The sequence below is a fragment of the Buttiauxella agrestis genome, assembly GCF_900446255.1.
Lineage (GTDB): Bacteria > Pseudomonadota > Gammaproteobacteria > Enterobacterales > Enterobacteriaceae > Buttiauxella > Buttiauxella agrestis.
The window spans coordinates 1,494,838-1,552,508 of record NZ_UIGI01000001.1; the positions used below are offsets into that span (position 1 = coordinate 1,494,838).

The 57,671-nt window shown below is 52.0% G+C and carries 51 protein-coding genes (2 of these 51 only partly in view); 33 read left to right on the plus strand and 18 right to left on the minus strand.

Going from position 1 to position 57,671, the window contains the following annotated elements:
* Positions 1-753, minus strand: the 5' portion of a protein-coding gene (locus DY231_RS07110; RefSeq protein ID WP_115627773.1) for a CobW family GTP-binding protein. 228 nt of this gene lie to the left of the window's left edge; 753 of the gene's 981 nt are visible here — the first part of the coding sequence; the start codon lies at positions 751-753; its stop codon lies off the left edge, out of view.
* Between the two features lie 112 nt (positions 754-865).
* The gene (locus DY231_RS07115) at positions 866-2,329 is read right to left on the minus strand and encodes a mannitol dehydrogenase family protein (protein ID WP_115627774.1); all 1,464 of its coding nucleotides are present in this window, start codon (positions 2,327-2,329) and stop codon (positions 866-868) included.
* A gap of 210 nt (positions 2,330-2,539) precedes the next feature.
* Here DY231_RS07115 and uxuA point away from each other — a divergent pair, with 210 nt between their 5' ends.
* Positions 2,540-3,733, plus strand: coding sequence for a mannonate dehydratase (uxuA, locus tag DY231_RS07120; protein WP_034497037.1), 1,194 nt, complete (start codon positions 2,540-2,542; stop codon positions 3,731-3,733).
* Positions 3,734-3,797: 64 nt separating this feature from the next.
* Here uxuA and DY231_RS07125 read toward each other — a convergent pair whose 3' ends face one another.
* On the minus strand, positions 3,798-4,220 hold the full coding sequence (locus tag DY231_RS07125) for a DUF2000 domain-containing protein (protein ID WP_115627775.1): 423 nt from the start codon (positions 4,218-4,220) through the stop codon (positions 3,798-3,800).
* A 164-nt stretch (positions 4,221-4,384) separates the two neighbouring features.
* On the opposite strand from DY231_RS07125, the gene DY231_RS07130 reads away from it, so the two are divergent.
* Positions 4,385-4,849, plus strand: coding sequence for an Lrp/AsnC family transcriptional regulator (locus tag DY231_RS07130; RefSeq protein WP_115627776.1), 465 nt, complete (start codon positions 4,385-4,387; stop codon positions 4,847-4,849).
* A 75-nt stretch (positions 4,850-4,924) separates the two neighbouring features.
* Here the strand turns inward: DY231_RS07130 and yeiP are convergent, their stop codons facing one another.
* Positions 4,925-5,497: an elongation factor P-like protein YeiP gene (gene yeiP, locus DY231_RS07135; protein WP_034497033.1), complete on the minus strand. Its 573-nt coding sequence runs from the start codon at positions 5,495-5,497 to the stop codon at positions 4,925-4,927.
* Between the two features lie 157 nt (positions 5,498-5,654).
* Here yeiP and DY231_RS07140 point away from each other — a divergent pair, with 157 nt between their 5' ends.
* Complete coding sequence (locus tag DY231_RS07140) at positions 5,655-5,909, plus strand: YkgJ family cysteine cluster protein (protein ID WP_115631783.1); 255 nt, start codon at positions 5,655-5,657, stop codon at positions 5,907-5,909.
* Here the strand turns inward: DY231_RS07140 and setB are convergent.
* Positions 5,906-7,087 carry a sugar efflux transporter SetB gene (gene setB, locus DY231_RS07145; protein ID WP_115627777.1) on the minus strand — a complete coding sequence of 394 codons (1,182 nt, stop codon included), beginning with the start codon at positions 7,085-7,087 and terminating at the stop codon, positions 5,906-5,908. The two genes, DY231_RS07140 and setB, sit on opposite strands and share 4 nt — an antisense overlap.
* Before the next feature lie 370 nt (positions 7,088-7,457).
* Here setB and fruB point away from each other — a divergent pair, with 370 nt between their 5' ends.
* The 3 genes from fruB to fruA are packed head-to-tail and all read left to right on the plus strand — an operon-like array spanning position 7,458 to position 11,234.
* On the plus strand, positions 7,458-8,591 hold the full coding sequence (gene fruB / locus DY231_RS07150; RefSeq protein WP_115627778.1) for a fused PTS fructose transporter subunit IIA/HPr protein: 1,134 nt from the start codon (positions 7,458-7,460) through the stop codon (positions 8,589-8,591).
* Positions 8,588-9,526 carry a 1-phosphofructokinase gene (gene fruK, locus DY231_RS07155; RefSeq protein WP_115627779.1) on the plus strand — a complete coding sequence of 313 codons (939 nt, stop codon included), beginning with the start codon at positions 8,588-8,590 and terminating at the stop codon, positions 9,524-9,526. The genes fruB and fruK overlap by 4 nt, the downstream gene beginning before the upstream one ends.
* Positions 9,527-9,542: 16 nt before the next feature.
* Positions 9,543-11,234 (plus strand): PTS fructose transporter subunit IIBC, encoded by a 1,692-nt coding sequence (fruA, locus tag DY231_RS07160; protein WP_115627780.1) that lies wholly within the window; start codon positions 9,543-9,545, stop codon positions 11,232-11,234.
* 77 nt (positions 11,235-11,311) lie between these two features.
* Here fruA and nfo read toward each other — a convergent pair whose 3' ends face one another.
* Together nfo and DY231_RS07170 are read right to left on the minus strand one after the other, a co-directional pair.
* Positions 11,312-12,169: a deoxyribonuclease IV gene (gene nfo, locus DY231_RS07165; RefSeq protein WP_115631784.1), complete on the minus strand. Its 858-nt coding sequence runs from the start codon at positions 12,167-12,169 to the stop codon at positions 11,312-11,314.
* A gap of 66 nt (positions 12,170-12,235) precedes the next feature.
* Positions 12,236-13,285 carry a YeiH family protein gene (locus DY231_RS07170; RefSeq protein WP_115627781.1) on the minus strand — a complete coding sequence of 350 codons (1,050 nt, stop codon included), beginning with the start codon at positions 13,283-13,285 and terminating at the stop codon, positions 12,236-12,238.
* A 229-nt stretch (positions 13,286-13,514) separates the two neighbouring features.
* On the opposite strand from DY231_RS07170, the gene yieE reads away from it, so the two are divergent.
* The 4 genes from yieE (at position 13,515) to DY231_RS07200 (ending at position 17,861) form a co-directional block, all read left to right on the plus strand.
* The gene (gene yieE / locus DY231_RS07180) at positions 13,515-14,381 is read left to right on the plus strand and encodes a DNA-binding transcriptional regulator YeiE (RefSeq protein WP_034497016.1); all 867 of its coding nucleotides are present in this window, start codon (positions 13,515-13,517) and stop codon (positions 14,379-14,381) included.
* A gap of 278 nt (positions 14,382-14,659) precedes the next feature.
* Positions 14,660-14,950, plus strand: a complete 291-nt coding sequence (locus tag DY231_RS07185; protein ID WP_034497014.1) for a Bor family protein — start codon at positions 14,660-14,662, stop codon at positions 14,948-14,950.
* A gap of 125 nt (positions 14,951-15,075) precedes the next feature.
* Positions 15,076-16,185 (plus strand): SDR family oxidoreductase, encoded by a 1,110-nt coding sequence (locus DY231_RS07190; RefSeq protein WP_115627783.1) that lies wholly within the window; start codon positions 15,076-15,078, stop codon positions 16,183-16,185.
* A 200-nt stretch (positions 16,186-16,385) separates the two neighbouring features.
* Positions 16,386-17,861, plus strand: a complete 1,476-nt coding sequence (locus tag DY231_RS07200) for an amino acid permease (protein ID WP_034497009.1) — start codon at positions 16,386-16,388, stop codon at positions 17,859-17,861.
* A 63-nt stretch (positions 17,862-17,924) separates the two neighbouring features.
* Here DY231_RS07200 and DY231_RS07205 read toward each other — a convergent pair whose 3' ends face one another.
* Complete coding sequence (locus DY231_RS07205) at positions 17,925-18,734, minus strand: IclR family transcriptional regulator (RefSeq protein WP_115627784.1); 810 nt, start codon at positions 18,732-18,734, stop codon at positions 17,925-17,927.
* A 228-nt stretch (positions 18,735-18,962) separates the two neighbouring features.
* Between DY231_RS07205 and yiaK the strand changes: the two genes are divergently transcribed.
* From yiaK to cirA, 9 genes are all read left to right on the plus strand, one after another.
* Entirely contained in the window at positions 18,963-19,961 is a 999-nt protein-coding gene (yiaK, locus tag DY231_RS07210; RefSeq protein ID WP_115627785.1) for a 3-dehydro-L-gulonate 2-dehydrogenase, read from the plus strand.
* Positions 19,962-19,972: 11 nt separating this feature from the next.
* Entirely contained in the window at positions 19,973-20,437 is a 465-nt protein-coding gene (locus DY231_RS07215) for a NanQ anomerase/TabA/YiaL family protein (protein ID WP_115627786.1), read from the plus strand.
* Positions 20,438-20,453: 16 nt separating this feature from the next.
* Positions 20,454-21,377, plus strand: a complete 924-nt coding sequence (locus tag DY231_RS07220) for a DUF4862 family protein (protein ID WP_115627787.1) — start codon at positions 20,454-20,456, stop codon at positions 21,375-21,377.
* 96 nt (positions 21,378-21,473) lie between these two features.
* A complete protein-coding gene (locus tag DY231_RS07225; protein ID WP_115627788.1) occupies positions 21,474-22,796 on the plus strand; it encodes an MFS transporter in 1,323 nt (440 codons plus the stop codon).
* Between the two features lie 56 nt (positions 22,797-22,852).
* The gene (locus DY231_RS07230; RefSeq protein WP_115627789.1) at positions 22,853-24,379 is read left to right on the plus strand and encodes an FGGY-family carbohydrate kinase; all 1,527 of its coding nucleotides are present in this window, start codon (positions 22,853-22,855) and stop codon (positions 24,377-24,379) included.
* A complete protein-coding gene (gene ulaD / locus DY231_RS07235) occupies positions 24,376-25,035 on the plus strand; it encodes a 3-keto-L-gulonate-6-phosphate decarboxylase UlaD (RefSeq protein WP_115627790.1) in 660 nt (219 codons plus the stop codon). The genes DY231_RS07230 and ulaD overlap by 4 nt, the downstream gene beginning before the upstream one ends.
* Positions 25,032-25,892 carry an L-ribulose-5-phosphate 3-epimerase gene (locus DY231_RS07240; protein ID WP_115627791.1) on the plus strand — a complete coding sequence of 287 codons (861 nt, stop codon included), beginning with the start codon at positions 25,032-25,034 and terminating at the stop codon, positions 25,890-25,892. The genes ulaD and DY231_RS07240 overlap by 4 nt, the downstream gene beginning before the upstream one ends.
* Positions 25,886-26,581, plus strand: a complete 696-nt coding sequence (araD, locus tag DY231_RS07245; RefSeq protein WP_115627792.1) for an L-ribulose-5-phosphate 4-epimerase — start codon at positions 25,886-25,888, stop codon at positions 26,579-26,581. The genes DY231_RS07240 and araD overlap by 7 nt, the downstream gene beginning before the upstream one ends.
* Positions 26,582-26,804: 223 nt before the next feature.
* Positions 26,805-28,775, plus strand: coding sequence for a catecholate siderophore receptor CirA (cirA, locus tag DY231_RS07250; RefSeq protein WP_115627793.1), 1,971 nt, complete (start codon positions 26,805-26,807; stop codon positions 28,773-28,775).
* 94 nt (positions 28,776-28,869) lie between these two features.
* Here cirA and fghA read toward each other — a convergent pair whose 3' ends face one another.
* Positions 28,870-29,700: an S-formylglutathione hydrolase gene (gene fghA, locus DY231_RS07255; protein WP_115627794.1), complete on the minus strand. Its 831-nt coding sequence runs from the start codon at positions 29,698-29,700 to the stop codon at positions 28,870-28,872.
* 106 nt (positions 29,701-29,806) lie between these two features.
* On the opposite strand from fghA, the gene DY231_RS07260 reads away from it, so the two are divergent.
* From DY231_RS07260 to mglC, 7 genes are all read left to right on the plus strand, one after another.
* Entirely contained in the window at positions 29,807-30,931 is a 1,125-nt protein-coding gene (locus tag DY231_RS07260; protein ID WP_115631785.1) for a YbfB/YjiJ family MFS transporter, read from the plus strand.
* 116 nt (positions 30,932-31,047) lie between these two features.
* Positions 31,048-31,713, plus strand: a complete 666-nt coding sequence (gene folE / locus DY231_RS07265) for a GTP cyclohydrolase I FolE (protein WP_034497002.1) — start codon at positions 31,048-31,050, stop codon at positions 31,711-31,713.
* 20 nt (positions 31,714-31,733) lie between these two features.
* Entirely contained in the window at positions 31,734-32,891 is a 1,158-nt protein-coding gene (gene yeiB / locus DY231_RS07270; RefSeq protein ID WP_115627795.1) for a DUF418 domain-containing protein YeiB, read from the plus strand.
* 156 nt (positions 32,892-33,047) lie between these two features.
* Complete coding sequence (galS, locus tag DY231_RS07275) at positions 33,048-34,070, plus strand: HTH-type transcriptional regulator GalS (RefSeq protein WP_115627796.1); 1,023 nt, start codon at positions 33,048-33,050, stop codon at positions 34,068-34,070.
* Between the two features lie 289 nt (positions 34,071-34,359).
* Positions 34,360-35,358 (plus strand): galactose/glucose ABC transporter substrate-binding protein MglB, encoded by a 999-nt coding sequence (mglB, locus tag DY231_RS07280; RefSeq protein WP_115627797.1) that lies wholly within the window; start codon positions 34,360-34,362, stop codon positions 35,356-35,358.
* Between the two features lie 92 nt (positions 35,359-35,450).
* Positions 35,451-36,971, plus strand: a complete 1,521-nt coding sequence (mglA, locus tag DY231_RS07285) for a galactose/methyl galactoside ABC transporter ATP-binding protein MglA (protein WP_115627798.1) — start codon at positions 35,451-35,453, stop codon at positions 36,969-36,971.
* 20 nt (positions 36,972-36,991) lie between these two features.
* Positions 36,992-38,002, plus strand: a complete 1,011-nt coding sequence (gene mglC / locus DY231_RS07290; RefSeq protein WP_034496992.1) for a galactose/methyl galactoside ABC transporter permease MglC — start codon at positions 36,992-36,994, stop codon at positions 38,000-38,002.
* A gap of 57 nt (positions 38,003-38,059) precedes the next feature.
* On the opposite strand, the gene sanA is transcribed toward mglC, so the two are convergent.
* The 5 genes from sanA to ldtB all read right to left on the minus strand — a co-directional run bounded on the left by sanA (position 38,060) and on the right by ldtB (position 42,137).
* On the minus strand, positions 38,060-38,779 hold the full coding sequence (gene sanA / locus DY231_RS07295) for an outer membrane permeability protein SanA (protein WP_034496990.1): 720 nt from the start codon (positions 38,777-38,779) through the stop codon (positions 38,060-38,062).
* A gap of 131 nt (positions 38,780-38,910) precedes the next feature.
* The gene (cdd, locus tag DY231_RS07300) at positions 38,911-39,795 is read right to left on the minus strand and encodes a cytidine deaminase (protein WP_115627799.1); all 885 of its coding nucleotides are present in this window, start codon (positions 39,793-39,795) and stop codon (positions 38,911-38,913) included.
* A 130-nt stretch (positions 39,796-39,925) separates the two neighbouring features.
* A complete protein-coding gene (locus DY231_RS07305) occupies positions 39,926-40,621 on the minus strand; it encodes a CidB/LrgB family autolysis modulator (protein WP_034496984.1) in 696 nt (231 codons plus the stop codon).
* Positions 40,618-41,019, minus strand: coding sequence for a CidA/LrgA family protein (locus DY231_RS07310; protein WP_034496982.1), 402 nt, complete (start codon positions 41,017-41,019; stop codon positions 40,618-40,620). The genes DY231_RS07305 and DY231_RS07310 overlap by 4 nt, the downstream gene beginning before the upstream one ends.
* A gap of 197 nt (positions 41,020-41,216) precedes the next feature.
* Positions 41,217-42,137, minus strand: coding sequence for a L,D-transpeptidase (gene ldtB, locus DY231_RS07315; protein WP_115627800.1), 921 nt, complete (start codon positions 42,135-42,137; stop codon positions 41,217-41,219).
* A 228-nt stretch (positions 42,138-42,365) separates the two neighbouring features.
* Between ldtB and DY231_RS07320 the strand changes: the two genes are divergently transcribed.
* Positions 42,366-43,961 (plus strand): ABC-F family ATPase, encoded by a 1,596-nt coding sequence (locus DY231_RS07320; RefSeq protein WP_115627801.1) that lies wholly within the window; start codon positions 42,366-42,368, stop codon positions 43,959-43,961.
* 102 nt (positions 43,962-44,063) lie between these two features.
* Here DY231_RS07320 and DY231_RS07325 read toward each other — a convergent pair whose 3' ends face one another.
* Positions 44,064-46,427 carry a glycoside hydrolase family 31 protein gene (locus tag DY231_RS07325; RefSeq protein ID WP_115627802.1) on the minus strand — a complete coding sequence of 788 codons (2,364 nt, stop codon included), beginning with the start codon at positions 46,425-46,427 and terminating at the stop codon, positions 44,064-44,066.
* Positions 46,428-46,442: 15 nt separating this feature from the next.
* Positions 46,443-47,744, minus strand: a complete 1,302-nt coding sequence (locus tag DY231_RS07330; RefSeq protein WP_115627803.1) for an MFS transporter — start codon at positions 47,742-47,744, stop codon at positions 46,443-46,445.
* A gap of 297 nt (positions 47,745-48,041) precedes the next feature.
* Here DY231_RS07330 and DY231_RS07335 point away from each other — a divergent pair, with 297 nt between their 5' ends.
* A complete protein-coding gene (locus DY231_RS07335; RefSeq protein WP_115627804.1) occupies positions 48,042-49,115 on the plus strand; it encodes a LacI family DNA-binding transcriptional regulator in 1,074 nt (357 codons plus the stop codon).
* Here the strand turns inward: DY231_RS07335 and moeB are convergent.
* Both moeB and moeA read right to left on the minus strand, forming a co-directional pair.
* Positions 49,103-49,864 (minus strand): molybdopterin-synthase adenylyltransferase MoeB, encoded by a 762-nt coding sequence (gene moeB, locus DY231_RS07340; protein ID WP_115627805.1) that lies wholly within the window; start codon positions 49,862-49,864, stop codon positions 49,103-49,105. The genes DY231_RS07335 and moeB overlap by 13 nt on opposite strands.
* Positions 49,865-49,866: 2 nt before the next feature.
* Positions 49,867-51,099, minus strand: coding sequence for a molybdopterin molybdotransferase MoeA (gene moeA / locus DY231_RS07345; RefSeq protein ID WP_115627806.1), 1,233 nt, complete (start codon positions 51,097-51,099; stop codon positions 49,867-49,869).
* A gap of 266 nt (positions 51,100-51,365) precedes the next feature.
* Between moeA and iaaA the strand changes: the two genes are divergently transcribed.
* The 5 genes from iaaA to gsiD all read left to right on the plus strand — a co-directional run.
* A complete protein-coding gene (iaaA, locus tag DY231_RS07350) occupies positions 51,366-52,319 on the plus strand; it encodes a beta-aspartyl-peptidase (protein WP_115627807.1) in 954 nt (317 codons plus the stop codon).
* Positions 52,319-54,166: a glutathione ABC transporter ATP-binding protein GsiA gene (gene gsiA, locus DY231_RS07355; protein WP_115627808.1), complete on the plus strand. Its 1,848-nt coding sequence runs from the start codon at positions 52,319-52,321 to the stop codon at positions 54,164-54,166. The genes iaaA and gsiA overlap by 1 nt, the downstream gene beginning before the upstream one ends.
* A 39-nt stretch (positions 54,167-54,205) precedes the next feature.
* Positions 54,206-55,747, plus strand: coding sequence for a glutathione ABC transporter substrate-binding protein GsiB (gsiB, locus tag DY231_RS07360; protein WP_115627809.1), 1,542 nt, complete (start codon positions 54,206-54,208; stop codon positions 55,745-55,747).
* Between the two features lie 114 nt (positions 55,748-55,861).
* Positions 55,862-56,782 carry a glutathione ABC transporter permease GsiC gene (gene gsiC / locus DY231_RS07365; RefSeq protein WP_115627810.1) on the plus strand — a complete coding sequence of 307 codons (921 nt, stop codon included), beginning with the start codon at positions 55,862-55,864 and terminating at the stop codon, positions 56,780-56,782.
* 2 nt (positions 56,783-56,784) lie between these two features.
* Positions 56,785-57,671, plus strand: the 5' portion of a protein-coding gene (gene gsiD, locus DY231_RS07370; protein WP_034496948.1) for a glutathione ABC transporter permease GsiD. Its footprint extends 25 nt past the window's final position; 887 of the gene's 912 nt are visible here — the first part of the coding sequence; it begins with the start codon at positions 56,785-56,787; the stop codon falls past the right edge of the window.

The window sequence follows — 57,671 nt, forward strand, 5'->3', positions numbered from 1 at the left end:
AAAAAGTGTGTCTGCATCAAAAATCCAGCCGCAGCCTGTATAGCCCTGGCCGCTATTAATGCTGCGTCTCCAGCGTTGATGCTCAGGTAAACTGAGGGCGGCAAGCCCACGTGCCGCAGCATGGCTATGGTTGTGTTCCGGGCTGGATGGCAGCTCGCGCAGGTTCAACCGTGGTTTATCGAGCAGGCTAATATCGATGTTGCCGTTCTGTGCATTGATAACTTCACGTTCACCACCTTCACGTTGTAGCCATTCGCTCAGGGCGCTCCGGCTCTCTTCGCTTGCGTGGTCTTCTTTATTAGCAATGATGATATCGGCGGCGGCGAGCTGGTCGCGGAAGTTGTCATTATTTACTGCGCGTTCGTCCAGCAACTGGCGTGCGTCCAGCAAACACAGCGTCGCGTTGAGTTCAATCCACGGTTGGTAAACTTCGGCGGTGAGCATGTCGAGAATTTGTTTCGGATGACCGAGGCCGGTGGGTTCGATCAGCAGGCGGTCAGGTTTGCCCTGGCGCAGCAAAGTATTCAGGCCGACCTGCATCGGCAGCCCGTTCACACAACACATGCAACCGCCGGGGATTTCTTTCAGTAATGCGCCGCTGTCGGCTAACAACGCGCCGTCGATGCCGACTTCACCAAATTCGTTGACCAGCACCGCCCATTTTTCATGTTCAGGTTTATTGGCCAGCAAATGCAAAATGGTGGTGGTTTTTCCGCTACCGAGGAACCCGGTAATTAAGTTGGTTTTAGTCACAGGTGCTCCGGACAGGTTAACTGAATTTTTAAGTTTCCCTATCCTGAACGACATTGACCAAAAATTGAAGCGTGAACGGTCTTCATGTCCTTATGAAGACATTTTGATGATATTAATCGACAAGTTTTGCTACCGCTGCGCGCGCGCCGGTGGCTGATAATTCATTCCAGGCGGAAGTGACGCGTGTTACAAATTCTTCATTCAATGGCAAGTCACTGCCAAAGATTTCGTGCAGGCTGAGTAGGGCGTTGACGCGTTCGTCATCGGTGCTGTTTTCGACCAGCGTTTTGATTTTCGCCGCCAGCGGGTCGCGAATATCAATCTCGTTCCCGGCATCATCGCTGCCACTGACATAGCGCATCCATCCGGCAATTCCCAGCGCCAGGCATGGCCACTCGTCATCCTGCTGTAAATGCCAGCGGACACTCTCCAGCATGCGTTGCGGCAGCTTCTGGCTGCCGTCCATCGCGATTTGCCAGGTGCGGTGTTTCAGCGCCGGGTTATCAAAGCGCTCAAGCAAGTTATGCGCATACTGCGGCAAACTCACGCCGGTGACACGTAACGTCGGTGCCTGCTCTTGCATCATTAAACGGTGTGCTGCCTGGCGGAAATTCGCGTCGGCCATGCAGTCATTAATATGCTGGTATCCCGCGAGGTAGCCAAGATAAGCCAGGAAGGAGTGGCTGCCGTTGAGCATACGAAGTTTCATTTGCTCCCACGGCATCACGTCTTCGACCATTTCTACGCCGACTTCTTCCCACGCCGGGCGGCCTGCCACAAAATTATCTTCAATCACCCACTGAATAAATGGCTCGCCAGAAATTGCGCATGGGTCTTCAACGCCTAATACATCAGTAATTTCTTGTAGCGACTCGGGCGTTGCCGCAGGCACGATTCTGTCGACCATGGTACTTGGGAAGGTCACATGTTCGCGGACCCAGTCGGCTAATTCCTGGCTGCGCGTTTCCGCCATACCAATGACTGCGTTACGCACCACATGGCCGTTATCAGGAATGTTGTCACAGGACAGCACGGTGAACGGACGCAGGCCACGTTCACGACGGCGATTCAGGGCTTCAACCAGAATACCCGGTGCGGAATGGGGCTCAGTCGGATTTTGCAAATCGTGAATAATGCGTTCGTTATTGCTATCAAGCTTTCCGGTTGCCGGGTCGATGCAATATCCCTTTTCAGTCACGGTAAGAGACACAATCGCGACCTGGGGTTCGCAGAATTTTTCAATAATCGCGTCCAGCCCATCAAGTTTTGCATTAAGGCACTCGTTAACCGCACCGACAATAATCGCCTGATTGCCGTCGCGACCCTTTTCCAGCACGGTATATAAATGATCCTGCGCCCGCAGCGCGCTCATTAACTTATCGCCGCTGAACAGGCTTATTTCGCAAATGCCCCAGTCACCGCCTAACTTATTGAGCACCCGGTCAGTCAACAACGCCTGGTGTGCGCGGTGAAACGCACCAAAACCAAAATGGACGATGCGGGTTTTTAAAGCCTGGCGGTCATAATTAGGCTGTTGAATGTCGGCAGGTAACGTGACTGAAGCAATTGTGTTCATAAAATGCAAATCCTGGTTAACCAATTAGTAACATGGCTCAGTCTAAAGTTATATGACAACAAATTAAATTGGTGTGCTGCCTTTATCCCTTTAATGTGAGCTGGATCAACCAATATCACCGCAAAATTTGACCGGATAGAAGAATCCGGTATGGTAGTCAGCAATACAGCATTCATGAATTGGTATGACAACTTAACTAAGGAACTGTCGATGGAACAAACATGGCGTTGGTACGGCCCAAAAGACCCGGTATCTCTGGATGATGTGCGTCAAGCGGGCGCGACCGGTGTCGTTACTGCTCTGCATCACATCCCAAATGGCGAAGTCTGGCCGGTTGCCGACATCAAAGAGCGTCAGGCTGTGCTGGCAGCGAAAGGGCTAACCTGGTCCGTGGTAGAAAGTATTCCGGTGCATGAAGAAATCAAAACGCATTCCGGTGACTACGATAAGCATATCGCCAACTACCAGCAGAGCATTCGTAACCTGGCTGAATGCGGCATCGACACCGTGTGCTACAACTTCATGCCGATTCTGGACTGGACGCGTACCGACCTGGAATACCAATTGCCAGACGGTTCAAAAGCCCTGCGTTTTGACCAGATTGCTTTTGCGGCGTTTGAGCTGCACATCCTCAAGCGCAAAGGTGCTGAAGCGGATTACAGCGAAGAAGAGCAGCGTCAGGCGCTGGACTACTTCAACAATATGTCCGATGCCGAAAAAGAAAAATTGACCCGCAATATCATTGCTGGTTTACCTGGTGCGGAAGAGGGTTACACCCTTGACCAATTCCGCGCACGCCTGGCGGAATACGACGGCATCAGCAAAGATCAATTACGTGAAAACATGGCGTACTTCCTGCGTGCGATTGTTGCCGTAGCCGAAGAAGTTGGCGTGCGTCTGGCGGTTCACCCGGATGATCCACCGCGTCCGATTCTGGGCCTGCCGCGTATCGTTTCAACCATTGAAGATATGCAGTGGCTGAAAGAAACCGTCGACAGCATTTATAACGGCTTCACCATGTGTACGGGTTCTTACGGCGTTCGCGCTGATAACGACCTGGTGCGGATGATTGAAACCTTCGGCGATCGCATTCACTTTACTCACCTGCGCGCAACGTGCCGTGAAGATAACCCGAAAACCTTCCATGAAGGCGCGCACCTGCAAGGTGATGTGAACATGGTTGCGGTAGTGAAAGCGATTTTGACTGAAGAACAGCGTCGTAAAAACGCCGGTGACGTGCGTCCGATCCCAATGCGTCCGGATCACGGTCATCAGATGCTTGACGATCTGCACAAGAAAACCAACCCAGGCTATTCAGCGATTGGCCGCCTGAAAGGTCTGGCTGAAGTACGTGGCGTGGAACTGGCTCTGAAACAGACGATGTTCCCGGATCTGCTGAAGTAAGCTGAACATTATTGATGTCAAAAACGCGCCTTCTGGCGCGTTTTTTTATGGCTGCAATTTAGACCTATTTATACAGACCCAGGTTACCCGTGAGCCTGGTGATTTTTTTCTTCGGTCCAATTAACCCGATTGCGACCAGTTCAATGTTATTGCTCAATACAGCAGAAATGCGTTCCCCATATTCATCATATGTCTTACATGACTGCGCCAGAGCGCTGAAGGGCATCGTATAAATCTCTTCGTCTGCTTCAGAAATGTTGAGCAGTTCCAGTATATAAGCTCCGGGTGCCAGCAGGATCGGCAAAGGGGCATAAATAACGCCAGGATAATTGACGGCATCTGCACTTTGCATGTCAGGACCGACCAGATTTTCCACCGTATGGCCGAAACTCATACCAATAACGCTGGCGGCGTTGATGGCAAGCCCAGGACTTAGGTCTTTATCAATAATAATTGTGCTTCGATGTTGGCTGGCGTCGAACTTCATATTTTATCCTCGCGGGGGAATCTGGAATGGCTCATGGAGTCGCTCTTTGTGGTCAATATAATGCAGGAAGCTCGCGGGAAAATGCTGTCTAAATAGCTTGAAAAATGCACGAAATAAGGCAGGATTAACCCATTAATTACCTAAAATTAAAAGGATCTGACCTAATGGCCTTAAGCACAACAGATGTAAAGATTCTGGCTCTCTTACAAAGCGATGCTCGCATGACGAACCAGTCTGTGGCCGATTCCATTGGGTTATCCGCTTCACCCTGCTGGCGAAAAATACGCAAGCTTGAAGAAGACGAAGTGATTCAGGGTTATCGTGCAGTAATTAACCGTCGCAAAATCGGCCTGGCAGTAATGGTGTTCGTTCGTGTAACCATAGACAGCCACAGTGAATCAGAAGCGAAGAAGTTTGAAGAGGAAGTCGCAGCACTTGAGGATGTGGTTGCGTGCTACAGCATCGGTGGCGATGCCGATTTCTTATTGCAGGTCGTGGCGCGCGATCTGGATTCTTACGCGGATTTTGCCATGTCAGTAGTCCGTCGTTTACCAGGGATTAAAGAAATGCAGAGTATGTTTGTGCTCAAGGAGATCAAACCGCTGGTTAGCTATCCGATTAAGAAATAGCAGAAATATGTTTGCCCAAAATAAAAACCCGCCGCAGCGGGTTTGATATCTGTCGGTTAAACCGCAAAATACTGATTAGTCTGCGCGACCCATAGAGCGCTTTTCAGCGATATGAATACGGATCTTCTCACCTGTCACCATATATTCTGGAACCTGAATCACCAGCCCAGTAGACATCGTTGCAGGCTTGGTGCGGGAGCTTGCTGACGCGCCTTTGATGCCAGGTGCCGTTTCAACAATTTCCAGGTCCACAGTCTGCGGCAGTTCAAGTGCGAGCAGTTGGCCATCCCAGGTCAGAACCTGCATGTCTGGCATGCCGCCTTCAGGGATGAATTGCAGCTCTTCTTCAATCTGATCTTTGGTGAAGATATACGGGGTGTAATCTTCTTTATCCATGAACACATATTCGTTGCCATCGATATAAGAGAAATCAACGTAACGACGGGTGAGGGTAATCGTGTCGACGATGTCATCGCCTTTGAAGCGCTCTTCAACTTTCTGTCCAGTGCGGACATCAGAAAAACGCATTTTATAAAGCGTTGCTGCGCCACGGGCGCTAGGTGCCTGGATATCGATATCTTTAACAATCAGCAGCTTGCCGTTGTAATTCAGTACCATACCCTTTTTGATTTCATTAGCTCTTGGCATCGAAGTTTCCTGTAAAAAATTGAGGAGCGAAAATATTGCGTCAAATTACTCGCGAGGCGCATTTCAGGCAAGCGGATTTAATGGATAAATCGACATAGTAAAGCTACGTCACTACTGCTACAGTCCTGGCTCTTGTCAGCCCACCGGAGCATTGATGATGGACTGCCGTCCCGATTGCGGCGCGTGTTGTACCGCGCCTTCTGTATCAAGCCCGATTCCGGGCATGCCCAATGGCAAACCTGCCAATACAATTTGCGTTCAGCTCGGCGCGGATATGCGCTGTAAAATCTTTACTTCGCCGTTGCGACCAAAGGTATGCGCCAGCCTGCAAGCGTCCCGCGAAATGTGCGGCACCACGCGCCAGCAGGCAATGGACTACCTGATTTATCTCGAAGCGGCGACCGCGCCTTAAATGTCCTTTATTCTCGCCATGCAATACGCAGTGATAGCTATCATGCCCAGCGCGATATAAAACACAGTGTGATAATTCCAGATCTCTGCCACCACACCTGCCATAGAGCCTGCGATAATCCAGCCGACACGCGTGGTATTAGTATAAAGCGTTGTTGCGGCACCGGCCTGGCCAGGCATTAAATCCTGAAAATAGAGCATGCCGATACCGGCCAGAATGCCGATGAAAATCGCATTCAGCAGTTGCAGGCCGAGCAGCATATATTCGTTGTGTATCGTCAGCAGCCCAATGTAAAACAGCAGGCCAGCGACGCCCGCAATACGCATCAGGAAACGTTTACCAAAGCGTTTGGCGTAATATCCGGCGATCAGCATGGTTGGGATTTCAAGCCCGGCTGCGGTTCCCATCATCACGCCCGCCAGTTTCTCCGGCAGATGTAATTCATTAATGATATAGAGCGGCATATTAATGATGTAGAGGCTGTTACAGCCCCACATCATGGTGCAGGCGACAAACAGCAGCAGGGCATCGCGACGGTTACGGCGTGGTGCTTCAAGTTTGGTGGTTTTCGCCATTCCTTCTTTACGCATCGACGGTAAAAGCAGCCGCACCATCACGCTGCACACCACAAACGCGAAAGCCGCACATAAATACATGGTGGTAAAGCCAAAACCGAGCGCCAGTGCGTAAGCGATAGGCGGGCCAATCACCCATGCCAGCGAAACCTGCGCACGCAAAATAGAGCTGAACATTACCGCTTCGCGACCCGTGTGATCGGCGTGTTCGCGCGCAAGGGCAAACATTTGTGGGTTGGCGGTCGAGCCAAAGCTACTCAGGAATACACCGACAAACAGCAACACGAAATAGTTGCGGTTCCAGGCAAACAGCACGCAGGCGAGAGCGCCCAATAAGCAGCAGACAAAAATCAGCGATTTGCGGTCGCCTTTGCGGTCAGAACGGCCAGCCAAAAACTGACTGACTAAAATACCGATGACGGCGCTACCGGTGAAAAAGAAACCGACCATCGCTGGACGGACATGCACTTCTTCAGTCAGAAACAAACTCAGAGTCGGGGTTTGTAATGCCCCCGCAATTCCGGTTAAAAAAGCTACAATCAAAAAGGCAGAAGAAGTGATATCAAGGGGCTTACGGGTTGCCGCTATGGGGGAGTTTTGCATTCTCTCGGAGTCGCTTATTAATGAACGCGCGGAGTTTACGCGCCTTGTCAGAAAATAAACAGTTGTTCAAATCAAAAGCGACACGAATAGATAAAACGCCGTTCCTTTTTATGTTCAGCAAAAGCTGACGCTCAATAAAGGAGTGCTGAAAGCTCTGTGATATCGCTCACTTTTGCGGCGTTAGACGCGGCGAAAATGTGCGTAACCTCTAAATTTCGGTAACGAAATCACAACAACTCTTGCCTGATCCGCGGGGAATCATCACACTCCTTGAAACGTTTCAGCGTCGTCTTATTTTGTATCAGGAGTGGGATGGCGCATTTTTTCTCATTGCAGCTGAATCGTTTCAATTCAGCAGGAGAGGAGAACCATGTTCCAGTTATCTGTACAAGACATCCACCCAGGCGCAAGCGCCGGGAATAAAGAAGAAGCCATACGTCAGGTTGCCGCTGCGCTCGCGCAGGCCGGGAACGTCAGCATTGGCTACGTTGAAGGTATGCTGGCCCGTGAGCTGCAAACTTCGACTTACCTTGGCAACGGCATTGCCATTCCACATGGCACTACTGATACCCGCGATCTGGTGCTGAGAACTGGCGTGCAAGTATTCCAGTTTCCGCAAGGAATCGAGTGGGGCGAAGGCCAAACTGCCTATGTCGCTATTGGTATCGCCGCGAGTTCTGACGAGCACCTTGGATTACTGCGTCAGCTGACGCATGTGCTGAGTGATGACGACGTTGCTGAACAACTCAAAACCGCAACTTCAGCAGAAGAGCTGCGTGCGTTGCTGATGGGCGAAAAACAGTCTGCATCTTTGCTGTTTGATAACTCCTTACTGGCATTGGATGTGACCGCAACCGACCTGATGACGCTGCAAGCATTGAATGCCGGGCGTATTAAACAGGCGGGTGCTGCAAATGCGGCATTCGTCAGCGATGTAGTTTCCAGCAAACCGCTCTATCTGGGGCAGGGTATCTGGCTGAATGACAGCACCGAAGGCAATCTCGCCAGTGCTGTGGCTATCAGCCGTCCTGCTTCTGTATTTGAAGCTGAAGGCCAACCGGTATCGCTATTGATGACGGTGGCAGTGGCCGACGACCAACCTTTGCAAGTTCTTAATCGCTTGAGCGACATGCTGATCAACAACACGGCTGACCGGTTGCTGAACGCAGATGCGCCAGAGTTGCTGACGCTGCTGACCAGTGATGAAGCCGTCACGCAAAACAGCCTGAGCGCCGAGTTCCAGATTCGTAACGAACATGGTTTGCACGCCCGTCCTGGTACGGTGCTGGTGAATACCATCAAACAATTTAATAGTGAGATTACCGTGACAAACCTTGATGGCAGCGGGAAACCGGCCAATGGTCGTAGCCTGATGAAAGTCGTCGCGCTGGGCGTGAAAAAAGGCCACCACCTGCGTTTCACCGCTCAGGGTGATGATGCTGAACTTGCGCTGAAAGCTATCGGTGAAGCGGTTGCTGCCGGTCTTGGTGAGGGGGCTGTATGAGTCGTCGCGTCGCAACAATTACTCTGAACCCGGCTTACGATTTAGTGGGTTACACCCCGGAAGTTGAACGCGGGGAAGTGAACCTGGTGCGTACCACCGGCCTGCATGCCGCAGGTAAAGGTATTAACGTTGCTAAGGTACTGAAAGATTTAGGCATCGACGTCACCGTGGGTGGTTTCCTCGGTAAAGATAACCAGGACGGATTCCAACAGTTGTTCAGTGAGCTGGGCATTGCCAACCGTTTCCAGGTGGTACAGGGCCGCACCCGTATCAACGTAAAACTGACGGAAAAAGACGGTGAAGTGACCGACTTTAACTTCTCAGGTTTTGAAGTGACCCCGGCAGACTGGGAACGCTTTGTTGCCGATTCCCTGAGCTGGCTTGGCCAGTTTGACATGGTTTGCGTCAGCGGCAGCTTGCCGGCAGGCGTTTCTCCGGAAGCGTTCACCGACTGGATGAAGCGTCTGCGCAGCCAATGCCCGTGCATCATTTTCGACAGCAGCCGCGAAGCATTAGTCGCTGGCCTGAAAGCCGCTCCGTGGTTAGTGAAACCCAACCGCCGCGAGCTGGAGATCTGGGCGGGTCGTAAATTACCAGAAATGAAAGATGTGATTGAAGCCGCTCACGCCCTGCGTGAACAGGGGATCGCACACGTGGTGATCTCCCTGGGTGCCGAGGGTGCGCTGTGGGTTAACGCATCCGGTGAATGGATTGCAAAACCGCCAGCTTGTGAAGTCGTCAGCACCGTAGGTGCCGGGGATTCCATGGTAGGCGGACTTATCTATGGCCTGTTAATGCGCGAGTCCAGCGAACATACCCTACGCCTTGCGACCGCCGTCGCCGCTTTGGCAGTAAGCCAGAGCAATGTCGGTATCACCGACCGTCCTCAACTGGCGGCCATGATGGCCCGTGTTGATCTGAAACCTTTTAACTGACAGCAGGAGAGGAACAATGAAAACGCTGCTGATTATCGAACCAGGTCTTGGGCAAGCTCGCGCCTATCTCGCGAAAACGCTGCTCGGAAGCGCTGCGGCTAAAGCACGCTTGCAAATTATCGACAATCCAAACGATGCTGAAATGGCCATCGTTGTAGGGACCGCCATTCCTGCCGATAGCGCGCTGAATGGCAAAAAGGTCTTTTTGGGTGATATCGACCGCGCAGTTCAGCACCCGGAACTGTTTTTAGGTGAAGCAAAAGACAAAGCGAAGCCTTACACCGCTCCTGTTAATGCAGCCCCGGTTGAACTGGCGAAAGGGCCGAAGCGTATTGTCGCTGTGACGGCGTGCCCAACGGGTGTTGCGCATACCTTTATGGCGGCAGAAGCCATTGAAACCGAAGCTAAAAAACGTGGCTGGTGGGTAAAAGTAGAAACACGCGGCTCTGTAGGCGCGGGGAATGCGATTACTCCGGAAGAAGTGGCAGCAGCTGATCTAGTGATTGTTGCGGCGGATATCGAAGTGGACCTGGCGAAATTTGCCGGGAAACCGATGTATCGCACTTCAACGGGTCTGGCGCTGAAGAAAACGGCACAAGAGCTGGATAAAGCCGTTGTTGAAGCTAAGCCTTTCGAAGCGAAAGGGCAGAGTGCTGCCGGTGCTACAGAAGGGAAGAAAGAGTCTGCGGGCGCTTATCGCCACTTGCTGACGGGCGTTTCGTTCATGCTGCCGATGGTTGTCGCGGGTGGTCTGTGTATCGCACTGTCGTTTGCATTTGGTATCGAAGCGTTTAAAGAACCAGGCACATTAGCAGCCGCTCTGATGCAAATCGGTGGTGGTTCAGCCTTTGCGCTGATGGTTCCGGTTTTGGCAGGTTACATCGCTTTCTCGATTGCTGACCGTCCGGGTCTGACGCCGGGTCTTATCGGCGGTATGTTGGCGGTGAGCACCGGTTCTGGTTTCATCGGCGGGATTATTGCGGGCTTCCTCGCAGGTTATATTGCGAAGCTGATCAGTACTAAGCTGAAACTGCCATCCAGTATGGAAGCGTTGAAGCCCATCCTGATTATCCCGCTGTTCTCCAGCCTGATTGTAGGGCTTGCGATGATTTACCTGATTGGTACGCCAGTTGCGAAAATCCTCGAAGGTTTGACTCACTGGCTGCAAACCATGGGCACGGCGAATGCGGTTCTGCTGGGCGCAATCCTCGGTGGCATGATGTGTACTGACATGGGCGGGCCGGTAAACAAAGCGGCTTACGCATTTGGTGTCGGTTTGCTGAGTACCCAAACTTACGCCCCGATGGCCGCCATTATGGCCGCAGGCATGGTGCCACCGCTGGCAATGGGTCTGGCAACGCTGGTTGCGCGTCGTAAATTTGACAAAGCGCAGCAAGAAGGCGGTAAAGCAGCGATGGTTCTCGGTCTGTGCTTTATCACCGAAGGGGCAATCCCGTTCGCCGCACGTGACCCAATGCGTGTATTACCGTGCTGTATCATTGGCGGAGCGGTGACTGGCGCAATCTCCATGGCGGTCGGTGCTAAACTGATGGCGCCACACGGCGGATTGTTTGTGCTGTTAATTCCAGGTGCAATTACCCCGGTTGTGGGTTATCTGATTGCGATTGTGGCAGGAACACTGCTGGCGGGTCTGTCTTATGCCTTCCTGAAGCGTTCTGAAACTGAATTAGCGGTTAAAACGGCATAGTTCCGTAGGTCGGATAAGCGCAGCGTCATCCGACAAAAATAGCAAGCTCCCGGCATCCACCGGGAGCTTTTTTTTGCTTATGCGGCAGCTTCTGCATGCTGTTGCGCTTTCAGCCAGGCAATCTCTTCACCCCAGATATCCGGATTCGTGGTTTCCAGAATTAACGGAATACCGTCGAAACGGTTATCGCGCATGATCCAGGCAAACGGCGTATGGCCGATGTTCCCTTCACCCAGGCTGTTATGGCGGTCGACGCGGCTACCAAAAGCACTTTTAGCGTCGTTAAGGTGCATACCGCGCAGATACTGGAAACCCACAATTTTGTCGAACTCAGCGAAAGTATTTTCGCAATCGGCTTCGGTCCGCAAGTCATAACCCGCCGCAAAAGCGTGGCAAGTATCAATACAAACCCCGACGCGGGATTTGTCTTCCACACCATCAATGATGGCGGCCAGATGTTCAAAACGGAACCCGAGATTGCTGCCCTGGCCCGCGGTGTTTTCAATCACCGCCGTTACGCCTTCGGTTTTATCCAGCGCGATGTTGATCGACTGCGCAATGCGCGCAAGGCACTCTTCTTCGGGGATTTGCATCAAATGACTGCCGGGATGGAAGTTCAGCAGCGTCAAACCCAACTGCATGCAGCGTTCCATCTCATCAATAAAAGCTTCGCGAGATTTTTCCAGCGCTTCTTCAACCGGGTGGCCGAGGTTAATCAGATAACTGTCGTGGGGGAGGATTTGGCCCGGACCGTAATTGTACTTTTCACAGGCGCGTTTGAAATGGGTGATCACTTCTTCGGTCAACGGTGCTGCACGCCACTGACGTTGGTTTTTGGTGAACAGGGCAAAAGCAGTGGCTTCCAGCTCGTGTGCGCGAATTGCGGCATTTTCCAGACCACCTGCGGCACTAACATGCGCGCCAATAAACTTCATCATTCTTTCTCCTGTCAAAACCCGCTACCGGGAAACGAACAATGATAGCGGGTTCAGGAGGAAATATCAGGCCATTAAATGGTGGATGCCGAGGTTAATCGCGCCGCCACCGACAATCAGCCAGATAAACAGCACCAGTGCCATCAGCAGTGGGCGCACACCAGCTTTTTTCAGTGCGCTGAAGTGCGTGGTCAAACCTAACGCCGCCATCGCCATCGCCAGTAAGAAAGTATCCAGTGTAATCAGGGCATTAACTGCCCATGCTGGCAACAAGTGCAACGAGTTAAACATTGCCACCACAATAAACAGCACTGCAAACCATGGAATGGTGATTTTGCTTTTCTGTGCCTGACCGGCTGGAGCGAGCTGTTTAACGCGTGCTGCCAGGAAAATCAGGAACGGAGCCAGCATCATCACGCGCAGCATTTTAGCAATCACGGCTGCGTTTTCAGTTTCAGGGCTGATAGCATGGCCCGCCGCCACCACTTGCGCCACTTCATGCATGGTTGAACCGGTGTAAATCCCAAAGGTTTCCGGGGTGAACCACTGTGTGACATACGGATAAATCATTGGATAAATGAAGATAGCAAGCGTACCGAAAATCACCACCGTTGCGACGGCGACCGTCACTTTACTGGCCTCGGCTTTAACCACCGGTTCAGTTGCCAGAATCGCTGCCGCACCACAAATGCTGCTACCTGCACCAATTAACCAACTGGTTTGTTTATCCAGCCCGAACACTTTTTGACCCAGCCAGCAGGCGAGGGCAAAAGTGCTGGTTAATGTCAGAACATCGATAATCACGCCGCTGGCACCGACGTCGGCAATTTGTGAAAACGTCAGTCGAAAACCATACAGAATGATCCCCAGGCGCAATAAATGCTGCTTGGCAAACAGCACGCCACCATCACAGTGCTGCCAGATTTTCGGGTAGAGCGTGTTGCCAATCACCATCCCGCACAAAATAGCGAGCGTCAGTGCTCCCAGGCCAAGGCCCGCAACGGACGGAATATTGCCCAGCCACAGCGCTAACGCTGTAATTGCGCCTGCCAGCGCAAGCCCCGGCAGAAAGTGCCACAATGTATGTCGATGAGTGGGAATTGATAACGTAGCCATAACCTTCTCCTTTGTATAGCCGTCATACTTCAAGCCGCAGCTGCGTTGACTGCACGCGCTCACCCGAATCACTTACCGGCGTAAGCTCATCGGGTTTCTCGCGCTTGCCGCCTTCCTGCAACTCGAATTATTTTGGCTGTATTGGCAAAAGAATAAGTCCTGCTGGCTTAAAAATAAAATTGATTATATATTTATAATTAATCTGAATAAGTGTTAAGGCGTGTCCACTATGCATATCACTCTGCGGCAACTTGAAGTGTTCGCCGAAGTGCTCAAAAGCGGTTCAACTACTCAGGCTTCGCAAATGCTGGCGCTGTCGCAGTCGGCGGTGAGTGCGGCGTTGTCCGATCTTGAAGGGCAGTTGGGCGTGCAATTATTTGACCGGGTCGGTAAGCGGCTGGTGGTCAACGAACATGGCCGCTTGTTGTATCCGCGCGTGGTGGGTTTGCTGGAGCAGGCAATCGAAGTCGAACAGCTATTTAAAGAAGACAACGGCGCGATTCGTGTTTTTGCCAGTAGCACTATTGGCAACTATATACTGCCGGAAATGATTGCCCATTATCGCCGTGATTTTCCCACGCTCCCCCTCGAAATGAGCGTCGGCAATAGCCAGGACGTGATTAACGCCGTGGCGGATTTCCGGGTTGATATCGGCCTGATTGAAGGCCCAAGCCACATGACCGAACTGGTGACAGAGCCGTGGCTGGAAGACGAGTTAGTGGTATTTGCACCACCAGATGCGCCGTTATTACAACAACCCGTCACGCTGGACACGCTGGCAAAACAACCGTGGATCCTGCGTGAAAAAGGCTCCGGTACCCGTGAAATCGTCGATTACCTGCTGCTTTCACATTTGCCGCAGTTTCATCTCGGCATGGAGCTGGGGAATTCAGAAGCGATCAAACACGCGGTGCGCCATGGCTTAGGGATTAGTTGCTTATCGCGCAGAGTGATTGCCGAACAGCTGGAAAGCGGTTCGCTGGTGGAAGTTCCGGTGCCGCTGCCGCGCCTGGTGCGCACGCTATACCGTATTCACCATCGTCAGAAACACATTTCTAATGCATTGCTGCGCTTTTTGAAGTATTGCGATGAATAATTATTTTTAGCAGATTAATATCTGGAATCATAAGAATAATCCTGGTCTGGTCGACAGGCTTATTCATTGTTTAACTTTATTATTTAATGATTGATATTTAACTTGTTAGCATCATTGTCGTTACTCCGGTATAACGGTATTATTGTTTGTGCAAGCTCATATATAAACGAATTTCAAACGGTAATTAAATAAAAGATAAGTCGCTGTTATTCGTATTGCATATATAAAAGTGCAATGCGAAGCTGTGCCGGAATTCAATTATAATATATAGGGTTGTTATGAAAAAGTTACTCATTGCAGTCGTTGCTTCTATGGCGTTAGCTGGCTGCGCGCAACAAACGTTTACCATTAAACATGATATTGCAGAAAAGCCGACTCAGGAAGTTAAACAGGCATTCTTCGTGCAGGGCTTAGGGCAAACACAGACGATTGACGCCGCTCAGGTCTGCGGTGGTGCGGATAAAGTGGTTCGCACTGAAGTTCAGGAATCAGGTATGGATGTGCTGTTGCGTGTTGTCACGCTCGGGATTTATACCCCACGCGAAGCTCGCGTATATTGCTCTAAATAAAATATAAAGCCAGTGATTAATACTGGCTTTTATTTTCTCATTAAGTTTTTTATCAGTGGTTTGATTGACTCGCCGTTTATATATCGCCATTTAGGATGGCGTTTTTAAACTCAAGGGTTTTTATCATGAAGAGTCTGTTTATTACCGGTGCCACCGGTTTTTTGGGCGGGGCCGTATTAGCACGTGCACTTTCCGATACATCGATTGAATCCATTTTGTTACTGGTTCGGGCAAACTCTGAAAAAGAGGGCGTAGAAAGAATCAGAAATAACCTCGCTAAATTTGGTTGCAGTGAAACCTTACTCACAAAAATAAACGAACGTAATATTTTACTCGGTGATTTAGCTTATTCAGAAGACTTTTTGAATGACAAACGACTTTCTGGCGTAACTCATGTTATTAACTCTGCGGCAGTTGCCTCCTTTGGCGATAACGCACTGATTTGGAAAGTGAATGTCGAAGGCACGCTGAAATTCGTCAAACGCATGGCCGATGTGGCGGGCTTAGTACGTTTTGTGCACGTCGGAACCGCAATGTCATGTGTTCCTGAAGCCGGAACGCTGGTCACTGAAAGCATGACGCGCAAGCCTGAAGAAGAGCATCTGGTCCAGTACACCTGGTCAAAATCCACCATCGAACAATTGATGATTGAACAGTGCCCGCAGCTTCCTTTAGTGATTGCGCGCCCGTCTATCGTCGTCGGTCACAGTGAAGAAGGTTGTCGCCCATCGAGCAGTATTTTTTGGGTATTCCGCATGGCGCTGATGCTCGGGAAATTCATGTGCTCTCTGGAAGATAAGATTGACGTTATCCCGGTCGATTATTGCGCTGAAGCCTTGCTGTTATTAACCAAAAGCGCGGCACTGAGTGAAACGGTTTACCATATTTCCGCAGGTGATACCGGCAGCACGCAGTTTATCGAAATCGACAAAGCCATGGCCGCAGCATTGAATCAGCAACCTATTTCTTCCCACTACCAGCAAGTGGATTACAGTGAACTGGTTAAAGGTCGCCGCGAATTCAAGACTATTTATGGCCCGTGTAATGAACGACTCATGCTTAGAGCGATGCGTTTATACGGTGAATTCTCAATGCTGAATGTGCGTTTCTCAAATAAAAAACTGCTGGATTTGGGGATGTCACCGCCGCCTCGTTTTGTTGACTACATTAACCGCTGCGTGGAAACCACTCGCGACTTTAGTATTCCGGAGCTGATGAAGGTCGATTTTAAGTAACCCCTTTCAAACTCAGTGGGGAAGGGATTCCCTCACATCGTAACCCGCCCAATAACCCTTTCTCTGGCCTATATCATAAGTGCGTTACTTATAATCCGGCCCGGATCATGAAGCTCTCTTATAACAGCGTATTTCTACTATATGTATGAGACTGGTTTGCTACAATCTCGCCTCATTTTTTGGAAGGACCGCAATTTTCTATGGTTTCTCAAGATAAAACAACACAAGCGCCTGGCTTACGTCGTGAGCTAAAAGCGCGCCACTTAACGATGATCGCCATCGGCGGTTCCATCGGTACCGGGCTATTTGTTGCCTCTGGTGCAACCATTTCTCAAGCGGGCCCAGGCGGCGCGCTGCTCTCCTATATGCTGATTGGTCTGATGGTGTACTTCCTGATGACAAGCCTGGGCGAGCTTGCGGCTTATATGCCGGTTTCTGGCTCTTTCGCCACCTATGGGCAGCAATACGTTGAAGAAGGCTTCGGCTTCGCACTAGGCTGGAACTACTGGTACAACTGGGCAGTAACCATCGCGGTTGATCTGGTGGCATCACAACTGGTGATGAACTACTGGTTCCCTGACACCCCAGGCTGGATCTGGAGTGCGCTGTTCCTCGGCATCATGTTCTTGCTCAACTACATTTCCGTTAAAGGTTTTGGCGAAGCAGAATACTGGTTCTCACTGATTAAAGTTGTCACCGTGGTCGTGTTTATCGCCGTCGGCGTGATGATGATTCTGGGCATCTTTAAAGGTGCACAACCTGCGGGCTGGAGTAACTGGGCAATTGGCGATGCGCCATTTGCGGGTGGTTTCTCGGCGATGATAGGCGTGGCGATGATAGTCGGTTTCTCCTTCCAGGGGACTGAGCTTATCGGTGTTGCGGCGGGTGAATCTGAAGATCCAGGTAAAAATATTCCACGCGCGGTTCGTCAGGTGTTCTGGCGTATTCTGCTGTTCTATGTGTTCGCGATTCTGATTATCAGCCTGATCATTCCTTACACCGATCCAAGCCTGCTGCGTAATGATGTGAAAGACATCGGCGTTAGCCCGTTTACGCTGGTCTTCGAGCACGCGGGCCTGTTGTCTGCGGCAGCTGTCATGAATGCGGTTATTCTGACGGCGGTATTGTCTGCGGGTAACTCCGGGATGTACGCATCAACTCGTATGCTTTACACCCTGGCGTGCGACGGCAAAGCGCCACGCATTTTCTCTAAGCTTTCCCGTGGTGGTGTGCCGCGCAATGCGCTGTACGCAACAACCGTTGTCGCGGGCCTGTGCTTCCTGACCTCTATGTTCGGGAACCAGACCGTTTACCTGTGGCTGCTGAATACTTCCGGTATGACTGGTTTCATCGCCTGGTTGGGGATTGCCATTAGCCACTATCGTTTCCGCCGTGGCTATGTGAAGCAAGGGCTTGATCTTAAAGACCTGCCGTATGTTTCTGGATTCTTCCCGCTGGGACCAATCTTTGCCTTCGTCCTGTGCCTTATCATTACTCTGGGTCAGAACTACGAAGCATTCCTGGCCGATAAAATCGACTGGGCTGGCGTGACTGCCACTTACATCGGTATTCCGCTGTTCCTGGCGATCTGGTGGGGCTACAAAATTACTAAAGGAACGCGTTTCGTGAAATACAGCGAAATGACTTTCCCGAAAACGTTTAAAAACGAGCAGTAACAGTCGAAGTAAAAAGAAAAGGGCGCGATTATCGCGCCCTTTTGACATCTGTTTTCCCACTAATCAGGCATTCAGCCCCAGTTCCCGCGAAATCGCTGCGGCGGTTTCTTGCAGCGGCTTAAGCAATTTCTTCTCTCCCACCTGACGCAATTTGGCCGTTGAAAGCGAAATCGAAATCGAATAGCTCACGCGATGGTGAATATCAAACACCGGCACCGCGATGCACGAAACTCCCAACTCATTCTCTTCTGCGTCCATCGCCATTTTCTGCTCGCGAATTTGCTCCAGCTCCTGATACATCAGCTCAAGGCTGGTGATGGTATTGCGCGTCAGCGGTTGGATCTCATCCTGATGCGTTTGCCAGTAATTCTCGACGTACTCCGGGTGACCAAAGGCCATATAAATTTTACCCATTGCCGAGCAGTACAGCGGCATATGCTGGCCGATATACGCCCGGGTGCGCAGCATTCCGGTTGTTGGCTCGAGCTTATAAATCAAAATCGCATGATCGTCTTCACGACTCGAAAAATTCACCGTTTCGCCGGTAACGATGTTCAGCGTTTCCAGATGCGGAGCGGCAACGTGAATGATATTTAACGATGAAAGCGCCTTTTGCCCGACCGAGATAAATTTTGTCGTCAGACGGTAACTCCCCGCAGCAGGGGCAGGCGTCACGTATCCGCAGGACTGTAGCCCTTGTAACAGACGATGCACGGTACTTTTATTCAATTCAGCCAGCTCAGATAAATGCGCCAGCGGGCAACCGTTGGGGTAGTTACTGAGGATCTCAATGAGCTGTAGGCCACGGAATAAACTCTGGCTGCCAGCCGGTCTGTCCTTTTCTTTGCTCACGTCACTCTCTTTATCGCTCATCTCTTCCTTCCCGTCATTTCGCCGCGCATTGATGGTAGCGCAAAGTGTGTTTCAGTTCACGATCTCAACACGTAAATATTAACACATTGATTTCAATGATCTTTAAAAAACGCTCCTGCTTTGACTTGTTAAAATTTGAACTGTATATTTTTGAAATCAGATTTCGCATAGTGAAATATGCAGATCTAAAATCACTCACATTGATGGTGAGAAAACCGGGAGTCAGGCATGAAAGTGACCTTTGAGCAGTTAAAGCAGGAGTTCGAAAGAGTATTGCTGGCACGAGGCGTGGAGCCGCAAACCGCCACCGAGTGCGCGCAGATGTTTGCCCAGACCACCGAATCGGGCGTCTATTCCCATGGCGTTAACCGTTTCCCGCGTTTCATTCAGCAGCTGGATAATGGCGACATTATTCCTGATGCCATACCTACTTGTGTGACTCGATTGGGCGCGATTGAACAGTGGGACGCGCATCGATCCATTGGCAATCTGACGGCGAAGAAAATGATGGATCGCGCGATTTCGCTGGCCTCCGATCACGGTATTGGCCTGGTAGCTCTGCGTAATGCAAACCACTGGATGCGCGGTGGCAGCTACGGCTGGCAGGCGGCGGAGCAGGGCTACATTGGCATTTGCTGGACTAACTCCATTGCGGTCATGCCGCCGTGGGGCGCAAAAGAATGCCGCATCGGAACCAACCCGCTGATTGTCGCGATCCCAGGCGATCCTATCACCATGGTGGATATGTCGATGTCGATGTTTTCCTACGGCATGCTGGAAGTGAACCGCCTGGCTGGGCGTCAGCTGCCGGTTGATGGCGGCTTTGATGACGAAGGTAATCTCACCCGTGAGCCGGGAATCGTTGAGAAAAACCGTCGAATCTTACCGATGGGTTACTGGAAAGGCTCAGGTTTGTCGATTGTGCTCGATATGATTGCCACGCTGCTTTCCAACGGCGCATCCGTGGCCGAAGTTACCGAAGACAACAGCGACGAATATGGAATTTCACAGATATTTATCGCCATTGAAGTGGATAAACTCATCGACGGCCCAACGCGTGACGCAAAACTGCAACGCATTGTGGATTACGTCACCAGCGCCGAGCGGGCTAATCCTGACGAAGCGGTGCGTTTGCCTGGCCATGAATTTACCCGCATCCTTGCCGAAAACCGTCGCGATGGCATCACCATTGATGACAGCGTATGGGCGAGAATTAAAGCGCTGTAGCGGAGAACACCATGATTTTTGGACATATTGCTCATAAAAATCCCTGCGTTTTGCCATCCGCGATAACACAGGCGCTGGAGTTTTTGCGTACCACGGATTTTCGCGCGGTTGGGCCTGGGGTTATCGAAATAAAGGGGCGTGATATTTACGCCCAAATACTGGATTTAACCACTTGCCCGTCACAGGACAATTCACCGGAAGTGCATCGCCGATATATTGATATTCAGTTTCTGGCATGGGGGGAAGAGATCATTGGTGTGGCTGCGGATAATGGCGAAAACATTATTGCGGTACCTTACCAGGAAGAACGCGATATTCTTTTTTATCAGAACATGGCAAATGAATCCTTTCTAACCATGTCACCGGGAAGCTACGCCATATTTTTCCCGCAGGATGTCCACCGTCCGGCGTGTAATAAAAATAAAGAAACGGAAATAAGAAAGGTTGTTGTGAAAGTGGCTTTAACGCAGCTTTAATTGATAGGGACACATAATGAAAAATACCCACGCCGGTTTTATTATTGGCGCGTACCCCTGCGCACCTTCGTTTCACCAGTCAGGGGAAGAACAGGAAACACAATTCTGGCGCAAATTAGCCGATGTGCCAGGTATTCGCGGGCTGGAGCAACCTTGCCTTGAGCATTTGCATCCTTATGGCGATGAATATCTGTTTAAACATACGCCAGATGACTGGCAAATTGTGGTGACAGCCATAATGGAAACCATGCGCCGCAGAGGTGCTAACGGAGGATTTGGCCTCGCATCAACGGACGAAGCCCAGCGCAAAAGTTGCGTAGAATACTATCGCCACGTGTGGGAAAAAATTAGCCGCACTAACGACCGCTTTGGTAAACAAAAGGTGATTGCGCTGGAGATACAGGCGGCGCCTGCGATCGGTAATCCGTCGGTAACGCAAGCGGCTGAACGTTTTGCTCAATCTTTAACAGAGCTGCAAAGCTGGGACTGGCCCTGTGAGTTGGTGATTGAACATTGCGATGCAATGACTCAGCCTGATGCTCGCAAGGGTTTTTTACCCCTCGAGCAGGAGCTGAAAAGTAATTTGGGGATTTGCCTTAACTGGGCCAGATCGGCCATTGAAGGCCGCAACACCACGCTTCCTCTGGAACACGCGCGGCTCTGCCAGCAAACCGGGAAGCTGGCGGCGCTGATGTTTTCTGGCACCGCTTTGAATGGCCCGTACGGGGAATGGCAAGATTCACACGCTCCGTTCTCTACATTCGCTGACGAAAGCTTGCTGACGGTAGAGATTGCCAGGGAAATGTTGAGTGTTTCTCCGCTGGAGTCATTTAAATTTATTGGTATTAAATTATTAGAAATAAACCCGGAAGCCTCTGTTGAACATCGTGTGGCTATTTTAGCTGACGGTGTTTCTGCATTACGTAGCGCACTAACATAATTATAAATAATCATTATTCGACGAGCTAAGAAAAAAAACGTTCCTTTTTTATTGAAGGGCACGCCAGATCTAATTTTTTATTATCGAGAATAATTTATGAACGCTAACTCTGTTACCCAAACAAATGATATTCCACGAAGCCGCTGGCTTAGAATAATTCCACCCATTTTAATCACCTGTATTATTTCCTATATGGATCGGGTGAATATTGCTTTCGCCATGCCGGGGGGAATGGACAGTGATTTAGGTATTACCGCGACCATGGCGGGACTTGCGGGTGGGATCTTCTTTATTGGTTATTTGTTCCTCCAGGTTCCGGGCGGGAAAATTGCCGTTCACGGCAGCGGCAAAAAATTTATCGGCTGGTCGCTGGTGGCGTGGGTGATTATTTCCATCCTCACCGGCTTCATTACTAACCAATATCAACTGCTGTTTTTACGCTTCGCACTGGGTGTCGCGGAAGGGGGCATGTTGCCGGTGGTGCTGACGATGATCAGCAACTGGTTCCCGGATGCCGAACGCGGGCGCGCTAACGCGATTGTGATCATGTTCGTGCCCATCGCCGGGATTATCACGGCACCGCTTTCCGGCTGGATTATTTCTGCCATGGACTGGCGCTGGCTGTTCATTATCGAGGGTTTGCTCTCCGCAGCGGTACTGGTGTTGTGGTCGTTGACCGTTTGCGACCGCCCGCAAGAAGCTCGCTGGATAGATGAACGTGAGAAAAAGTGGCTGATTGACACGCTTAGCGCGGAACAAAAACAGTTGGCGAAAACGGCGGTGAAGAATGCGTCACTCAGCGCGGTACTTTCTGACCGCACCATGTGGCAACTCATCGCACTCAACTTCTTCTACCAGACCGGGATTTACGGCTACACCCTATGGCTGCCGACCATCCTCAAAGAATTGACCCACAGCACCATGGGGCAGGTTGGCATGTTAGCCATTCTGCCGTACGTCGGCGCGATGGCGGGCATGTTCATTTTCTCCTCGCTTTCTGACCGCACAGGCAAGCGCAAATTGTTCGTCGCTCTGCCGCTGATGGGCTTTGCGTTCTGCATGTTCATGTCCGTGGTCCTCAAAGAACACATCTGGCTTTCCTACACCGCATTGGTCGGTTGCGGCGTCTTTTTGCAATCCGCCGCAGGCGTGTTCTGGACGATACCTGCCCGCCTGTTTAGTGCAGAAATGGCCGGTGGGGCGCGTGGTGTTATCAATGCGCTCGGTAATCTCGGCGGGTTCTGCGGCCCGTATGCCGTCGGCTTGTTGATTACGTTCTACAGCAAAGATGCAGGCGTTTATTGCCTGGCGGTTTCACTGGCGATTGCCTCGCTGTTGGCGCTGATGTTACCGGCGAAATGTGATGCGCCGAACAGCAGCGATCTGCCTGAGCCTGATGGCCGCTTAACGACGCACTGAGTGTTTGTCGGATGACGCTGCGCTTATCCGACCTACGAAAGGCTGAGGAGAAATCAATGAAGCAACAATCGCAAGCCTTCTGGCTGGGCATCGACTGCGGTGGTACTTATCTCAAAGCAGGGTTGTACGATCAGCAGGGCCGGGAGTTCGCCATTCAGCGCCAGGCGTTAGCCACTGTGGGCGAGAAACCTGGCTGGGCTGAACGGGACATGCAACGGCTTTGGCAAAGTTGCGCCGACACGATTGCCACATTGCTAAAGCGTTCCGCCATCAGCGGCGATCAGGTTAAAGGCATCGGCATTTCAGCTCAGGGAAAAGGTCTGTTCCTGCTGGATAAAAATGACCAGCCTTTGGGGCTTGCGATGCTCTCGTCCGACAGGCGCGCGCTGAATATTGTCAGTGACTGGCAGCGGGACAAAATCCCCGAGCTGCTTTATCCGCACACGCGCCAGACCCTGTGGACCGGGCATCCGGTTTCATTGCTGCGCTGGGTAAAGCAGCACCAGCCGGAACGTTACGCGCAAATTGGCACGGTGATGATGGCGCATGATTATCTGCGCTGGTGCCTGACGGGCGTAAAAGGTTGCGAAGAGAGCAATATTTCCGAGTCCAATCTCTACAACATGAATCGGGGGGCGTATGACCCGCAACTGTTGTCGTGGCTGGGGATTGAAGAGGTTTTTCCGGCGCTACCTCCGGTTGTCGGTTCAAGCCAAATTTGCGGGGAAATCACGGCGGACGTGGCGGCCATTACCGGTCTGGTGGCGGGTACGCCCGTTGTCGGCGGCCTGTTCGACGTGGTTTCTACCGCATTGTGCGCGGGTCTGCATGATGACACGGCGCTCAATGCGGTGATGGGAACCTGGGCTGTCACCAGCGGCATTGCTAATGGAATCAGCGACCAGGAACCTCATCCTTATGTTTACGGGCGATTCGTTTCACCCGGTCAGTTCATTGTTCACGAAGCCAGTCCCACGTCGTCGGCCAACCTCGAATGGCTGACAGCCCAGTGTGGAAATCTGAGTTTTAAGGAAATCAACGGCGCGGTTTCTGCATTGCCCAAAGCGGGTAGTGACGTCCTGTTTCTACCGTTTTTGTATGGCAGTAACGCCGGGCTTGAAATGACCAGCGGCTTTTATGGCTTGCAGTCGTCGCACCATCGCGGGCACCTGTTGCAGGCAGTTTATGAGGGCGTGGTGTTCAGTCACATGACGCACCTTAACCGGATACGCGAGCGGTTTAGCCATGCCAAAACCCTGCGCGTAACCGGCGGCCCGGCGCATTCCGACGTCTGGATGCAGATGCTGGCGGATGTCAGCGGGCTGGCGGTGGAACTGCCGCAGGTTGAAGAAACCGGCTGTCTGGGCGCGGCGCTCGCCGCACTGGTTGGCACTGGCGTGTTCGCCAGTTTCACTCAGGCGCAGCAGCAACTCACACATGCCACGCGGGTGATTCATCCCGATCCCGCCGCCTGGCAGGCTTACCAAACCAAATATCAAAAATATCAGTTACTGATTGAAGCGCTACAGGGCTTTCATGCCCGTTGCGCGTCGCTAAAAAACACCAGGGAATACCCATTATGAGCCGTCCATTATTACAACTCGCCCTTGATTACACCGAGCTTCAACCGGCATTGCGCGATGCCGCTTTGTTAAGCGATAGCGTCGATATTATCGAAGCGGGAACGCTTTTGTGCCTGACCGAAGGGCTGGAGGCGGTGCGCCAGCTACGCCAACTTTGCCCGCAGAAACTGATCGTGGCCGACTGGAAAGTGGCCGACGCGGGGGAAACTCTCGCGGAGCAAGCGTTTAATGCCGGGGCTAACTGGATGACGGTAATTTGTGCCGCACCGCTGGCAACGGTGGAAAAAGCACACCAGGTCGCGGTGGCGCGGGGCGGTGAAATCCAGATTGAGCTGTTTGGCAACTGGACGTTTGACGACGCACGAGCCTGGCACAAAACCGGCATCCGGCAGGCGATTTATCACCGTGGGCGCGATGCTCAGGCCAGCGGCCAAACCTGGGGCGCAGAAGATTTAGCTCGGATGAAAGTGCTGTCTGATATCGGGCTGGAGTTATCCATAACGGGTGGAATTACACCTGCCGATTTACCGCTGTTCCGCGATATCAACGTGAAGGCGTTTATCGCCGGACGCGCGCTTTCTGGCGCGACTAATCCGCAGCAGGTTGCGCAAGATTTCCATGTGCAAATCCGCGAGATCTGGGGAGCAAAAGCATGAGAGTTCATCCGTTAGGGATTTACGAAAAAGCGCTGCCTAAACACCTTTCCTGGCCGGAGCGCCTGGCGCTGGCAAAAAGCTGTGGGTTTGATTTTGTCGAAATGTCGCTTGATGAAACCGATGAGCGCCTCGCACGCCTGGAGTGGAGCACCACGCAACGTGCTTCGCTAGTTGAAGCGATGCTGGAAAGCGGCGTCACGATCCCGTCGATGTGTCTTTCGGCGCATCGCCGTTTCCCGTTCGGTAGCCACGATGAAACCGTGCGCGAGCGGGCGCGCGAGGTCATGACTAAAGCCATCAAACTGGCGCGGGATTTAGGTATTCGCACCATCCAACTGGCGGGTTATGACGTCTATTACGAAGAACGCGACGAAGGTACGCAGCAGCGCTTTGCCGAAGGTCTGGCGTGGGCGGTGGAGCAGGCGGCTGGCGCTCAGGTGATGCTGGCAGTGGAAATTATGGATACCGAATTTATGAATTCGATAACCAAATGGAAGAAGTGGGACAAGTTGCTGTCGTCGCCGTGGTTCAGCGTTTACCCGGATGTCGGCAATCTTAGCGCCTGGGGCAACGACGTGCAGGCGGAATTAACCCTCGGCATCGACCGCATCGCCGCCATTCATCTCAAAGACACGCAACGGGTGACTGAAACCTGCGCCGGGCAATTCCGCGATGTGCCGTTTGGCGAAGGGTGTGTTGATTTCGTTGGCGTGTTCCGCACGTTAAAACAGCTTAATTATCGCGGCGCGTTTTTGGTGGAAATGTGGACCGAAAAAGCCAAAGAGCCGGTGCTGGAAATTATTGAAGCGCGGCGCTGGATTGAACAACGTATGCAGGAAGGGGGATTCGTATGTTAGAGCCATTAAAACAGCAGGTGCTGGAGGCGAATCTCGCTCTGCCAGCGCATCATCTGGTGACTTTTACCTGGGGCAATGTCAGCGCCATCGACCGCGAGCAGGGTTTGGTGGTGATTAAACCGTCGGGCGTGGAATACGACGGTATGCGTGCTGAAGATATGGTGGTAGTGGATTTGCACAGCGGTGCGGTCGTGGAAGGGGATAAAAAACCGTCATCGGATACCGCAACCCATCTGGCGCTGTATCGCCGTTTCCCTGGCATTGGCGGCATCGTTCACACCCATTCGCGGCACGCGACTATCTGGGCACAAGCCGGGCGTGATTTACCCGCCTGGGGTACCACACACGCGGACTATTTCTACGGCACCATCCCGTGCACGCGCTTAATGACGCACGAAGAAATTGCCGGAGAATATGAACATCAGACCGGTGAAGTGATTATTCAGACGTTTGTTGAGCGGGACATCGACCCGTTACAGGTTCCGGCGGTGCTGGTGAACGCTCACGGGCCGTTTGCCTGGGGGAAAGACGCGGCAGATGCGGTGCATAACGCGGTGGTGCTGGAGGAGTGCGCTTATATGGGGCTGTTTTCGACACAGTTAACGCCGCAGCTCGGCAATATGCAGCCGCAATTACTCGATAAGCACTATCTACGTAAACACGGCAAAAGCGCCTATTACGGTCAATAAATAAAAAACCTTTCTCCTGAGTGGCATGGCGACATATTACAAATTTTAACAATTTGATTGATAACTATTCTCGTTTATTTTATGGTGTCGCCACACTTTACCCCAGCTGGATGTTGGTGAGTAAAGCTTGCAGTCGCTTGCCAATGTAGCAAGCGTCGCATTAGGAATGTGAGCGCAATCTATTTGTTAAGTATTGTTTGCCATTCACCTCATGGAGAAAGGAATGTTAAGGTTGAATCCCATCGTCCGGGGAGGACTTTGCGCGTCAATAATCAGTGCTGCGTTTCCAGTTATTGCTACGGAATACGAAGACACCGTGGTTGTGACTGCGTCTGCTAGCGAGCAAAGCCTCAAAGATGCGCCTGCCAGTATTAGCGTTATCACTCAAGAAGATCTGAAAAAGAAACCGATCCAGAACCTGAAAGATGTCTTGCAGGAAGTTCCTGGTGTGCAGCTCACCAACGAAGGGGATAACCGCCAGGGCGTCAGTATTCGTGGCCTGAGTAGCAGCTACACGCTGATTCTGGTGGATGGTAAACGAGTGAATTCGCGCAATGCCGTATTCCGTCACAATGATTTCGACCTTAACTGGATCCCGGTCGATGCGATTGAACGTATCGAAGTGGTGCGCGGGCCGATGTCCTCTCTCTATGGTTCCGATGCGTTGGGCGGCGTGGTCAACATTATCACGCGTAAAGTCGGCAAAGCCTGGCACGGCACCATAACAGCAGATACCACGATTCAGGAAAAACGCGATCGTGGTGATTCTTATAACAGTAATTTCTTCGTCAGCGGCCCAATCGTTGACGACCTGCTCGGGGTGAAAGTTTACGGCAACCTCGGCAAGCGCGAGAAAGACAAACAAGAAACTTCCAGTACCAGCGCCACGGGTGAAACGCCGCGCATCGAAGGCTTCACGTCGCGTAGCGGCAGCGCCGAATTTGCGCTGACCCCAACCGAAAACCAGGACATGACTTTCGGTTACGGGTTTGACCGCCAGGACAGGGATTCTGACTCGCTGAATAAAAACCGCATGGAACGCCAGGATTACTCCATTTCCCATAATGGCCGTTGGGATTATGGCAATACCGAACTGCGTTTCTATGGCGACAAAATTGATAACCTCAATCCGGGCAATAGCTCGCCAATCACCTCACGCAATAACAGCCTCGACGGCAAACTGGTTCTGCCATTAGGCGAGATCAACCAGTTGCTGACCTTCGGCGGTGAATGGCGTCACGATAAGTTAAGTGACCCGGTAAACCTGACTGGCGGCAGCAGTTCCGAAACATCCGCCAGCCAGTACGCACTGTTCCTGGAAGACGAATGGCGGATTTTCGAGCCGCTGGCGTTGACCACCGGCATCCGTATGGATGACCACGAAACATACGGCGACCACTGGAGCCCGCGTGCCTATCTCGTTTATAGCGCGACAGACACCGTCACGGTAAAAGGGGGCTGGGCGACCGCGTTTAAAGCGCCTTCTTTATTACAGTTAAGCCCGGACTGGACCAGCAACTCTTGCCGTGGCTCTTGTAAGATTGTCGGCAGTTCCGACTTGAAACCTGAAACCAGTGAAAGCTTTGAACTTGGCCTGTATTACGCCGGTGATGAAGGCCTGCTGGATGGCGTAAGCGGGAGCATCACCACCTTCCAGAACGATCTGGAAGATATGATTGATATCAACCGTACCGCTAACCGCGCACAGGCACCGTCTTATCCTAACTTTGTTGGGTTTGATAGCGCCGGGCGCCCAGTCTTCAAATACTACAACGTCAACAAAGCGCGTATTCGCGGCGTGGAAACCGAGGTGAAAGTGCCGTTTAACGATCAATGGAAATTGACGTTGAACTACACCTATAACGATGGTCGCGATTTAAGTAATGGCGGTAACAAGCCATTGTCTTCTCTGCCATTCCATACCGCAAACGGTACGGTAGACTGGGTGCCACTGGATGACTGGTCATTCTATGTTTCTGCCAACTATACCGGCGAGCAGCGTGCGACAACCAGCAGCGAACCCACGCCTGGCGGTTACGTAGTGTGGAATACCGGTGCGGCGTGGAAGGCGACGAAAAACGTTAAACTTCGTGCGGGCGTGCTGAACCTGGGTGACAAAGACCTGAGTCGTGACGATTACAGTTACAACGAAGACGGTCGTCGTTACTTTATGGCGGTGGATTACACGTTCTAAGTTTTTGCCCTCACCCTAGCCCTCTCCCACGGGAGAGGGGACATCCGGTTTTCTCCCTCTCCTGGGGGAGAGGGTCGGGGTGAGGGGAAAAATACTAAGCCAAATGCTCCGCATGAAAACGCAGATGGTCTTCAACGAACGACGCAATGAAATAATAACTGTGATCGTAACCCGGCTGGACGCGGAGCGTTAACGGCCAGTTCTTCTGCCGCGCCACTTCCGCAAACTGTGCCGGTTGTAGTTGATCGGCCAGGAACTGATCGGCATCCCCCTGATCGATAAGCACCGGAATAGGGTTCGTGCTTTCAGCCTGCATCAGCAAACAGCAGCTATCCCATTCACGCCATTTCGCTTCGTCTGCACCTAAATAAGCCGCAAAGGCTTTTTGCCCCCATGGCACACGCGTTGGGTTCACAATCGGTGCGAAGGCAGAAACGGAACAGTAGCGGCCTGGGTTTTTCAACGCGATGCTCAATGCACCATGGCCGCCCATCGAATGCCCGAAAATAGACGCTTTGTCGCTAATGCTGAAGTTATCAGCGATCAACGCGGGCAGTTCTTCATTAATGTAATCGTACATACGGAAATGCCCGGCCCACGGTTCTTCTGTGGCATTCAGGTAAAACCCTGCGCCCTGGCCGAGATCGTAACTTTCATTATTAGGCACGTTTTCACCGCGTGGGCTGGTATCCGGCATCACCAGCACAATTCCTAATTCAGAAGCGACACGCTGTGCGCCGGCTTTGGTGGTGAAGTTTTCGTCGTTACAGGTTAAACCAGACAACCAATAGAGAACCGGTGGAGGAGTGGTGCGCGGCGTTGGAAGAAAAATACTGAACGTCATCTGGCATTTCAATACTGTGGAATCATGGCGCCAGCGCTGCTGCCAGCCTTCAAAACATCGGTGTTCTTCTAGTAGTTCCATCCAGAGGTCCTTATTTATATTCAAGATCGATGAATAACTTTCACTTCTCCCCAGTCTAGTCATGCTGCATCATGCTGGCAACGAAATCGTAACAATCGGGGGCTGTGTGGCGGCACGTATCGCGTTGACGGGATTTTTGGTGTTAGTCGTTGCAATGGGCATTGGCCGCTTTGCATTCACGCCGCAAGTCCCGTTGATGATAGCAGAAGGGCAACTTACCCTAACCAGCGCGGGTTTGGTAGCAGCGATTAATTACCTCGGTTATCTGGTTGGCGCGTGGGATGCCATGCGGGCGCACCGGCGTGTCGAGCTGCGATTAATGGCTGGCGTCTGGGGGGCGGTGATTTTAACACTGCTTTCAGCCACCGTAGATTCCGCATTGTGGCACGCGTTAATTCGTTTTCTGATTGGGTGTGCCAGCGGTTGGGCGATGGTGTTAATTGCGGCCTGGACGAACGAGCAACTGGCGCATTTAGGTAAACCCGGATTAAGCGCTGCGGTATTTGCAGGGCCGGGGGCCGGGATATTTATCAGCGGTTTGCTGGCGGTTGCGATTCACAGCTACGGGTTATCGGCCAGCCATGCATGGTTGGTTTATGGCGTTTTAGCGCTGCTGTTTATTGTGTTAATCGCCCGCAACTTACCGCGCAAAGGCGAATTACATCGGCCGGAAACCGCACCAGAGCCGTTGGTTTTAACGCCGCAGCTTAAACGCCTGGTCTGGAGTTATAGCCTGGCGGGATTTGGCTACATTCTGCCCGCGACATTTCTATCGCAAATGGCCAGCGCACGATTCCCTGGCAGCGCGTTTGCGCAGTTCGTCTGGCCGATATTCGGTGGCGCGGCAGTGTGCGGTATTTTGCTCGGTATTGCTGCGCGTCATTTGTTGCAAAGTCACCAACGCCTGGCGCTGGTTCTGTGGCTACAAGCCCTTGGGGTATTCGCCTCAGATATGATTCCCGGTATGTTCGGGCTGGTGCTGGGTTCGTTGCTGGTGGGCGGAGGCTTCTTATGTGCGGTGCAATTATCGCTGCTCTGCGGGCGCGAGCTGGCACCAAAACATACCCGCTATATGGCAGGATTGCTGACCACGGGTTATGCGATGGGGCAGTTAGTTGGGCCGATGCTATCGGCATTATCGACGTCACTGACCGGGCAGCTTGAGCCTGCATTATATGTCGCCGGTTTTGCGTTATTGATTAGCGGTGGCCTCGTGTGGCGAAGGTATTGACGATTTCAATAATTATCGTTCGCACTACTGGATTATGCGACCGCGCTCACGCACAATGAGCGCACACTTTGCCCCTATGAGGGCAGGGGTCAGCCACACCTGCAGGAGAAAACAACATGTCATCACTCAGTCCAGAAGCCGCACTGGTTCACGAAGCATTGGTTGCTCGCGGTTTAGAAACCCCGCTGCGCCCACCTGTGCGTGAGCTGGATAACGAAACCCGCAAGCGCGAGATTGCCGAACATATGACGGAAATCATGCAGTTGCTCAATCTCGATTTGAGCGACGATAGCTTGATGGAAACCCCGCATCGCATCGCAAAAATGTATGTCGATGAGATTTTCTCCGGTCTCGATTACGCCAATTTCCCGAAAATCACCGTCATTGAAAATAAGATGAAGGTCGATGAAATGGTCACGGTGCGCAACATTACGTTGACCAGCACCTGCGAACACCACTTCGTGACTATCGACGGGAAAGCGACCGTTTCGTATCTCCCGAAAGACACGGTGATTGGCCTGTCGAAAATTAACCGCATTGTGCAGTTCTTTGCCCAGCGCCCGCAGGTTCAGGAACGCTTAACTCAGCAAATCCTGATTGCTCTGCAAACCCTGCTTGGCACCAACAATGTGGCGGTATCTATTGATGCGGTCCATTATTGTGTGAAAGCGCGTGGTGTGCAGGATGCGACAAGTGCGACCACGACCACGTCGTTGGGTGGATTGTTTAAATCCAGCCAAAACACTCGTCAGGAATTCCTGCGCGCTGTGCGTCATAACTAATCATTAAGTGAGCTGGGTGTATGGAGAGAAATATCACGCTGGATTTTGTCCGTGGCGTCGCTATTCTCGGCATCCTGCTGCTTAATATCGTGGCCTTCGGTTTACCGAAGGCGGCGTATCTCAATCCAGCCTGGTCCGGCTCCGTCACCGACAGTGACGCCTGGACATGGGCGATTCTCGACCTTTTCGCTCAGGTCAAATTCCTCACATTGTTTGCGCTGCTATTCGGTGCGGGCTTGCAGATGTTGTTACATCGCGGCAAACGCTGGATCCAGTCACGCCTGACGTTACTCGTTCTGCTCGGCTTTATGCACGGCATTTTGCTGTGGGATGGCGATATTCTGCTGGCTTACGGCTTGGTTGGGCTGGTGTGCTGGCGGCTGATCCGCGACGCACCGGGGATTCGTTCCCTGTTTAATACCGGCGTGATGCTTTATCTCACCGGGGTTGGGGTACTGCTGTTACTGGGCTTTATTTCCGGCGACGCGCCAAACCGTTCGTGGATACCTGACGCGGCCAACTTACAGTATGAGCAGTGGTGGAAGCTAAACGGTGGCACCGAGGCAATCAGTAATCGCATTGATCTTCTCTCCTCGAACTTAGTGGCGCTAGGCGCGCAGTATGGCTGGCAACTGGCGGGCATGATGCTAATGGGCGCGGCATTAATGCGCAGCGGTTGGTTGCGTGGCGAATTTAGTCTGCATCATTATCGCCGCATAGGTTTGTGGCTGATTGTGATCGGCATGCTCATCAACATCCCGTCGATTTACGCGCAATGGCATGTCGGCTGGTCGTATCGCTGGTGTGCTTTCTTACTGCAAGCCCCGCGAGAATTGAGCGCGCCGTTCCAGACCGTCGGCTATGCGGCGCTGGCATTTGGCTACTGGCCGCAGCTTTCACGTTTGTGGCTGGTGAATGCCGTGGCGCATGTTGGGCGCATGGCGCTATCAAACTATTTACTGCAAACGGTGATTTGCACCACGCTCTTCTTCCGCATGGGCTGGTTCATGAAGTTTGATCGTTTATCCCTGCTGGCCGTGGTGCCTGCCGTGTGGGTTATTAACATTCTCTTCTCTATGCTCTGGCTGCGTTTCTTCCGCCAGGGGCCTGTTGAATGGCTGTGGCGGCAACTCACCGCGCGGGCCGCAGGGGTATCACTGAAACATCCAGCAAGATAATGATATACATCACAAACGTTAACGATATGTATGTAACCGTTTTCATTGATGTGATCATCCTCACGTAGTCATTCACAACTCACTGCCAAAATAGCCACCTTGCCAAATACAGGGTGCATCCATGAGACTTATTCCTCCAGCGTCAGGTCGATACCTATGATCACCATTCGTGACGTTGCCCGAATCGCCGGCGTCTCCGTGGCGACAGTATCCCGCGTACTCAATAACAGCGCATTAGTCAGCGCCGACACGCGTGAAACTGTAATGCAGGCGGTGGCGCAACTGGGATATCGCCCGAATGCCAACGCCCAGGCGTTAGCCACGCAGGTGAGCGACACCATCGGCGTGGTGGTCATGGATGTTTCCGATCCGTTCTTTGGTGCGTTGGTCAAAGCAGTGGATGTTGTGGCGCAGCAGCACAACAAATACGTTCTGATTGGCAATAGCTACCACCAGGAAGAAAAAGAACGTCATGCCATTGAAGTGTTGATTCGTCAGCGCTGTAACGCATTGATTGTTCATGCTAAAGCGCTCAGCGATCAAGAGCTGGGTGAATTCCTTGATCAAATTCCAGGCATGGTTTTGGTCAATCGCATTGTGCCAGGTTATGAGCATCGCTGCGTGGGGCTGGATAACGTCAGCGGTGCCTTAATGGCAACACGAATGCTGTTCAATCAGGGCCATCAGCGCATTGGTTATCTGGCCTCAAGTCACGCGATTGAAGATAACGCCCAACGCCGGGAAGGGTGGATGCGGGGCATGACCGAGCAGGGGATCACCCCGCCGGAAAGCTGGGTTGGCGTCGGTTCACCGGATATGCAAGGTGGCGAAGCGGCGATGGTGGAGCTGCTTGGGCGCAATTTGCAACTCAGTGCGGTGTTTGCCTACAACGACAGCATGGCCGCAGGTGCGTTAACGGCGTTGAAAGATAACGGGATTGTCGTGCCGCACCATGTATCCATTATTGGCTTTGATGATATTCCTATCGCGCGTTACACCGATCCGCAACTCACAACGGTGCGTTACCCCATTGTTTCAATGGCACGTCTGGCGACTGAACTGGCGTTACAGGGTGCCGCGGGGACGCTCGATAATGGTGCAACACACTGTTTTATGCCGACATTAGTCCGCCGTCATTCAGTGGCTCCTCGCCAAATTGCGGCACCGATCACCCTCTGAATAAAGTCTTTGATGTAACCGGTTTCAATTTGTGAGTAAATTCACAGTTAATTAACATTGCGATGACTATGATGTCAGCGTTTTATAAGCTGAAACTATATGTAACGGTGATTAATCAGTTTACGTATAGGTATTAAGCCAAAACTATCAAAAAAGCAGTTATGGATCGTTACGAAACACGGAAGAGTTTTTTTAACAAAGAAAAATTTTCGGCATTCAGTAACGTTTTCTTAACAATGCTGCCTGCCTGAATACCACTGAACTACCCTGCAAAAAAACCGGAGATACCATGAATAAGAAGGTTTTGACCCTGTCCGCCGTTATGTCTTGCATGTTGTTTGGCGCAGCCGCTCATGCAGCTGATACCCGTATTGGTGTGACCATTTATAAATACGACGATAACTTTATGTCGGTCGTGCGCAAGGCAATCGAAAAAGACGCAAAAGCATCTCCAGATGTAGAACTGCTGATGAACGACTCCCAGAACGACCAATCCAAGCAGAACGATCAGATTGACGTGCTGTTGGCAAAAGGCGTGAAAGGTCTGGCAATCAACCTGGTTGACCCTGCTGCTGCTGGCACTGTTATCGAAAAAGCCCGTGGTCAGAACGTTCCAATCGTGTTCTACAACAAAGAGCCTTCTCGTAAAGCGCTGGATAGCTACGACAAAGCTTACTACGTAGGGACTGACTCTAAAGAATCCGGTGTTATTCAGGGCGACCTGATTGCTAAACATTGGGCAGCAAACCCAGCGTGGGATCTGAACAAAGATGGTCAGGTTCAGTTCGTTCTGCTGAAAGGCGAGCCAGGCCACCCGGATGCTGAAGCTCGTACCACTTACGTTATCAAAGAGCTGAACAACAAAGGTCTGAAAACCCAACAACTGCAGTTAGATACTGCAATGTGGGACACCGCTCAGGCGAAAGATAAGATGGACGCATGGTTGTCCGGCCCGAATGCTAACAAAATCGAAGTGGTTATCGCCAACAACGATGCGATGGCAATGGGTGCTGTAGAAGCGCTGAAAGCACACAACAAATCTTCTATTCCAGTCTTCGGTGTGGATGCCCTGCCAGAAGCGTTGGCAATGGTTAAATCTGGCGCAATGGCCGGTACTGTTCTGAACGATGCGAACAACCAGGCTAAAGCAACCTTCGATCTGGTGAAAAACCTGGCCGCTGGCAAACCAGCAGCAGAAGGCACTAACTGGAAAATCGAAGACAAAATTGTCCGTATTCCTTACGTTGGTGTTGATAAAGACAACCTGGCTCAATTCGTCGGTAAATAAGTATCCCGTTCAGGATATGGCTTTAAGTGTGTCGAATCCGGGCGAATTTTCGCCCGGTATCAGGCCTGATAATCAGCCACACAGGTATAACTATGGTTGACACAAATACAAATCAGTCGTCGGAATATTTGTTGGAAATGACCAACATTAATAAATCATTCCCCGGCGTTAAGGCACTGGATAATGTTAATTTAAAAGTTCGTCCTCATTCCATTCACGCATTAATGGGTGAGAACGGTGCAGGCAAATCAACATTATTAAAATGTCTTTTTGGGATCTACAGCAAAGATTCCGGCAGCATTCTTTTTCAGGGACAAGAAGTTAACTTTTCCAGCACTAAAGAGGCGCTGGAAAATGGTATCTCCATGGTGCACCAGGAATTAAACCTGGTTTTACAACGCACCGTAATGGATAACATGTGGCTGGGGCGTTACCCAACCAAAGGTGTATTTGTTGATCAAGACAAAATGTACCGTGATACCAAACACATCTTCGATGAACTGGATATTGATATTGACCCTAAAGCTCGCGTGGGCACTTTGTCAGTATCGCAAATGCAGATGATCGAAATCGCGAAAGCGTTTTCTTACAATGCCAAAATCGTCATTATGGATGAGCCAACATCCTCACTGACAGAAAAGGAAGTTAATCACCTTTTCAAAATCATTCGTAAGTTAAAAGAGCGCGGTTGCGGCATTGTTTATATCTCTCACAAAATGGAAGAGATCTTCCAGTTGTGTGATGAGATCACTATCTTGCGTGACGGACAGTGGATTGCCACCCAGCCTTTAGAAGGGTTGGACATGGATAAAATTATCTCCATGATGGTCGGCCGCTCCCTGAACCAACGTTTCCCGACAAAAGAAAACGTGCCGGGCGAAGTGATTATGGAAGTGCGCAACCTCACTTCTTTACGCCAACCGTCAATTCGTGATGTTTCCTTTGATTTACATAAAGGTGAAATTCTCGGGATTGCAGGCCTGGTGGGAGCTAAACGTACAGATATCGTTGAAACATTATTTGGTATCCGCGAGAAATCTGGCGGCACCATTATGCTGCATGGCAAAAAAATTAATAACCATACGGCGAATGAAGCGATTAACCACGGTTTTGCGTTGGTCACAGAAGAACGTCGTTCAACCGGTATTTATGCGTACCTGGATATCGGCTTTAACTCGCTGATTTCTAATATTCGTAATTATAAGAACAAAGTTGGTTTATTAGATAACTCGCGCATGAAAAGCGATACCCAATGGGTTATCGACTCAATGCGTGTAAAAACACCAGGTCATCGTACTTCTATTGGTTCGCTGTCCGGTGGTAATCAACAGAAAGTTATTATTGGACGTTGGTTATTAACACAGCCAGAAATTTTAATGCTAGATGAGCCAACCCGTGGGATTGATGTCGGCGCTAAGTTTGAAATTTATCAGCTTATTGCTGAGCTTGCCAAAAAAGGGAAAGGAATCATCATTATTTCGTCCGAAATGCCGGAGTTGTTAGGGATTACAGATCGTATTCTGGTCATGAGCAATGGTCTTGTTGCCGGAATTGTAGACACTAAAACAACCACGCAGAACGAAATATTACGTCTTGCGTCTGTGCACCTTTGATAATTTAGGGGCTATTAAAAATGAGTGCGTTAAATAAGAAAAGTTTTCTAACTTATCTGAAAGAAGGCGGCATTTATGTCGTTTTGCTGGTCTTGCTGGCGATTATTATTTTCCAGGATCCTACGTTTTTAAGCTTGATGAACTTAAGTAACATTCTGACCCAATCATCAGTGCGTATTATTATTGCACTGGGTGTGGCGGGGCTGATTGTGACCCAGGGGACTGACCTTTCGGCGGGTCGTCAGGTTGGCCTGGCGGCAGTTGTTGCAGCAACGCTTTTGCAGTCCATGGAAAACGTGAACAAAGTTTTCCCTGAAATGAGCACCATGCCCATTCCGGTGGTTATCCTGATCGTCTGTGCGATCGGCGCCATCATTGGTCTGGTTAACGGTATTATCATCGCTTACCTGAATGTGACGCCGTTTATCACCACATTGGGCACCATGATTATCGTGTATGGTATCAACTCCCTGTATTACGACTTTGTTGGCGCATCGCCAATTGCCGGGTTCGACAGCGGATTCTCGACCTTTACCCAGGGCTTTATCAAGATGGGTAACTTTAAGCTCTCGTACATCACATTCTATGCGTTAATTGCGATTGGCTTTGTGTGGGTGCTGTGGAACAAAACGCGCTTTGGTAAGAACATCTTTGCCATCGGTGGTAATCCTGAAGCGGCTAAAGTTTCTGGTGTTAACGTTGCCCTTAACCTGATCATGATTTATGCGCTGTCTGGTGTGTTCTACGCATTCGGCGGGATGTTAGAAGCGGGCCGTATCGGTTCTGCGACCAACAACCTCGGCTTTATGTACGAACTGGATGCGATTGCGGCGTGCGTGGTGGGTGGTGTGTCATTCAGCGGCGGTGTGGGAACGGTGGTAGGCGTTGTCACCGGTGTTATCATCTTTACGGTTATCAACTACGGCCTGACGTATATCGGCGTGAACCCTTACTGGCAGTACATTATCAAGGGCGCGATTATTATCTTCGCGGTTGCGCTGGATTCACTGAAATACGCTCGTAAGAAGTAATCTCTACGGTTTACCAAGACCCGCACAGGACGATATGTGCGGGTTTTTTTATGCACTCTATTTCTTCTCTTTCTTCTGCAATTCCAGCAACTGTTCTGGTGTGACTGCCGGATAAGCTTGCGCATCTTCAGGCACTTCATGCATGGCAGGAATAGGCACCAGCGGCCCCAGGAAACGCGGCTCACGTTTGAAGATATACAAATCTGCCAGCGCACCCAAACGCGCACCAAACTCCCTGATACGCACTGTCATCATATTTTTTGGCGAAGGGACGGCGTAACACTGCGCCTGAATGCCCATATGCAGGGCAATAAAGAGGGCGCGTTCGCAGTGAAAACGCTGAGTGATAATAATAAAATCATTGGTATCAAAGACTTTTCGCGTACGAACTATAGAGTCCAGAGTACGGAAACCTGCGTAATCCAGCACGATATCGGCAGGATCGACACCACCGGCAATCAGGTCTTTACGCATGGTCATGGGTTCGTTGTAGCTTTGCAGCGCATTATCGCCGCTCAACAGCAGGTAGTTCACCTTGCCGCTGTTATAGGCATTTAACGCACCCTGAATTCGGAATTGATAATACTGATTAATCACACCGGTGCGGTAATACTTGGCAGTGCCCAACACCACGCCAACCTGGCGATAGGGCAAATCTTGCAGTTCGTCGTAAACGTAAGGTGCAGTTTTCCAGCTTATCCAGCGGTCAAGACAAAGCGCAGCCACCACAGCCAAGCCGATTATCACCAACAGGCTATAAAACAAGCGCTTCAACATGGACTTGCGGCTCAATAAAGGGATGGAATTTTATCCAAGGCTACTTTACCTGGTGGTGAAGAGCAAGATTCGCGGAATTGGTTGGACTAAAAATCGCCAATGCGAGCGCTCTCGCGCCCGCATTGTTTTCATCAATTCAACAGTGCGCGGTCGATATTCATACAACCCAACGCTTTTAACGTGGCGGCTGTCGCATCCCATTGTGTCAATGGCGCTTCGGCTTTTTCAGCCAGAATCGCACGCTGGATATCATTGTAATCGTAGCCAGAAAGGCTCAACAGATTCAGCGCGGCTTGCAGAGGCGGCAGGGAAGGGTTGAATGCGGCGTTTTCGGCATAACTGCCGGTGAAAATCGTCCCATCGCGCATTTCCAGCGCGACACCAGAAGGTGCATTGCTGTAAGGCGCATGGCTACGGTTTGCGGCCGTGATGGCGGCATGGCTGAGTTCATCGCCTTGCAGCGTAAAGCCATGATCCATTTCATCCAGCAGCAACGTTTTGATTTCTAAATCACGCGGACCAAATGCATCTGGCAGATAGTCGCCAAGAGTGGCAGGCTTGCGACCTGGAAGATTAATACGCAATGCCACGCCGCTGTTCAGTTCATTCATAAACTGGCGGCAATGGCCACACGGCGTGTAGTTGACGGTAATCGCGGCGAGGGCTTTTTCGCCACGCATCCACGCATGGGTAATTGCACTTTGCTCGGCATGAACGGTTTGCTGCATGGTGGAGCCAAGAAACTCCATGTTGCCGCCGAAATAGAGATTTCCGCTGACGCCACGCGCTACCGCACCCACATAGAACTGCGACAAATCCGCGCGGGCACAGGCTGCGGCAAGCGGCAGCAAAGCAAATGCCAGCGCATCATCATCAAGCCCGGTCTGGGCTTTCAGTGATTCCACTTCCGCGGCGCTAAACATCGCCGGGAAGTGGGCATCAGCAATCAAGGGTTGCAAAGCGGCTTGCAGTGAAGCCGGGAGTTGTGCGAGAGCAGCCTGAAAACGTGAGCGCATGGATCGTAGCCTCATAACAAGTAATTGAATCGTAGTTTACGGTTCTGTATGGGCTTTATATGTGATCTTTCTCTAATTACAAATGCAACTTATGAAATAAAGAATGAAATTGCGCGATCTCTCGCAAGTTTTAACCAAACACAGCCAAAATCACCGGGAATAAGAATGGGGCAACCAGCGACGTAATAATGCCGCAAATCACCAGCGCCAGTGAGCTGAATGCGCCTTCCTGAAAATCCAGTTCAGCACAACGCGCAGTCCCAAGGGCGTGAGAGGCAGCACCCATCGACAGGCCGCGCGACGCTTTGGTTTTGATACCCATCAGATTCAGAATGCTGTGACCAAACACCGCGCCCAGAATCCCCACAAAAATCACGCAGACGGCGCTAATTGCCGGGATGCCGCCGATACTGCCGCCCACCGCCATGGCAATCGGTGTGGTGACAGACTTAGGCAAGATTGACGCGGCGATTTGTGGTGTGGCACCCATTAATAATGCAACCGATGTACCGGTAATCATCGCGACCATGCTGCCAATAAAACAGATGGTGATAATGGATTTCCAGCGTGCACGAATCTGGTGAAGCTGTTCATACAGTGGGAACGCGAGGGCAACTACCGCCGGTTGCAGCAAATCGTTCAGCACTTTACTGCCAGCGAAATAGTGATCATAGGGCGTACCGGTAAACACCAGAATGGGGATGATAACAATCATCGAAACCAGTAACGGGTTCAGCAGCGGCGACTTATAACGCATTCCGATTTGGCGAGCGAGAAAGAAGGTCACCAGCGTTAAAGGCAAAGACCACCAGATATGATGCATCATTTTGTTTCACCCTCGCTTTCACCCACGACTTTACGTTCGCCATGTACCAAATGAGAACTCCAGCTCACGATAACTAATACCACTAAGGTACTGATAAAGCAGGAGACAACCACCGGGCCAAATTGCTGTTTTATCACATCAACATACTGCATGACGCCCACACCAATCGGTACAAAGAGCAGCGCCATATAACGAATCAGCAGGTGGCAACTTGGTTTAACCCATTTCGCTGGCAGGATTTGCAGAGACAGCAAAACAAACAGAATTAACATGCCAATAATGCTGCCGGGAATAGTGATCGGCAACAGCGATGCAATAGCAATGCCCACATATAAGCATATGTAAATTAATACAAATGAACGCAGGTACTGCCAAATTACGGTGAGCGAATTACGCATGGTGATGACCCTTTAAGAAACGCATTCATCATACAATTAAAGCTGAAAATGTGCTACCGATCACATCATGAATTATGAGCATACCAAATATTCCAAATTGGAACGTTCCAGAATGTTTTGGGCAATCTGCCAAATCCCATTTTGCAGGCATAAAAAAAGCGACCCGTAGGTCGCTTAGTTATGCTCGAAAGGTTCGATTAGTTCAAACGTACCGGCATACCGGAACGGTTCAGAATCGCCTGATCCAGCACGGTGCTGTCAACGTCTGGCTGAGCGGTAATGGCAGTCACGTTGCTTTTCAGCGCGATTGGCACGATCTCAGTTGAGTTGAACTGCTCTTCAGTCGTGGACAGTGGGTTATGTACTTCTACATAGCGCGTGCCATCAGGCTCAACGGTGGCTTTCACCGGTTCGTTGATGAACTGAACGCGCGTACCGACTGGCACTTTCTCGAACAGGAATTTGATGTCTTCGTTACGCAGACGCACACAACCGTGGCTCACACGCAGACCGATACCAAAGTTGGCGTTAGTACCGTGAATCGCATACAGACGGCCAATGTACAGCGCGTACAGACCCATTGGGTTATCTGGACCGGCTGGAACAACAGCTGGCAGCGGCGTACCGGCAGCAATATATTCTGCGTGCATTTTCGCCGTTGGTGTCCAGGTCGGGCCTGCTTTCTTACGTTCTACCTTAGTGGTCCAGTTCAGCGGAGTATCTTTACCCAACTGGCCGATACCGATTGGCAACACGATGACGGTGTTGGTGCCAGCCGGGTAGTAGTAAAGGCGCATTTCAGCACTGTTAATCACGATACCTTCATGAACGGTATCCGGCAGAATTAACTGCTGAGGAATGTTCAGGATGGTGCCCGGCTTTGGCAGATAAGGGTCCACACCAGGGTTCGCTTCCAGCATGTTGGAAAGACCCATCTGGTAACGCGCCGCATACTCTTCCAGCGGTGCAGTGCTACCTTCAGGGACAGTAACAACCTGGTTTTGACCAATCAGACGGCTGCCATCGGTTGGCAGAGGATAGGTCACGGCAGAAGCTGTCTTACTGAAAGACACGACAGCCACAAATGCCAGTAAAATTGTGCGTAGTTTCATATTCATGTTATGTGAAGTATTTCTGGCCATGCAGGCTAGTTAGTGAAGAAACGGAGCGATTTGAGCGCGCATTATATGTGCATTCCGCCAGACAGGGAAATCAGATGTGGATTAAATCACACTTTTTTGCACTTTGATTATTTTATCACCAGCGCACAAGCAGAGCGATCTACACGTTGAGTTATGGCATAATGTGCCCGATCTCACATATTACAATTTTATCAGGACATCTCTGTGCTAGTTTCCAGTAACGTCACAATGCAGTTCGGCAGTAAGCCGTTGTTTGAAAATATTTCTGTCAAATTTGGCGGCGGCAACCGTTACGGCTTGATCGGCGCCAACGGTAGCGGCAAGTCTACCTTTATGAAGATCCTCGGTGGCGATTTAGAGCCAACGCTGGGTAACGTTTCACTCGATCCTAACGAACGCATCGGTAAATTGCGTCAGGATCAGTTCGCCTTTGAAAAGTTCACCGTTCTCGATACGGTCATCATGGGCCATGCCGAACTGTGGGAAGTAAAAGAAGAGCGCGACCGCATTTATGCGCTGCCAGAGATGAGCGAAGAAGACGGCTATAAAGTTGCCGATCTGGAAGTTCTCTACGGCGAAATGGACGGTTACACCGCCGAAGCGCGTGCCGGTGAATTACTGCTTGGCGTAGGCATCCCTGTTGAACAGCATTACGGCCCGATGAGCGAAGTCGCTCCAGGCTGGAAACTGCGTGTGCTTCTGGCGCAGGCGCTGTTCTCAAACCCGGATATCCTGCTGCTCGATGAACCGACGAACAACCTCGACATCGACACCATTCGTTGGCTGGAAACGGTGCTTAACGAACGTAACAGCACCATGGTTATTATTTCGCACGACCGTCACTTCCTGAACATGGTTTGTACGCACATGGCTGACCTGGACTACGGCGAACTGCGCGTTTATCCAGGCAACTACGACGAATACATGACGGCGGCAACACAAGTGCGTGAACGCCTGCTGTCTGATAACGCGAAGAAAAAAGCGCAGATTGCTGACCTGCAATCCTTCGTCAGCCGCTTTAGTGCCAACGCATCTAAATCTCGCCAGGCGACTTCTCGTGCGCGTCAGATTGATAAAATCAAACTCGACGAAGTTAAAGCCTCCAGCCGTCAGAACCCGTTCATTCGCTTCGAGCAGGACAAGAAACTGTTCCGTAACGCGCTTGAAGTGGAATCACTGGCGAAAGGTTTTGACAACGGCCCGCTGTTCAAAGGCGTTAACATGCTGCTGGAAGTGGGTGAGAAACTCGCCATTCTGGGTACCAACGGCGTGGGTAAAACCACTCTGCTTAAAACGCTGGTCGCCGAACTGGCTCCAGACGCAGGTACAGTTAAGTGGTCTGAGAATGTGCAAATCGGCTATTACGCGCAGGATCACGAATACGAATTTGAAAATGACCTGACCGTGTTCGACTGGATGAGCCAGTGGATGCAAGAAGGTGACGACGAACAAGCGGTGCGCAGCATCCTGGGCCGTCTGTTGTTCAGCCAGGACGATATCAAAAAGCCTGCGAAGGTGCTGTCCGGTGGTGAGAAAGGCCGTATGTTGTTTGGTAAATTGATGATGGAACGTCCGAACGTTCTGGTCATGGACGAACCCACCAACCACCTGGATATGGAATCCATTGAATCGCTGAACATGGCGCTGGAAATGTACCCAGGCACGCTGATCTTCGTGTCTCACGACCGTGAGTTTGTGAGCTCGCTGGCCACCCGTGTAATTGAAATTACGCCAGAGCGCGTGGTTGACTTTACCGGCGGCTATGAAGATTACCTGCGCAGTAAAGGTATTGATAACTAAGTTTTAGCTTAGAACGCCCTCACCCTAGCCCTCTCCCCAGGAGAGGGAACTGACGGTTTTCACCCTCTCCCTGAGGGAGAGGGTCGGGGTGAGGGTTACAACTTAAATCTTCCAGAAATCCTGCACTTTCCCGTCTACAACTAAACGGCGTTTTTCACCCGCCGGTAGCGTTAACGTCATCTCTTTCCAGGCCGGTTGATAATCACCTTTACGGGTGAACGCCACATGAATTTCATCTGCTGTGCAGCGAATTTCCCAGTTCAGCCACAGCGCATTGCCTTGCTGATACCCCCACGTTTCGCCGTCATCTTCAAACAGGCTGCCGTGAGAAACGCCAGTGCCTTGCAGAGGATAAACTTTCAGCTCACGCACCGTGTCAGCGTTGGCATCCACGTGAGTAATACGTGCCGAATGAGGCAGGGCAGCACCCGCACGAACCAGCAACGGCAAGCGTTCCAGCGGTGCATCAACCACAATACTTTGGCCGCCGCTGTACCACTGGCCGGTGTAGTAGTCGTACCACCCCGCGCTGTTTTCCGGCAGCCACACTTCACGCTCACGTTGGCCTTCTTCCACCACGCTTGCCACTAACAGATCGCGGCCAAGCATGAAATCGTCACACTCTTCGAAGGTTTTCGCGTCGTGCTCGTGGTCAAGGAACGTTGAACGCAGCATCGGTTCGTCGTCGGCATGCGCCTGCCACAGCAGGGTGTAGAAGTACGGCAGCAGACGATAACGCGTTTCGATAGCGCTGCGAATCGCCGGAGTCACTGACGAATACATCCACGGTTCGTTGACGGATTGGTCGTCATTCCACGAGTGAATAGTGAAACGCGGGTGCATCACACCATTTTGTACCCAGCGCACAAACAGCTCCGCATCAGGTTTGTCGCCAGAAAACCCGCCGACATCGTGGCCCACGTTATACAAACCAGACAGGCTCATGCCCACACCCATGCGGGTGTTGTATCGCAGCGTATTCCAGTTGGTGCGGTTATCGCCGCTCCAGGTTTGCACGTAACGCTGCATCCCGGCGCAACCGGAACGGGAAATCAGATAAGGACGTTTTTCCGGCGCAAAAGCCTGCTGCGCTTCGAGCGAGGCGCGCATCATCAGCAGCGGCATCACCGGGCGGATATTTTTGATGGCAATTTCTTCGCCAAAGCCGTGACAGCGGGCTTCGCCGTCCCACACTTCGTATTCGTTATTATCATTCCAGGTGGAGTCGATACCCATTTCCAGCAGTTGCGTGGTGACGCCGTTTTGCCACCATTTGACCGTTGCCGGATTGGTGAAATCAAGATGCGAACCTTCGTCGTCCCAGAAGATTGAACGTTCCGGACTATCTTGCTCCGAATCCTTAATAAACAGACCTTGCTCAACCACTTCCTGGTAACGCGGATGATCCTGCAACAGACATGGCTTGATGTTAGCTGCCAGTTTGATCCCTGCGGTGTGGAACGCCTGGGACATCACTTTCGGCTGCGGCACCTTGTCGTAGTTCCAGTTAAAGACATAGCGCTTGTTATTGATTGAGGTATAGCCCGATGACAACTGGAATGAATCGCAAGGAATTGCGTGCTCTTCACACAGTTTGATAAAGCTCATCAGCTGGTTTTGCGCGTCTGGTGCATCGGTGTAATGCATGGTTGAGCCGCTGTAGCCCAGGCTCCATTTCGGGCCAAACAGAGTTTTACCGGTCAGGCGCACAAACGCTTTGGTGACATCTAAAACCTGCGGGCCGAGGAACAGGTAATAATCGACATCGCCCGATTCTGCCTGCCAGCGACGGTACGGCAGGTGGTAGTTGTCAATTTCGTTGCCCAAATCCAGCCAGCAGCTGCTCAGGTTGTCGTAAAACATTCCGAAGCTGACATCCGGGCGGCGCGTGATAGTAAACGGAATATGCTTGTACAGCGGGTCAGTGGACTCTGCGTTATAGCCCATCGCATCCAGGTTACGCATTTCATAGCGTTTCCCGGTGCGCTGCAACGGACCGGCTTTCTCGCCCAGACCGTAATAACGTTCTTCTTTAAAGCGACGCTGATAGTGCGCGACACCGTCGCCGTGGGCGTTCAGCAGATATGCGCTGGTCGGACGGTCGCAGGCGAGCAATTGCCACTCGCCATTATCGTTTTTGTATTCCCACTCCAGCCATAAAGGCTGGTGGACGGTCACACGCAATTTGTCGGTGCTGATACACAATGTGTCATCGCGCTCTTCCACCGTAAAACCGGGTAACGCAAACCCTTGCAGGCTTTCACGGTCACGGCCTTCCCACGGCACATCACTTTCTGGCGCGATGCTCCAGGTGCGGTTCAATGCCAGCTTGTTTTCGCGTTTAATCAGCACGCGGAACATGCCTTGCTCCAGCACAAACAGGTTCAGGCGATGTTTGCCATCCACGCTTAACTCAACGTGATTGGCGTCAGACTTCAGCAGTGTCCAGTTCTTCAAAGTTTTCATCGTTCACAATCCATTTCATGCACGCTTGGTGCGGCGTTCAGCAATAAAAGAAACCAGGAATACAGCGCCAATCAGGTCAAAGAAGCCCATGGCGATAAATAGAGGGTTGTAGCCAATCTTGTCGGCGGTAACGCCAATCAGCAGTGAGAACAGGAAACTGGCAATCCAGGCGGCAGAACCACGCATGCCGTTTACCGTTGCCATCTGGCCTTTATCAAAGGAGTCAACGACCAGCGCGCTCAACATGCAGGAGATAATCTGGTGCCCGAAGCCACCGACGGAAATTAACGCGATGGTGACGTACGGATCTTTGGTGAGGGCAACCAGCGCCAGCGAAATCATCAGGAACGCACCGGTCACAGAACTTGCGACGATAGAGTTGGTGCGTGAACAGCCAAACCAGCGGGTGTAGATTTTGGTCAAATAACCGCTGGCGATACTGCCCAGATCGGCGGCGAGGAACGGCAGCCAGGCGAACATGGCGATTTGTTTCAGGTCCATGCCACGTTCGCTTGCCAGGTATAACGGCACCCAGAAACTCAGCACCGCCCAGGCCGGTTCAGCCATAAATGCCGGGATGGCGATACCGTAAAAGCGTTTGTTTTTGCCGACGGTTTTCAGTGCGGTCAGGAACGGCATTTTCACCGCAGCAGGTTCGTTATCCTGCTTGATGAATTCCAGTTCTTCTTTGCTCAGATTCGGGTGCTGCTCCGGGTTGTGATAGAACAGCCACCACAAAATGACCCATAACATCGCCAGCACGCCGGTAAACATAAACGCGCCCTGCCAGCCGAAAGAAGCATGAGCAAAATAGATGATGGGCGGCGCGAGCATAGCCCCAATTGAGAAGCCAACGCCTGCCCAACCTGCGGCAATCGGGCGTTCTTTTTTCGGGAACCATTCGCCAATCGTTTTGGCGTTAGCCGGTGTTGCGGCAGCTTCCGCGCCACCCATAAAGAAGCGCAAAATAGCCAGTTGTAACCAGCTTCCGGCCCCTGCGTGCATGACGCAGATTATCGCCCAAATCCCTGCGCACACTAAGAAGCCGAGTTTGAGGCCGATAACATCAATCAACCAGCCGCAGATTGGCTGGAACAGGGTGTAGGCAAGCTGGAATGCACCCACAATCCACGAATATTGTTCAGTGGTAATGCCCAGGCTGGTTTTTAGCTCAGGTGCCAAAATACCCAGCGAGTTACGGGTAATGTAGTTAACGGTAACGCCTAATAAAAACAGGACCAGCACCCACCAACGCAGATTGCGAATGGTGCGTTTTGTCTTAACGGCGGTAACACCGGGATTTATGCCATGACTCATTTCATTCTCCACGCAGAAGCAATGTCTATCGGAATGTTTGCCACAATTATGTGATTGTGAAAGCTATATCTATTTGATTAATAATTATTTTATTGGCTTCTTGCCGCTGCAAAGGCAGGCACTTCTGCGGCAATGGAGAGAGCGTAAAACAGTTGGAAAAGGGTCAATAGTGACTTTTGTGCAAATATTTTCATATGAAAGCGGAATACGTGCGTTTGCTAACGAAAATACCTGTGACAAAGCCATACACTTCATCCTGAAAATTTTTTCATTGCCGAAATGGGCGCAGATCACAAAATGAGTAAAAAGCTAAAAATCACCGAAATCGCCGCTGAAACCGGACTTTCAATTAGCACCGTTTCGCGTGTGCTGGCGGGCAAGTCCAACACCAGCGAACAGGCTCGGCAACGGGTTTTGAACTGTGCCGGCCAAAAAGGTGTGCTTGCGGGGATGGCGGCGGGGCGCATGCTACTTAATAGTTTGGTCGTTTTCGCGCCACAGCGTGCTTTTGATGAGCGGTCTGACGTCTTTTATTATCGTGTCACGCAAGGGTTAAGTCAGGCGCTCTCCCCACATGAAGTGCGGCTGCGTTACTGTGCGCTGGAAGAAAACGACAGTGATGCCAACCTGTTTCTGAGCAAAATGAACGAGGTGGAAACAGAAGCGGCGATCTTGCTCGGTATTGACGATCCGCATATTCACGATCTGGCGGTCGATCTCGGCAAGCCTTGCGTGTTGATCAACTGTCGCGATCGCAAAATGCGTCTACCCGGCGTTGCGCCGGATCACCAGCTGATTGGCGATTTTGCGGCAAGTTACTTGTTCGAGCAGGGGCACAAATCGGTGGTCACATTACTTTGCCTGCGCCGCTACACCATGGAGTTGCGTCTGGCGGGGATTCGCGATGCATGGGATGCCAACAATCTGCATTTTGACGACTCACGCCATCTGATTACCGCCCAGAGTTTTAGCGCCAAAGAGAGTGAAAAACTGATTAGCGAATTCCTGGAAAAAACACCGCGGCATCAGCTACCGACGGCATTTTTAGTTGGCGGTGATTTTATGGCGGCAGGGGCGGTCAGTGCGCTGCAAAATGCCGGATTACGCGTGCCGCATGATATTTCGGTCATGAGCATCGACGGTTTTAATCTGGCAGCCATTCACGATGTGCCGCTGACTTCGGTACACGTTCCGCGTGACCAGTTAGGCGAAGAAGCGGTGCATATTCTCCAGCAACGCTTGATTCGCCCGGATGCGCCAGTGGGGAATTTACTGCTTAACGGAACGTTGGCGGTGCGGGATTCGGTGCGCCGTATTCGTCCGAACAAGAGTCATACGGCGGTCAGTAGCGTGGGGCTTTATGATGAGTGAGAACCACACACTTCGCATTGCGGATTGCGCGGCAATTTCATTTCGCGGAACTGGCAGGTCATCGCATCATACATCACGATTTTCCCCGCCGCGGGTGTGCCGTAATGCGCCAGCAGTTTGATGGCTTCCATCGCCTGCAATGAGCCGATGACGCCGACCAGCGGAGCCATAACACCTGCTTCAACACAAGTCAGTGCGTTGTCGCCAAACAAACGGCTCAGGCAGCGGTAGCACGGCTCGCCATCCTGATAAGTAAAGACGCTGATTTGCCCTTCCATTCGAATTGCCGCGCCCGAAACTAAGGGCTTTTTAAGCGTAAAACAGCACTGATTTAGCTGATTACGAATGGCTACGTTGTCAGTGCAATCCATCACCAGGTCATGCTCCGCAATCAATTCCAGCAACTGCGTTTCGTCTAACAGCGCGTTGACCGCTTCAATCTGAATATGCGGGTTAATTGCTGTCAGCACATCGCGGGCAGAATCGACTTTGGGCTGCCCGATCGTGGCATCGCGATGCAGCGTCTGGCGCTGCAAATTGGACAGCGCCACGGTGTCAAAATCCAGCAATGTCAGCTGGCCGACGCCTGCCGCTGCTAGATACGGCGCGCTGGCACAGCCGAGGCCGCCAAGCCCAACAACCAATACCCGCGCGGCTTTCAACGCTTCCTGGCCGTCAAAATCGAAACCGCGCAGAATAATCTGGCGGTTGTAGCGCAGCATCTCCTGATCGCTCAGTTCAGCGCCCATCGTTAGCCTCCAAACAGATGATTGAACGGCTCTACCTCAACCCAATCACCGGCTTCAACATGCCCGCGCTCACGTTCCAGCACGATAAAACAGTTGGCCTGGCTAAATGAGCTAAAAATATGCGAACCCTGGTGGCCGGTGCTCAACACCTCTAATTGCCCGTCTTCGCCCCTGCGCATGATGCCGCGCTGGAAATCGAGGCGGCCCGGAGACTTTTTCAGGCGTCCAACAGTGCGAGCGCGCTGGCGTGGCGGCAAAGCATTACCTTGCTCGCCGCTGAGTCTGGCAAGCAGAGGCTGAACCAGCTGATAAAACGTCAGTGCCGCGGAAACCGGGTTGCCCGGCAGGCCGCAGAACCAGCTATTTGTCAGACGACCGAAAGCAAAAGGTTTGCCCGGCTTAATCGCCAGTTTCCAGAAACCGACTTCACCCAACTCTTCGAGCAATTGTTTGGTGTAATCCGCTTCACCCACAGAAACGCCGCCGCTGCTGATGACCACATCGGCCTGGCTGTCGGCTTCAATAAATGCGGCGCGCAGCGCTTCAGGATCATCACGGATGATGCCTAAATCGATAACTTCGCAGCCCAATTGTTCGAGCATGATATGCACCGCAAGGCGGTTGGTATCGTAGATTTGACCGTCGCCAAGGGGTGTTCCTGGCAGTTGCAACTCATCGCCCGTTGAGAACACCGCCGCACGCACTTTGTGCAGCACGGCGACCTCTGGAATACCTAACGAGGCAATCAGCGGTAATTCCGCCGCCGTCAGTTTTTTACCCGCAGGTAACACGCTGCCGCCCTGGCGAATATCTTCCCCACGCAGGCGAACGTTTTGCCCGTTTTTAACTTCTTCATTAAAGCGCACACCGCTTTCGGTTACGGTCGCTTCTTCTTGCATCACGACGGCATCCGTCCCCTGTGGAACAGGCGCGCCAGTCATAATGCGAATGCATGTTCCTGCAGGCCATTCGCCGTCGAACGGCTGCCCGGCAAACGCTTTTCCCGCCACGGGCAGGGCCGTTCCTGACGCCAAATCTTGCAGGCGTACCGCGTACCCATCCATGGCTGAGTTATCAAAGCCAGGTACATCAATAGGAGACGTGACAGGGTGCGAAGTAATGCGTCCACAAGCCTTCAGCAAAGGGATGGACTCAGATTCGGTGACAGGAACAATACGCGAGAGCATCTGTTCCATTGCGGTTTCAAGGGGGATAAGCCCGGCGGTAAATTCCATGAAAGCTCCTGCTACGCGGGGAAAAATATGTCGGACATTATGGCAGAGAATCGGTGCTGGCTGAATGTCCCATTATGGGTAATCCGGGATGCCGTTTTCCTTTACATCACATTTACATCTTTCTATATTCAAAAATCGTATTAGTTAACAGTCACTATTCTGATATTTATAGCTTTCGTAGTTTTTGTAGGTCGGATAAGCGAAGCGCCATCCGACAACACAACGGACTCCGACAATACAACGCACTCTGACAAGGCAATGTCGAAATGAGCAAAGCAGTAATCGCGATCCACGGTGGCGCGGGAGCCATCACTCGTGCACAACTCAGCCCCGAAAAAGAGCTGCTGTATATTCAGGCGCTCTCGGAAATCGTTGAGGCAGGCCAGGCGTTGCTCGAGGCGGGCGGTACTGCGCTGGATGCCGTGACCGAAGCGGTTCGGATGCTCGAAGAATGCCCGTTGTTTAACGCCGGGATCGGAGCGGTATTTACCCATGACGGTACGCACGAACTGGATGCCTGCATCATGGACGGCAACAGCCTTGAAGCCGGTGCGGTGGCGGGTGTCAGTCATATTCGTAACCCCATTCTCGCTGCGCGTCAGGTTCTGGAGCACAGCCCGCATGTTTTGCTGATTGGCAAAGGCGCTGAAAACTTCGCTGAGCAGCATGGCCTTGAGCCCGTTTCGCCCGATATCTTTTTCACTCAACAGCGTTGGGATCAATTACAAAACGCCCGTGCAAACCAACAAACGGTGTTGGATCACGGCGGCGGCGAACCTATCGACCCTGGCACCAAATTTGGCACCGTCGGCGCGGTCGCACTTGATAAACACGGCAACCTGGCTGCGGCGACCTCCACCGGCGGCATGACCAACAAATTGCCGGGCCGTGTAGGTGATTCACCGATAATCGGCGCGGGTTGCTACGCCAATAACGCCAACGTTGCGGTGTCTTGCACCGGCACGGGTGAAGTGTTTATGAAAACGCTCGCGGCTTACGACATCGCAGCCCTGATGGAATATGGCGGGCTAAGTCTGCATCAGGCGACCGAGCGCGTCGTCATGGAAAAACTTCCGGCGCTGCAAGGTAGCGGGGGAGTGATTGCCATTGATAGCGAAGGCAATGTGGCATTGCCATTTAATAGCGAAGGGATGTACCGCGGCTACGGTTTTGTCGGTGATGCCCCGAGCGTTGGAATCTATCAAAGCCAGGAGGGCTGATGCCCAGAAGTCATGAACTTCCCGAGGACGAAGTGCTGTCGGTAAGCCGACTCAACGTCAGCTTTCGCCAGGAAAATACCGACATTCAGGCGGTATCTGACCTGTCGTTTACGCTAAAACGGGGTGAAACGCTGGCCATTGTCGGGGAGTCTGGCTCGGGAAAATCAGTGACGGCGCTGGCGTTAATGCGCCTGCTGGAAAAATCCGCAAGTCGCGTTGAAAGCGATAACATCCTACTGCGCCGTCGCAACGGTGAGGTGATCGCGCCTGCCGAATTAAGTTCATCGCAAATGCGCCATGTGCGCGGTGCCGATATCGCGATGATTTTCCAGGAGCCGATGACCTCGCTCAATCCGGTGTTTCCGGTGGGAGAACAAATTGCGGAATCTATCCGCCTGCATCAGGGGTTGGATAAACACGCGGCGATGGAAGAGGCCAGGCGCATGCTCGAACGGGTGCGCATTCCGGAAGCGAAAGCGATTCTTGGCCGTTATCCGCACCAGCTTTCAGGCGGGATGCGCCAGCGGGTGATGATTGCCATGGCGCTCTCGTGCCGTCCGGCGGTGCTGATTGCCGACGAACCGACTACCGCCCTGGATGTGACTATTCAGGCGCAAATTCTCCAGCTCATTCGCGTTCTACAAGATGAAATGCAGATGGGCGTGATATTCATCACTCACGATATGGGTGTGGTGGCGGATATCGCCGACCGCGTGCTGGTGATGTATCGCGGCCAGGCGGTGGAAACCGGCACCGTAGAGAAAATTTTTAGCGCACCGGTTCACCCTTATACCAAAACGTTGCTGGCAGCGGTTCCGCGCCTTGGCGCGATGAATGGCCGTGATTTGCCGCGTAAATTTCCGCTGGTTGACCCGCAACACCCCGATAAACCCGAAGCGGAAACCGAACAAAACACCATTGCGCCCGGTTCCGTTCCCATTTTGCAAGTCAGCGATTTAGTGACACGCTTTGATATTCGCAGCGGCATTTTTAACCGTGTCACCAGCCGGGTGCATGCGGTCGAAAAAGTGAGTTTTGATTTGTGGCCCGGCGAAACGCTGGGGCTGGTGGGGGAGTCAGGGAGCGGCAAATCTACTACCGGGCGTGCGCTGCTGCGGCTGGTGGAAACCCAGGGCGGCAGCATTCACTTCAACGGCCAGCGCATCGACACGCTTTCCAATGCCAACATGCAGCATGTGCGCAAAGACATTCAGTTTATCTTCCAGGATCCGTACGCCTCACTCGACCCGCGCCTGACGGTGGGGTATTCCATCATGGAACCGCTGCTGGTTCACAACGTGATGTCCAAAGAGCAGGCGCAAGAACGCGTGGCCTGGTTACTGGAGCGCGTCGGGTTGCAGGCGGAACATGCGTGGCGTTATCCGCATGAGTTTTCCGGCGGGCAGCGCCAGCGTATTTGCATCGCCCGTGCATTGGCGCTCAATCCAAAAGTGGTGATTGCCGATGAGTCTGTCTCGGCGCTTGATGTGTCGATTCGGGCGCAAATCATCAACCTGATGATGGATCTCCAGCGCGAGTTCGGCATCGCTTTTCTGTTTATTTCTCACGATATGGCGGTGGTGGAACGTATTTGCCATCGCGTGGCGGTGATGTACTTAGGGCAAATTGTTGAAATTGGCCCGCGACGCGCCGTGTTTGAAAATCCGCAGCATCCGTATACCCGAAAATTAATGGCCGCCGTTCCGGTGGCTGACCCTACGCACCGCCGTCCCAAACCCGTTTTGCTTTCTGATGATATCCCCAGTTCCACGCATAAGCTGGGGAGCGAACCGCATGTTGCAACGCTTGTGAATGTTGGGCCAGGGCATTTTGTCGCTCGCCCATAATAAAAAATTGAGTCCGGTAAGGATAATCAGGAGAACACAATGACCATGTTTGAGAATAAAAAGTGGCTTTTAGCCGCAGGGCTTGCGACCAGTGTGATTGCCGCACCGGCATTCGCGGCGAAAGATGTCGTTGTTGCTGTTGCGTCCAACTTCACCACGCTCGACCCGTATGATGCTAACGATACGCTGTCGCAGGCAGTAGCGAAGTCGTTTTATCAGGGGCTATTTGGCCTTGATAAAGAGATGAAACTGCAAAACGTTTTGGCCGAAAGCTACACCGTTTCTGACGACGGGCTGGTTTACACCATCAAATTACACCCTGGCGTTAAATTCCAGGATGGGACTGACTTCAACGCCGAAGCGGTGAAGATTAACCTCGATCGCGCCAGCAATCCTGAAAACCATCTCAAGCGCTACAACCTGTATAAAGCCATTGCCAAAACCGAAGCGGTGGACGCCAACACGGTAAAAATCACCCTTAAACAGCCGTTCTCGGCGTTTATTAATATTCTCGCCCACCCGGCAACGGCGATGATTTCCCCGGCTGCGCTGAAAAAATACGGCAAAGAGATTGGCTTCCATCCGGTCGGCACTGGCCCGTATCAGCTTGAAACCTGGAATCAGACCGATTTTGTGAAGGTGAAGAAATTCGACGGTTACTGGAAACAGGGCCTGCCTAAGCTCGACACCATCACCTGGCGTCCGGTTGTTGATAACAACACCCGAGCGGCCATGCTCCAGACCGGCGAAGCGCAGTTTGCCTTCCCCATCCCTTACGAGCAGGCTGGCGTGCTGGAGAAAAACGACAAGCTGGAACTGGTGGCATCGCCTTCCATCATGCAGCGTTATCTCAGCATGAACGTGACGCAAAAGCCGTTTGATAACCCGAAAGTGCGTGAGGCGATTAACTATGCGATTAACCGCCAGGCGCTGGTGAAAGTGGCGTTTGCGGGTTACGCCACACCAGCAGAAGGCGTGGTGCCGCCGTCTATCGACTTCGCACAAATTTACAAACCGTGGCCGTATGACCCGGCAAAAGCCCGTGAACTGCTGAAAGAAGCGGGCTATCCGAATGGTTTCGAAACCACGCTGTGGTCATCCCACAACCACAGCACCGCGCAGAAAGTGTTGCAGTTCACTCAGCAGCAACTGGCTCAGGTCGGCATTAAAGTGAAAGTCACGGCGATGGATGCCGGACAGCGTGCCGCGGAAGTGGAAGCTAAAGGCCAGAAAGAGAGCGGCGTGAGAATGTTCTACACCGGCTGGTCGGCCTCGACGGGTGAAGCAGACTGGGCGCTGTCGCCGTTGTTTGCCTCATCTAACTCGCCGCCAACGCTGTTTAACACCGCCTTCTACAGCAATCCGCAGGTGGATAAAGACCTGAGTGACGCGCTGAAAACCACCAATCGTGATGATAAAGCGAAACTGTACAAAGACGCGCAGGATACCATCTGGAAAGAGAATCCGTGGGTGCCGCTGGTGGTCGAAAAACTGGTTTCCGCGCACAGCAAAACCCTCAGCGGTTTTTATGTGATGCCAGACACCGGGTTTAGTTTTGATGATGCGGATTTGAAAGAGTGATGATTTTGGTGGCGTGTTTTCACCCTCACCCCGACCCTCTCCCTGAGGGAGAGGGGGAACGACACGCGATCCAATCCCCTCTCCTGGGGGAGAGGGTTAGGGTGAGGGGGGACAATGTTTAACTATTTCCTCAAACGCCTGCTGGGCCTGATCCCCACACTGCTTATCGTCGCGGTGCTGGTGTTTTTGTTCGTCCATCTGCTCCCCGGCGACCCGGCGCGTTTAATCGCCGGGCCGGAAGCAGATGCCACCGTGATTGAAATGGTGCGCAAACAGTTGGGACTGGATTTACCGCTGTGGCAGCAATTTTTGCACTATATCGGCAACATTGTGCAGGGGGATTTCGGCACCTCGATGGTTTCACGCCGTCCGGTTTCCGAAGAGATCGCCAGCCGCTTTATGCCGACTTTCTGGCTCACTATCACCAGCATGGTTTGGGCGGTTATTTTTGGTCTGTTCACCGGCATTATTGCTGCCGTGTGGCGTAATCGCTGGCCGGACAGACTCAGCATGACGATCGCGGTTTCCGGTATTTCATTCCCCGCGTTTGCACTCGGCATGTTGCTGATGCAGGTTTTTTCCGTCGAACTCGGCTGGTTGCCGACGGTCGGTGCCGATAGCTGGCAGCACTACATTTTGCCGTCTGTCACGCTGGGGGCGGCAGTCGCTGCGGTGATGGCACGTTTTACTCGCGCCTCGTTCGTGGATGTGCTGCAAGAAGATTACATGCGCACCGCGCGCGCCAAAGGGGTGAGCGAAACGCTGATTGTGATTAAACACGGCCTGCGCAACGCGATGATCCCGGTCGTCACCATGATGGGATTGCAGTTCGGTTTCCTGCTCGGTGGCTCGATTGTTGTTGAAAAAGTCTTTAACTGGCCAGGGCTTGGGCGCCTGCTGGTGGATTCAGTCGAAATGCGCGACTACCCGGTGATTCAGGCGGAAGTGTTGCTATTTTCGCTGGAATTTATTGTTATCAACTTAGTGGTGGATTTGCTGTACGCCGCCATTAACCCGGCCATCAGGTACAAGTAAGGATGCGACTCTTTAACTGGCGACGCCAGGCGGTACTGAACGCGATGCCGATTGTTCGGCCAAACCAGGTGCGCACGCCGTGGCACGAATTTCTGCGCCGCTTACGCAAACAACCGGTGGCGATGCTTGCCGGGTTATTCGTGCTGTTTCTGATTGTGGTGGCGCTGGTTGCTCCGTGGATTTCGCCGTTCGATGCGGAAAACTATTTCGACTATGACCGGCTAAACGATGGTCCGTCGATGCTGCACTGGTTCGGCGTGGATTCTCTCGGGCGCGATATTTTCAGCCGTGTTCTGGTCGGCGCACAAATCTCGCTGGCGGCGGGGGTATTTTCGGTCTTAATCGGGGCATTGATCGGCACGTTCTTTGGGCTGCTCGCGGGATATTACGAAGGCTGGTGGGACCGGGTGATTATGCGCATTTGCGACGTGCTGTTCGCTTTCCCTGGGATTTTGCTGGCAATAGCCGTGGTTGCGGTAATGGGCAGCGGCATGTCGAACGTGATTATCGCCGTCGCCATTTTCAGCATTCCGGCCTTTGCCCGCCTGGTGCGCGGCAATACGCTGGTACTGAAACACCAAACCTTTATCGAATCGGCACGCAGCATTGGCGCATCTGATGCGACGATTATTTTCCGCCATATTCTACCGGGTACGGTTTCGTCGATTGTGGTCTATTTCACCATGCGCATTGGCACGTCGATTATTTCGGCGGCGAGTTTGTCGTTTTTGGGTTTAGGCGCTCAGCCCCCCACGCCGGAATGGGGCGCAATGCTCAACGAAGCGCGGGCCGATATGGTGATAGCCCCTCACGTCGCGCTCTTTCCGAGCCTGGCGATTTTCCTGACGGTACTGGCGTTTAATTTGCTGGGGGATGGATTGCGGGATGC

Bases quoted from the DNA above. Each gene is read 5' to 3' on its own strand.
- DY231_RS07115 (WP_115627774.1), bottom strand. From the start codon at position 2,329: ATGAACACAATTGCTTCAGTCACGTTACCTGCCGACATTCAACAGCCT.
- uxuA (WP_034497037.1), top strand. From the start codon at position 2,540: ATGGAACAAACATGGCGTTGGTACGGCCCAAAAGACCCGGTATCTCTG.
- DY231_RS07125 (WP_115627775.1), bottom strand. From the start codon at position 4,220: ATGAAGTTCGACGCCAGCCAACATCGAAGCACAATTATTATTGATAAA.
- DY231_RS07130 (WP_115627776.1), top strand. From the start codon at position 4,385: ATGGCCTTAAGCACAACAGATGTAAAGATTCTGGCTCTCTTACAAAGC.
- yeiP (WP_034497033.1), bottom strand. From the start codon at position 5,497: ATGCCAAGAGCTAATGAAATCAAAAAGGGTATGGTACTGAATTACAAC.
- DY231_RS07140 (WP_115631783.1), top strand. From the start codon at position 5,655: ATGGACTGCCGTCCCGATTGCGGCGCGTGTTGTACCGCGCCTTCTGTA.
- setB (WP_115627777.1), bottom strand. From the start codon at position 7,087: ATGCAAAACTCCCCCATAGCGGCAACCCGTAAGCCCCTTGATATCACT.
- fruB (WP_115627778.1), top strand. From the start codon at position 7,458: ATGTTCCAGTTATCTGTACAAGACATCCACCCAGGCGCAAGCGCCGGG.
- fruK (WP_115627779.1), top strand. From the start codon at position 8,588: ATGAGTCGTCGCGTCGCAACAATTACTCTGAACCCGGCTTACGATTTA.
- fruA (WP_115627780.1), top strand. From the start codon at position 9,543: ATGAAAACGCTGCTGATTATCGAACCAGGTCTTGGGCAAGCTCGCGCC.
- nfo (WP_115631784.1), bottom strand. From the start codon at position 12,169: ATGAAGTTTATTGGCGCGCATGTTAGTGCCGCAGGTGGTCTGGAAAAT.
- DY231_RS07170 (WP_115627781.1), bottom strand. From the start codon at position 13,285: ATGGCTACGTTATCAATTCCCACTCATCGACATACATTGTGGCACTTT.
- yieE (WP_034497016.1), top strand. From the start codon at position 13,515: ATGCATATCACTCTGCGGCAACTTGAAGTGTTCGCCGAAGTGCTCAAA.
- DY231_RS07185 (WP_034497014.1), top strand. From the start codon at position 14,660: ATGAAAAAGTTACTCATTGCAGTCGTTGCTTCTATGGCGTTAGCTGGC.
- DY231_RS07190 (WP_115627783.1), top strand. From the start codon at position 15,076: ATGAAGAGTCTGTTTATTACCGGTGCCACCGGTTTTTTGGGCGGGGCC.
- DY231_RS07200 (WP_034497009.1), top strand. From the start codon at position 16,386: ATGGTTTCTCAAGATAAAACAACACAAGCGCCTGGCTTACGTCGTGAG.
- DY231_RS07205 (WP_115627784.1), bottom strand. From the start codon at position 18,734: ATGAGCGATAAAGAGAGTGACGTGAGCAAAGAAAAGGACAGACCGGCT.
- yiaK (WP_115627785.1), top strand. From the start codon at position 18,963: ATGAAAGTGACCTTTGAGCAGTTAAAGCAGGAGTTCGAAAGAGTATTG.
- DY231_RS07215 (WP_115627786.1), top strand. From the start codon at position 19,973: ATGATTTTTGGACATATTGCTCATAAAAATCCCTGCGTTTTGCCATCC.
- DY231_RS07220 (WP_115627787.1), top strand. From the start codon at position 20,454: ATGAAAAATACCCACGCCGGTTTTATTATTGGCGCGTACCCCTGCGCA.
- DY231_RS07225 (WP_115627788.1), top strand. From the start codon at position 21,474: ATGAACGCTAACTCTGTTACCCAAACAAATGATATTCCACGAAGCCGC.
- DY231_RS07230 (WP_115627789.1), top strand. From the start codon at position 22,853: ATGAAGCAACAATCGCAAGCCTTCTGGCTGGGCATCGACTGCGGTGGT.
- ulaD (WP_115627790.1), top strand. From the start codon at position 24,376: ATGAGCCGTCCATTATTACAACTCGCCCTTGATTACACCGAGCTTCAA.
- DY231_RS07240 (WP_115627791.1), top strand. From the start codon at position 25,032: ATGAGAGTTCATCCGTTAGGGATTTACGAAAAAGCGCTGCCTAAACAC.
- araD (WP_115627792.1), top strand. From the start codon at position 25,886: ATGTTAGAGCCATTAAAACAGCAGGTGCTGGAGGCGAATCTCGCTCTG.
- cirA (WP_115627793.1), top strand. From the start codon at position 26,805: ATGTTAAGGTTGAATCCCATCGTCCGGGGAGGACTTTGCGCGTCAATA.
- fghA (WP_115627794.1), bottom strand. From the start codon at position 29,700: ATGGAACTACTAGAAGAACACCGATGTTTTGAAGGCTGGCAGCAGCGC.
- folE (WP_034497002.1), top strand. From the start codon at position 31,048: ATGTCATCACTCAGTCCAGAAGCCGCACTGGTTCACGAAGCATTGGTT.
- yeiB (WP_115627795.1), top strand. From the start codon at position 31,734: ATGGAGAGAAATATCACGCTGGATTTTGTCCGTGGCGTCGCTATTCTC.
- galS (WP_115627796.1), top strand. From the start codon at position 33,048: ATGATCACCATTCGTGACGTTGCCCGAATCGCCGGCGTCTCCGTGGCG.
- mglB (WP_115627797.1), top strand. From the start codon at position 34,360: ATGAATAAGAAGGTTTTGACCCTGTCCGCCGTTATGTCTTGCATGTTG.
- mglA (WP_115627798.1), top strand. From the start codon at position 35,451: ATGGTTGACACAAATACAAATCAGTCGTCGGAATATTTGTTGGAAATG.
- mglC (WP_034496992.1), top strand. From the start codon at position 36,992: ATGAGTGCGTTAAATAAGAAAAGTTTTCTAACTTATCTGAAAGAAGGC.
- sanA (WP_034496990.1), bottom strand. From the start codon at position 38,779: ATGTTGAAGCGCTTGTTTTATAGCCTGTTGGTGATAATCGGCTTGGCT.
- cdd (WP_115627799.1), bottom strand. From the start codon at position 39,795: ATGCGCTCACGTTTTCAGGCTGCTCTCGCACAACTCCCGGCTTCACTG.
- DY231_RS07305 (WP_034496984.1), bottom strand. From the start codon at position 40,621: ATGATGCATCATATCTGGTGGTCTTTGCCTTTAACGCTGGTGACCTTC.
- DY231_RS07310 (WP_034496982.1), bottom strand. From the start codon at position 41,019: ATGCGTAATTCGCTCACCGTAATTTGGCAGTACCTGCGTTCATTTGTA.
- ldtB (WP_115627800.1), bottom strand. From the start codon at position 42,137: ATGAATATGAAACTACGCACAATTTTACTGGCATTTGTGGCTGTCGTG.
- DY231_RS07325 (WP_115627802.1), bottom strand. From the start codon at position 46,427: ATGAAAACTTTGAAGAACTGGACACTGCTGAAGTCTGACGCCAATCAC.
- DY231_RS07330 (WP_115627803.1), bottom strand. From the start codon at position 47,744: ATGAGTCATGGCATAAATCCCGGTGTTACCGCCGTTAAGACAAAACGC.
- DY231_RS07335 (WP_115627804.1), top strand. From the start codon at position 48,042: ATGAGTAAAAAGCTAAAAATCACCGAAATCGCCGCTGAAACCGGACTT.
- moeB (WP_115627805.1), bottom strand. From the start codon at position 49,864: ATGGGCGCTGAACTGAGCGATCAGGAGATGCTGCGCTACAACCGCCAG.
- moeA (WP_115627806.1), bottom strand. From the start codon at position 51,099: ATGGAATTTACCGCCGGGCTTATCCCCCTTGAAACCGCAATGGAACAG.
- iaaA (WP_115627807.1), top strand. From the start codon at position 51,366: ATGAGCAAAGCAGTAATCGCGATCCACGGTGGCGCGGGAGCCATCACT.
- gsiA (WP_115627808.1), top strand. From the start codon at position 52,319: ATGCCCAGAAGTCATGAACTTCCCGAGGACGAAGTGCTGTCGGTAAGC.
- gsiB (WP_115627809.1), top strand. From the start codon at position 54,206: ATGACCATGTTTGAGAATAAAAAGTGGCTTTTAGCCGCAGGGCTTGCG.
- gsiC (WP_115627810.1), top strand. From the start codon at position 55,862: ATGTTTAACTATTTCCTCAAACGCCTGCTGGGCCTGATCCCCACACTG.